Genomic DNA, 56,299 nt, shown 5'->3' on the forward strand with positions numbered 1-56,299 from the left:
GTAACCCAGCAGGTTCTGCCCGCGCAGGAGCATCTGCTGACGGGTATTGGGCATGGCTTTCTTCAGCGCACGAATGCGCTCCCAAGGGTCTTCGCCGAGATAACGAATGCACGCATCGAAGGTCGCCCCGCCCCAGGACTCGACCGACCAGAAACCGACCTGATCGAGCTTGGGCGCGATCGGCAACATGTCTTCCAGGCGCACCCGGGTGGCCAGTATGGATTGGTGGGCATCGCGCAACACCACATCGGTGATACCAAGCGCTTTCTTCACAACAGTCATACGCAAACTCCCTGGCAAACCTGGATCAACCGCGACGGGCGCGGTGCTGATAAATGGCGGACTGAATGGCGGCAAGTACGTCGGGCTCAGGCTCAGGCCCGGCCACCTTGACCGGTAACGGCGCGGCCAAGGCACGCACCGGCGCGGCGGGCGCGAAACGCTCAAGCAACCGCGCCATCAAACGAATCGCCAGAATCAGCAGAACCAGGAAGATAAATACTGAGCCCATGCCGAACAGCATGAGCTCGACACCCTCGAGCAGGAGTTGACTGGGGGTCACGATGACTCCTTATTACCGCGACGCAGAGGTCGCATCTTCTTTTAGTTAGCGGAGACGCCCGGATCTAGCCCAGGCAGAGCGGGCGAACCTTAGCTTGAAACAAGCGTTTGAAGCAAATCACTGACGATACTTTGCGACATTTTAAGACGAAAAAGCGTCGCGACTCTGAGCTGAACTGCGCTGGAAACCATGCATCACGCAGGCCACCATCAAAGCAGGAACACCGAAGCCATTCCCAGAAAGATAAAGAAACCACCACTGTCGGTCACGGCCGTAATCATCACGCTGGCGCCCAGTGCCGGGTCACGCCCCATTCGTACCAGGGTCATCGGGATCAACACCCCCATCAATGCCGCCAGCAGCAAATTAAGGGTCATCGCCGCAATCATCACCACGCCCAGCGACCAGCTGCCGTACAGCAGATAAGCCACCACGCCGATCACCCCGCCCCAGACCAGGCCATTGACCAAGGAAACCCCCAGCTCCTTGCGTATCAGACGCGAGGTGTTACCGGTGCTGACCTGATCCAGCGCCATGGCGCGGACAATCATGGTGATGGTCTGGTTGCCTGAGTTGCCCCCGATGCCTGCGACAATAGGCATCAGGGCCGCGAGGGCCACCAGCTTTTCGATCGAGTCCTCGAATAGCCCGATCACCCGCGAGGCCAGGAAAGCGGTGATCAAGTTGATCGCCAACCAAGCCCAACGGTTACGCAGCGACTTCCACACCGAGGCGAAGATATCCTCCTCCTCGCGCAGACCGGCCATATTCAGCACTTCGCTTTCGCTTTCCTCGCGAATCAGGTCGACCATTTCATCGATGGTCAAACGGCCGATCAGCTTGCCGTTCTTGTCCACCACCGGCGCGGAAATAAGGTCATAGCGCTCGAATGCCTGAGCCGCATCATAGGCGTCCTCATCCGGATGAAAGCTCACCGGATCGGTGGCCATCACCTCACTGACCAGCTTGTCCGGGTCATTAACCAGCAGACGCTTGACCGGCAGCACCCCCTTGAGCACACCGTCGTAATCGACCACGAACAGCTTATCGGTATGCCCCGACAACTCCTTCAGTCGACGCAAGTAGCGCAGCACCACCTCCAGGCTGACGTCTTCACGGATGGTCACCATCTCGAAGTCCATCAGCGCACCGACCTGCTCGTCCTCGTAGGACAGCGCCGAGCGAACCCGCTCGCGCTGCTGGGCATCGAGGGTTTCCATCAGCTCATGGACGACATCGCGCGGTAATTCGGACGCCAGGTCCGCCAGCTCGTCGGCGTCCATCTCCTTGGCCGCCGCGAGGATCTCGTGATCCTCCATGTCGTCGAGCAGTGATTCGCGCACCGCATCGGACACTTCCAGCAGAATATCGCCATCGCGCTCGACCTTGACCAACTGCCAAACGGTCAGGCGATCATCCAGCGGTAACGCTTCGAGAATGTGGGCAACGTCGGCGGAGTGCAGATCATCGAGCTTGCGTTGCAGCTCGACGAGATTCTGCCTGTGCACCAGGTTTTCCACCCGGTCGGCATGCTGGCCTTCCTGGCGATGCGCCAGGTCTTCGACCAACTTGTGCCGATGCAGCAGTTCGACCACCTGAGCCAGGCGATCCTGCAGGCTTTCTTGCGGCTTTTTGGCTTCTACTTCAGTCATGGCGCGCTCCACCCCCAGCGGCGGAGAACGCCAAGGAGGGTCAATCAGTCAATACGCGATTGCACAATCGAGGTTCAGAGTAACTACTGGGTAAGTCCATGGTGGTGTTCCACAAGCCCCGGCGGGGCTGACGCGATCGATGATAACACCGCACTGCCGCTTTGCACCTGACAAAGCTCGGCAAGAACAAGCGCTTGCATCACACACTTGAGTACTTTTTGCAGGTCCGCAATTGCGACGCCAGCGACACCGCGCAAGACACCGCTGGCAGTTAAAAACCTATCGGCTAAGCTTGCCGGGCGATCGTCAAGGAGGACGTTTCCATGCTCGGACTGCACCGCGCAGCGCTCTGCGCCATTCTGCTGGCCCCATCCCCACTACTGGCCTCAACCGTGTTTCGCTGCGAAGACAACAGTGGCCACATCACCTTCACCCTGCGCGGCTGCCCCAGCGAACAGGACCAGCAACTGCAAGAGGCCCATAGCCCAACCCCCGGCAGCGGCAAACCCGTGCCACTGGCGAAAAGCAGGAAACCTTCTCGCGCCGCGGCCAAGAACAGCAGTCGCGAACTGGTAGTGGTTGGCGAACCGCAGGACGGCTGTGGCAACCGCGTCACCGGCCGCGCCCGCCGCACGGCAATGATCAAACAACAGATACGCAGCGGCATGACCCGCGCGGACGTAGAAAGTATTCTGGGTAAGCCGGATAGAGTCAGTAGCCAGAATGGCCAGACGCGCTACCGCTACCGCGACCAGCAAGGCAATAGTCGCAACGTCAGCTTCGATGAGGCCGGCTGCGTAAAAGGCAAACGCTAGACAAAGAAAAAGGGCCTGCATCGCTGCAGGCCCTTCTTATATGGTGCACTCAGGAGGATTCGAACCTCCGACCGCTCGGTTCGTAGCCGAGTACTCTATCCAGCTGAGCTATGAGTGCAAATGGCGCTTTTAGACCAGATCACCGCTGGCTGAAACTATATGGTGCACTCAGGAGGATTCGAACCTCCGACCGCTCGGTTCGTAGCCGAGTACTCTATCCAGCTGAGCTATGAGTGCATCAAGCGTGCGCATTATAGGGATGTGATCGTTATAATCAAGCGCTTAATCTGATTAGTTACAATAACTTATCGATCAACACTGGCTGCAAACCCTAGAACACAAATATGGCGGAGAAGGGGGGATTCGAACCCCCGACACCCTTTTGAGATGTACTCCCTTAGCAGGGGAGCGCCTTCGGCCACTCGGCCACCTCTCCGCAACACGGGGCGCATGATAACCATGTTTTCCCCGTTTGCAAAGCCAAAATTTCGATAAAAATTAGTGGCTTGGTTCTTCGCCTTTCTCTTTCTGGATGCGCTGGTAAATTTCCTCACGGTGCACGGCAACCTCCTTCGGCGCGTTAACGCCAATGCGCACCTGATTACCTTTCACGCCCAACACGGTGACAGTTACTTCATCACCGACCATCAGGGTCTCTCCGACCCGGCGAGTCAGAATCAGCATTCCTTTCTCCTTACGGATTTCAGTTCAGGACAACAGTCAGTCTGCAAAAAATGGTGCCAGCCCTGCGAATCCACCACAGCGCCTTCACCCAAGTATTGACCAGAGTGGGCAGAAAGAAAGTTCCTGCCACGCCAACCAAAAAAGACGAAAGGCGCGGTTGAAGCCGCGCCTTTCGGATAATGCTTTACTCGCCCTGTCGGGCCGGAGCGTCTAGCTCGAAGGCAGTGTGCAGTGCACGTACCGCCAACTCCAGATATTTCTCCTCGATGACCACCGAGACCTTGATTTCCGAGGTCGAGATCATCTGGATGTTGATGTTTTCCTTAGCCAGGGCCTCGAACATACGACTGGCCACACCGGCATGCGAGCGCATGCCTACCCCGACGATGGACACCTTGGTAATTTTGGTGTCGCCCACCACTTCGCGAGCGCCGAGCTCGCGCGCGGTGTTTTCCAGCACCTGCTGCGCACTCTGGTAATCGTTGCGATGCACCGTGAAGGTGAAATCGGTGGTGTTATCGTGCGCGACGTTCTGCACGATCATGTCCACCTCGATGTTGGCGGCGCTGACCGGACCGAGAATCTTGAAGGCCACACCCGGGATATCCGGCACGCCACGGATAGTCAGCTTGGCTTCATCGCGATTAAAAGCGATGCCTGAAATGATCGGCTGCTCCATGGATTCCTCTTCATCAATGGTAATGAGGGTACCCGGCCCCTCTTGGAAGCTGTGCAGCACGCGCAGCGGGACGTTGTATTTGCCGGCGAATTCCACCGAGCGAATTTGCAAGACCTTGGAACCGAGGCTGGCCATTTCCAGCATCTCTTCGAAGGTGATCTTTTCCAGACGCTGAGCCTGTGGCACTACTCGCGGGTCGGTGGTGTAGACACCGTCGACATCCGTGTAGATCTGACACTCCTCGGCTTTCAAGGCAGCGGCCAAGGCCACACCGGTGGTGTCGGAGCCACCACGCCCAAGCGTGGTGATATTGCCGTGCTCATCGACTCCCTGGAAGCCGGCGACCACCACTACGCGCCCTTCCTTGAGGTCGGCGCGCAGCTTCTGATCATCGATCTGCAGAATACGCGCCTTATTGTGCGCGCTGTCGGTGAGAATACGCACCTGATTACCGGTATAGGACACGGCCGGCACACCGCGCTTGATCAGCGCCATGGTGAGCAGGGCAATGGTCACCTGTTCGCCGGTGGAAATCATCACGTCCAACTCGCGTGGCACCGGCTGATCGCTGACCTGTTTGGCCAACTCGATCAGACGGTTGGTTTCACCGCTCATGGCGGATACCACAACCACAATGTCATCGCCGCCTTCGCGGAATTTCTTGACCTTTTCAGCCACCTGCTCGATACGCTCGACGGTGCCGACGGAGGTGCCGCCAAATTTCTGTACGATCAAAGCCATTTCAAAGCCGCCTCAGCCCGTGAAGGGCGCCCATTAAACATTCAACTCAGTGCACTGCCAAGGCCCGCTGGGCGCAGGCCGGACCTCGGACCCAACGTCGTCAGAAACGCCGCCTACAAAGCTTGCTCGACAAACGCCCCGGCCAAGGCCAGCGCCGCATCCAGAGCCGCGGCATCGGTGCCGCCGCCCTGCGCCATGTCGGGGCGGCCACCGCCCTTGCCGCCGACAGCCGCCGCTGCCTGCTTCATCAGCTCGCCGGCCTTGAGTTTGCCGGTCAGATCCTTGGTCACCCCGGCCACCAGCACGACCTTGTCGTCCTGCACACCGCCGAGCAGGATCACCGCGCTGCCGAGCTTGTTCTTCAACTGATCGACCATCGCCAGCAACGCCTTGCCATCCAGGTCATCCTGACGCGCCGCCAGCACCTTGACGCCCTTGATCTCGACAGCCGAACCGGCCAGATCGCTACCCGCCGCGCTGGCGGCTTTCGCCTTGAGCTGCTCCAGCTCTTTTTCCAGCTGACGATTGCGCTCCAGCACGCCGGAGAGCTTATCCAACACCGTCTCGCGGCTGCCCTTGAGCAAAGCGGCCGCCTCTTTCAGCTGTTCTTCGGCGCCATTCAGGTAGGCCAGCGCCTGAGCGCCGGTCACCGCCTCGATCCGCCGCACGCCAGCCGCGATACCGCCTTCGCTGACGATCTTGAACAGGCCGATGTCGCCCGTACGCGAGACATGGGTGCCGCCACACAACTCCACGGAAAAGTCGCCGCCCATGCTCAACACGCGCACGGTGTCGCCATACTTCTCACCGAACAGGGCGGTCGCACCTTTGGCCTTGGCGGTGTCGATGTCGGTTTCCTCGGTCTCGACCGCGGTGTTTTTGCGCACTTCGCCGTTGACTATGTCTTCCAGCGCCTTGAGCTGCTCAGGCTTGATCGATTCGAAGTGACTGAAGTCGAAGCGCAGGCGCTGGCTATCGACCAGCGAGCCCTTCTGCTGCACATGCTCACCCAGCACGCGACGCAACGCCTCGTGCAACAAGTGAGTGGCCGAGTGATTCAGCGCGGTAGCCTGACGCACAGTGGCGTCTACTTCGGCCTCGACACTCGCACCCACACTCAGGCCGCCCTGAGCGACCACACCGTGGTGCAGAAACGCGCCGCCAGCCTTGGTGGTATCGCGCACCTCGAAGCGCACGGCGGAACCTTGCAGATAACCGCAGTCGCCGACCTGGCCACCGGACTCGGCGTAGAACGGCGTCTGATCGAGCACCACCACGCCCTCCTCGCCCTCGGCCAGCTGCTCGACAGCCTGGCCATCCTTGAACAAGGCAATCACCTGGCCGCTGCCGCTAGTGCCGTCGTAGCCGAGGAAGCGCGTATCGCTGTCGACCTTGACCAGGCTGTTGTAGTCCATGCCGAAGGCGCTGGCGGAGCGTGCGCGCTCGCGCTGAGCATTCATTTCGCGCTCGAAGCCGCTCTCGTCGAGGGTCAGGCCGCGCTCGCGGGCGATGTCGCCGGTCAGGTCATAGGGGAAGCCGAAGGTGTCGTACAGCTTGAACACCGTCTCGCCGGGGATGACCTTGCCCTTGAGGCCGACCAGATCCTGCTCGAGAATCTTCAGGCCCTGTTCCAGGGTCTTGGCGAACTGTTCTTCCTCGATTTTCAGCAAACGCTCGATGTGCGCCTGTTGCTGCTTGAGCTCTGGGAAGGCTTCGCCCATCTCGGCGACCAGCGCCGCGACGATCTTATAGAAGAAGCTATTGCTGGCGCCCAGCTTGTTACCGTGGCGGCAGGCACGACGAATGATGCGCCGCAGCACATAGCCACGCCCCTCGTTGGACGGGGTGACGCCGTCGGCAATCAAGAAGCCGCAGGAGCGGATATGGTCGGCGACCACTTTCAGCGAGGCCTGGCCCTCATTGGCGCAGCCAATGGCTTGGGCCGAGGCGTTCAACAGGCTCTGGAACAGGTCGATCTCATAGTTCGAGTTGACGTGCTGCAGCACCGCGCTGATGCGCTCCAGGCCCATGCCGGTGTCCACGCTCGGCGCCGGCAGCGGGTGCATCACGCCATCGGCGGTGCGGTTGAACTGCATGAACACGTTGTTCCAGATCTCGATGTAGCGGTCGCCGTCTTCCTCGGCCGAGCCGGGCGGACCGCCCCAGATGTGCTCGCCGTGGTCGAAGAAGATCTCCGTGCAGGGTCCGCAGGGGCCGGTGTCGCCCATCGCCCAGAAGTTGTCGGAGGCGTAGGGCGCGCCCTTGTTGTCGCCGATGCGGATCATCCGCTCGGCCGGCACGCCGACTTGCTGGGTCCAGATGTCGTAGGCCTCGTCATCGCTGGCATAGACGGTGACCCAGAGTTTTTCCTGCGGCAGGCCCAGCCACTTGCTCGAGGTGAGGAACTCCCAGGCGTAGTGAATAGCATCGCGCTTGAAATAGTCGCCGAAGCTGAAGTTACCCAGCATCTCGAAGAAGGTGTGGTGGCGCGCGGTATACCCGACGTTTTCCAGGTCGTTGTGCTTGCCGCCGGCGCGCACGCATTTCTGGCTGGTGGTGGCGCGGGTATAGGCGCGCTTTTCCAGACCGAGGAAGCAGTCCTTGAACTGGTTCATCCCCGCGTTGGTGAACAGCAGGGTCGGGTCGTTGCCCGGAATCAGGGAGCTGGAAGCGACACGGCTGTGCCCCTTCTCTTCGAAGAAGCGGAGGAAGGCTTCACGGATTTCTGCGCTTTTCATAGGTTCATCCACGGAAACAGGCGGCCACGGCAAAGCCGGCAAAGGGCCGCATTATATCGGCCCTGCGCTATGCGGCTAGTGTCTTTATTGTCAGCGGGCGGCGATTCGGCGCCCGCCACGGGTTAAATACGGCGAAAAGCGCTAAACGCCTCGAGCACGCGAGCGATATCCTCGGCCGACACATCCAGATGGGTGACCAGGCGCAAGCGCGAAGCGGTGGTCACTTTGATGCCGCGTTCGGCGCAGAACCCCTGGAGCGCCTCTGCCCGCTCGCCGATCTCGACGTAGACCATATTGGTCTGTACCGGCTCGACCGCGTAGCCCAACTCACCCAGCCCAATGGCCAGCCGAGCGGCATTGGCGTGATCGTCCGCCAGGCGCGCCACCTGATGCTCCAATGCATACAGCCCCGCAGCAGCCAGCACCCCGGCCTGGCGCATGCCGCCACCGACCATCTTGCGCAGGCGCCGGGCCTTGCCGATCAATTCACGGCTGCCGCACAACACCGAGCCGACCGGCGCGCCCAGCCCTTTGGACAGGCACACCGAGACCGAGTCGAAGTGCCGGGTGATCTCAGCCGCCGCCACCCCCAGCTTGACGGCGGCGTTGTACAGCCGCGCGCCGTCCAGATGCAGCGCCAGGCCACGCTTATGGGTCAAGGCGCGCGCGGCCGCCAGGTAGCTCAGCGGCAACACCTTGCCCTGCATGGTGTTTTCCAGGGTCAACAGGCGCGTACGGGCGAAGTGAAAGTCATCCTGCTTGATCGCGGCCTCGACCCGGTCCAGGTCCAGCGAGCCATCGGCTTGCATTTCCAGGGGTTGCGGCTGAATCGAGCCCAGCACCGCGGCGCCACCGCCTTCGTACTTATAGGTGTGCGCCTGCTGGCCGACGATGTACTCGTCGCCGCGCGCGCAGTGGGCCATCAGACCGAGCAGGTTGCTCATGGTGCCGGTGGGTACGAACAGACCGGCGACGAACCCGAGCTCGCCAGCCAGGTGCTGCTCCAGACGGTTGACCGTCGGGTCTTCGCCGTATACGTCATCGCCCAGTTCGGCGCTCAACATGGCCTCGCGCATGCCGGGCGTGGGTTGGGTAACGGTATCGCTGCGCAGGTCGATGACGGACATGGAGAGGCTTCCCTGAAAGTACTGAAAGCACCGATGCTAAAGCGTCGCAAAGCGGCGAACAAGCTACAGCAGGGTCGAATAGATGCAGGACAGATCAGCCCGAGCAGGAGGCTCGTGCAGCAGCGCAAGCACGTCAACTCGCCCGCGCGTCGCCGGGCTTCGCGGCGCTCAACGCCAGCCGGAGCAGGCGGCGGATCAGCCTAATTGCGCTGCATCGACAGGGACGATGAGAATGCCGGCGCGCAAGCCGTTCTTCACCCTGGGGTTGGGGAAGATGATCCGCGCGCCCGGCTCTTCGATTTCCCAGCGGGTATCGCTCAGGTCTTCGGCAAGCAGATACCCCACCGGCAACTCGCTGAAATTCTCGATATCGGCCGGCAAGTGCAGCTGGAACGCGTCACTGTGCTTGATGATTTCCCGCGCCACGGCGAACAGCTGAAGACCGTCCAGCGCGGCATCGTCCACGTCCGGCTCACTGCCCTCGATGATGCAGCGCAGCCGCTGCTCCAGGCGATCCAGGTTGACTTGCTGATTCTGGCCAAAGGCACGCGCCTTGCCCAACTCCAGGGTGAAGGCTTCCGCCTCGAGCTGCGAGTAAGTGTAAGCACTGAAGGTGGTCGAGCTTTTGTTATGCAGCAGCACGGCCTCGATACCCGCGGCATTCAGCCGGGCCAGTTCGCGCTTGGAGCGCACCCGCCCTTCATGCCAGGGATAGAGTGCGAACTGTTCGATCTTCGAGGCCCGAATGGCGGTGTGCAGGTCGTAATGCAGGCGCATGCGGCCGGGCTTACTGAAAAAACCCGCGGCCAGATGCTCGAGTTCGCAGGCCCGCATCGCCTCAATACCCACCTGCAGTTCATGGCGGCCATTGAACAAACGGTTGATGTCTTGCTCGAGGTAACGCTCGCCCTTGCGGATGGCCGGCGGATTGCCGAACAGGAACAGCATCCGCGCGCGCGGCTTCAACTCGCCCCGCGCAATGGCGTGCAGCAGTCGGTCGAGCAATTCGATGGGGGCCGTTTCGTTGCCATGGATACCCGCCGACAACAGCAGGTCCAGGCCACTGTCGCTGGCCGCAGGCGGCGTGACTTCCAATGCGCCCTCGGCCAACCAGCGCAAACGCGCGCCCTCGGGCGTCAGCTGAATCTTCGCGGACGGTTCGTGGCCGGCCAGGGTCAGTTCGAGCAGTTTGCCGAGAGCGAGCATGGAAAAGTCCTCAGTCGTGATTGCAGTCAGGGCCGTGCACGTGATCCTCGTCGCCGAGGTCCGCCGGCTCCATCTCCAGCTCCAGGCTCACCAGGTTGGTGGCCAGGGGACGCAGCAGCAGGTTGGTGTACTCACTGTCGCCCTCGGCGGTATCCACGCCGATCATCAACTGGTCGTTACCGACCTGCTGAAACCACACTTCCTTGCCCTGCCACATCACGGCAAAGCGGGTGCAGGAGGTTTCCAGCTGGGTACCGTCTTCATCTTCGAGGATCAGTTGCAGGGCGTCAGTCATGGTGGTGAATACTCTTTAAGCCAATTGGAAGGGATAAACCGAGCCCAGTTTAAGGATCTGGGTCAATTCATCCAATGCCGCACGGCACTCAACCAGCAATTGCGGGTCGGCCAGATCGCTCTCGCTCAAGCGGTCGCGGTAGTGCGTGTCGACCCAGCCGACCAGCGTATCGTACAGCCCCGGGGTCATGATCACCCCTGGATTGACCGCTGCCAGCTCGTTTTCCTTCAGTGCCACGCGCAGCCGCAAACAGGCCGGACCACCGCCGTTCTGCATGCTCTGCTTGAGGTCGAAGACCTTCACTTCGCGAATCGGACCATTGCCCGCGGTGAGATGCTGCAGGTAATTCCAGACATTGGCGTTGCCGTGGCACTCCTCTGGCACGATCAGCAACATGCTGCCGTCGGCACGTGTGAGCAACTGGCTGTTGAACAGGTAGGAGCGCACCGCATCATCGACCGTGACCGCTTCGCGCGGCACACAGACGGCCTGTAGGCGACCGCCCTGACGGGCCAGCTTGTCGCCGAGTTCGGCCAACACCTTGTCGGTATCGAGGAAGGCGTCCTGGTGATAGAACAGCACCTCACCGTTGCCCACCGCGATCACATCGTTGTGGAACACCCCCTGGTCGATCACCGCTGGATTCTGCTGGGCATAGACCACACCGCCCTCACTCAGGCCGTGCAGACGCGCCACGGCTTGCGAGGCTTCCAGGGTTTGCCGTGCGGGATAGCGCTGCGGCGCCGGGAAGCGGCTGTCGAAGGCGCTGCGACCGAAGACGAAGAACTCCACCCCGGCCTCGCCGTAGCTCTTGCAGAACCGCGTATGGTTGGCCGCGCCCTCGTCACCGAACTGCGCCACCGCCGGCAACGCGGCGTGATGGGCGAAGTGCTGCTCGCTGGCGAACATCGCACCGAGCACGCGGCTGGTGGTCGGATGCTCGATGCTGCGGTGAAACTTGCAATTGAGGTTGGCCGCCGTGAAGTGCACGCGCCGGTCGGCGGTGTCGGCACTGGGGCTGACGGTGCAGGCGTTGGCCGTCCACATGCTCGAGGCGGAACAGCTGGCCGCCAATAACGGCATGGCCTCTTTAGCCGCCCGGGCAATCACCTGGGCATCGCTCCCGGTGAACCCCAGGCTGCGCAGCACGGCGACGTTCGGCCGCTCCTGTGGGGCCAGCACGCCCTGCTTGAAGCCCATTTCCATCAGCGCCTTCATTTTCGCCAGGCCTTGCTTGGCGGCTTCTTTCGGGCTGGAGGAGACCTGGCTATTACTCTGCGAGGCGACGTTACCGTAGGACAGGCCGCCGTAGTTGTGGGTCGGGCCGACCAGACCATCGAAATTCACTTCAAAGGCGTTGCTCACAGGCTTACTCCCGGGCTCAAGGTGGCAGGCAGACTTACGCTTTCAGTTTCCAGCGACGCCACCGGATAGGCGCAATAGTCGGCAGCGTAATAAGCGCTGGCGCGATGGTTGCCCGAGGCCCCCACCCCGCCAAACGGCGCGGTGCTCGCGGCACCGGTGAGCTGCTTGTTCCAGTTGACGATACCGGCGCGGCTCTCGAGCCAGAACTGCTCATAACGCGCCTTGGAATCCGACAGCAAGCCGGCGGCGAGGCCGAATGCGGTGGCATTGGCTTCGGCGATAGCGGCGTCGAAGTCGGCATAACGGATCACTTGCAGCAGCGGGCCGAAAAACTCTTCATCCTGACGTTCGGTAACGCTGGTCACATCGATGATGCCAGGCGTCAGCAGCGCTGCACCGGCGAGCGGCTGGGTCATTTCCAACAGCGCCTTGGCGCCTTTGCCGAGCAACTGTTGCTGGGCCTCAAGCAAGTGCTTGGCCGCCGCCAGGGAAATCACCGAGCCCATGAACGGCGCAGGCTGCGCATCGAAGGCGCCGACCTGGATAGTCGCCGCGACAGCGACCAGGCGCTGCAGCAGGGCATCGCCCCAGGCGCCCTGCGGCACCAACAGGCGGCGCGCACAGGTGCAGCGCTGCCCGGCGGAGATAAAGGCCGATTGAATGATGGTGTAGACCGCCGCGTCGACATCCTGCAGCTGGTCGACGATCAACGGGTTATTGCCACCCATTTCCAGCGCCAGGATTTTCTCCGGGCGACCGGCAAACTGATTGTGCAAGTGATTGCCGGTGCGGCTCGAACCGGTGAAGAACAGGCCGTCGATACCCTCATTGGCGGCCAGGGCCACGCCGGTTTCCCGCGCGCCCTGCAGCAGGTTGAGTACGCCGGCAGGCAAACCTGCCTCGATCCAGCACTTGACCGTCAGCTCAGCCACTTTCGGCGTCAGCTCGCTGGGTTTGAACACCACCGTGTTACCCGCCAACAGCGCCGGCACGATGTGGCCGTTGGGCAGATGACCGGGGAAGTTGTAGGGACCGAATACCGCGACCACGCCGTGCGGCTTGTGGCGCAATACCGCCGTGGCATCGGCCAGCGGACCACTCTTCTCGCCGGTACGCTCACGGTAGCTCTGCACCGAGATGGCGACCTTGTTGGCCATGCTGGTCACCTCGGTGGCCGATTCCCACAACGGCTTGCCGGTTTCCTCGCCAATAGTACGGGCCAGTTCATCGGCATGGGCTTTCAGGGTCGCGGCGAAGCGCTCCAACAGCGCAATCCGCTCATCCAATGAACGCGACGCCCAGGCGGGGAATGCGTCACGGGCAGCCTGCACGGCGGCCTCGACCTGTTCGGCGCTAGCGGCGCGGCCCTGCCACAGGACCTGCTGACTGACCGGATTCAGCGATTCCAGGGCTTCACCCTGGCCAACGTGCCAATGACCGGCGATGTAATGAGTGCTCATGGTGTTCTATCACTCCCAGCAATTTCGTCATCCGGCGGTGCACCGGACGCATTCTTCGAACCGGCGGCCCGGATCAGCGCCCGGGCCACCCCTGGCCGCTCAGCAGCCTGCTAGCCGCGGGCCGACAGCTGCACGGCGCGGACCTGATCGCCGGCCGACAGTTGCAGGCGCTTGGCCGTCAACGGGTCGACCACCAGGGTACCGGCGGCGACTCGCGCCGGACCCGCCGTGATGCGGCAGTCTTCGCGCTTGCGGTTATGAATCAGGAAGGCACTGGCGTCGTCGCCCGGCGTACCGATGGCTAGCACCAGCGCCTGACTGTCGCGCACGGCGCGGATCTTCGCGGTTTCCGCCTCGATGGCCGGGCCGGCATCGAAGATGTCGACATAGCCCTGGTAGCTGAAGCCCTCGGCCTTGAGCATGGCCAGCGCCGGCTCGGTGTCCGGGTGGACGCGCCCGATGATGTTGCGCGCATCCTCGGAGAGGAAGCAGGTGTACAGCGGGAACTTGGGCATCAGCTCGGCGATAAAGGCCTTGTTACCGACGCCGGTGAGGTAATCCGCCTGGGAGAACTCCATCTTGAAGAAGTGCCGGCCGAGGCTTTCCCAGAACGGCGAACGGCCATTGTCATCGGACATGCCGCGCATCTCGGCGATCACCTTGTCGCCGAACAGCTCGCGGAACTCGGCGATAAACAGGAAGCGTGCCTTGGACAGCAGGCGCCCATTCAGGCCAGTGCGTTGATCGGCACGCAGGAACAGCGAACACAGCTCGGAGTTGCCGGTCAGGTCGTTAGCCAGGAACAGCGTCGGGATCTGCCGGTGAATCTTCAGCTCTTGCGAGGCGCTGACGGTCAAGCCGACCCGGTAGTTGTACCAGGGCTCGCGCAGGCCGACGGCGCCGGCCAGGGCGGAGATGCCGACCACTTGCCCGTCGTCATCTTCGAGCACGAACAGGTAGTCGCTGTCGGCCCGCTCGGCCTCGCCGCGGAAGGTTTTTTCTGCCCAGCCAACCCGGTGCGCCAGGCGCTCCTCATTGGCCGGCAGGGTAGTCAGGCCGGCGCCGGTACTGCGCGCCAGGTCGATCAAGGCCGGAAGATCGGCACTGCGTACGGGACGAACGATCATGCTAACTCCTTAAACCGCGATCAGACGCACGCTGGCGCCTTCGCCGACGCCCAGGGCTTCGGCGGCTTCAAGACTGAGGGTGACCGGCTTACCCGGCACCCAGTCCAGCTCGGCGACAATGGCGCGGAAATCCACCAACAGGCCATTACTCACCAGATACTGACGCCCACCCTTGCAAGGCTCACCGAGCTTGACCGGCACCATGCGGCTCTGGGCGATGGAGCGAATGCCCGAGGTCCGTGCATGCAGGGTCGGACCGCCGTCGAAAATGTCGATGTAGTGGTCGGTCTCGAAGCCTTCGCGCATGAGGATGTCGAAGGTGATCTGTGCACGCGGGTGCACCTGGCCCATGGCTTCCTGCGCGGAATCGGGCAGCAGCGGCACATAGATCGGGTAGTTCGGCATCAGCTCGGCGAGGAAGGTGCGGCTCTTCAGGCCGCACAGTCGTTCGGCTTCGGCGTAGTTCATGTCGAAAAAGTTGCGCCCCACCGCGTCCCAGAACGGCGAATCGCCTGCCTCATCGCTGTGACCGACGATTTCCACCACCACCGCATCGGCGAAACGCTCCGGGTGGTTGGCGACGAACAACAGGCGCGCACGGGAGTTCAACTCGGCAAATACCGTGCTGACCAGCGGCCGCTCGACGTAGAAGCTGGTCAACAGGCTGTTGCCGGTGAGGTCATGACACAACGAGAGCACGTGAATCTTGTTGTGGATCTTCAGCTCACGCGAGTTATGCACGAAGGTTTCGTTGCGAAAGCTGTAGAACGGCTCGGAGTAACCGGTCGAGGCGACGATACCCGAACAGCCGACCAGACGACCGCTGTCGCTATCTTCGAGGACAAAGAAATAGCTTTCTTCGCCGTTGAAGCTAACTTCTGCGGCGAACGAGGTTTCCGCAGCGGCGATCTTGTCGCGCAAACGGTCGACGTCATCCGGCAGGGAAGTCACACCAACCGGGCTATCCGCGGCGAGACGCTGTACTTCAGCGAGGTCGGCCATTTGCGCGGGGCGCATCACCAGCATGGTGTCACTCCTTTAAGAAAAGCTCCAAGCCACTCGCGCAGAGCAACCCGGAGAAACCGTGGCCAGCGCCACGGCATGCACAAAGACAATCGTCCCTGGATTAATCAGCCGTAAAAAATGCTGCGTTAGGCTATGCCACGCTGAAGCCAGTCACGCTATGCACATGTACGCTTGGTACAGCGCATTTTTCGACTGCTCTAGCCCGACCTAACCGTCGCGCGGATTTTTCAACGACCTGGCACCCCGACGCATCCATGCGCCGCAGGCGTTCGCGCCGGCAACGACCGTCTACAGGTCGCCGCCGGACTGTCGACTCAGGCTTGAGTCAGCTTGATCACCGCACGTTCGAAACGCGCCAGACCTTCATCGATATCGGCATCCTCGACCACCAGGCTCGGGGCGAAACGCACCACGTCCGGGCCGGCTTGCAGCACCATCAGCCCTTCTGCGGCGGCCGCATCGAGCAGCGTCTTGGCTTTACCTTTCCAGGCATCGGCAAGCACGCAGCCGATCAACAGGCCAAGCCCGCGGACTTCGCTGAACAGGCCATACTGCTGGCCGATCTGCTCCAGCTTGCTCTTGAAACGCCGATGCTTGACGTGTACGCCCTCCAACACCTCTGGCGTATTGATCACATCGATCACCGCCTCGCCCACGGCGCAGGCCAGCGGATTGCCGCCGTAAGTGGTGCCGTGGGTGCCGACCACCAAATGCTTGGCACACTCGCTGGTAGTGAGCATGGCACCGATCGGGAAACCACCGCCCAGACTCTTGGCACTGGTGAGGATGTCCGGGGTCACGCCGTAATGCTGATAGGCGAACAGCGAGCCGCTACGGCCCATGCCGGTCTGCACTTCATCGAGCACCAGCAGCGCATCGTGCTGGTCGCACAGCTCACGGGCGCCTTGCAGGTAGGCCTGATCGATCGGCAGCACGCCGCCTTCGCCCTGAATAGGTTCCAGCACCACGGCGCAGGTCTTGTCGGAAATCGCCGCTTTCAGGGCATCGAGATCGTTGAAGGGAACATGACTGATGCCCTGGATCTTCGGCCCAAAACCGTCGGAGTACTTCGGCTGACCGCCGACACTGACGGTGAACAGGGTACGCCCGTGGAAACTGTTGACCGCGGCGATGATTTCGCATTTTTCCGGGCCGAACTTGTCATGCGCCACCCGACGGGCCAGCTTGAACGCGGCCTCATTGGCCTCTGCGCCGGAGTTGCAGAAGAACACCCGCTCGGCAAACGTGGCATCGACCAGCTTCTTCGCCAGGCGCAGGGCCGGCTCATTGGTGAACACGTTGGACACATGCCACAGGGTGTTGGCCTGCTCGGTCAGCGCCTTGACCAGAGCCGGATGGGCATGCCCGAGCACGTTGACGGCGATGCCACCGGCGAAGTCGATCAGCTCGCGACCACTCTGGTCCCAGACTCGCGAACCTGCGCCGCGCACTGGAATAAAGGCAGCGGGGGCATAGTTGGGAACCATCACCTGATCGAAATCGGCGCGTTGCACCGGGTCGTGCTGAACTGACATCGGAAATCTCCTGATAAAGGAACACCTGCATTGAACGGCAGGCGATGACACGGATTGTAGGGATTGAACCGGGACTGGCATTGCCGCCATGCGACAACTTCTTACAGCGCCAACCCGGAGAAAACCGGCGCTTACGAAAATGCGACAGAAAGCGTCGGGAAGACGCAGTTTAAACGCTGATCACTACACAAGCGCGCAATCCGAGAGCTTTCTTCACAAACTGACCGGTAAGTTTTTCCGGCGCTACCGCTCAGGAGCGTGCCGGACTGACCGCCTGTAACGAGGAAAAGTCCGGCTTGAGTCAGTTTTGTCGATCTTTCGCGGCGAATAGCGAGCCAGTTAACGAGAAAGAGCAGAAGAGATGGCCAAATCCGGCTTTTCCGCAGCAGGGCAGCGTTAAGCCCAACAAACTCCTAGCAGCGCACCTCAGCCCAGCTCGTGGGGCTGCCTACCTGGATAGCCTAAGGCCTCATGCACGGTCAGCGAGTCACCCTGCGCACGCAACGGCTGGACCAACCCGAGGAAGTTGCTCAACTCGGTTTTTTGCGCCATCGCATCCTGATAGCCCAGCTCGATCAGCTCGCTGCAATAACCGGATTCGAACAATAGATAGCTGAGCACCCCAGCGCCACTGGTCCTGGTCGCCCCCGGGCCACGCAGGAACGCGCGCAGGGCGAGCGGCAATTCATGGCGATGACGTGCGGCGATCTCATCCACCGACTGACTCGGCGAGACCACCAGCACTTCGACCGGCTTGAGCCCCAAACCACGCGGATGCAACTCCTGCGGAATCAGTCGACTCATCTGGTTGAGCCGCTCAAGCAATTCGATATCGCCTTCCAGGCTGTCGATAAAGGTGCTGTTGAGCATATGCCCGCTGATTTGCGCCAGACTCGGTGGTTTGACGTTGCGCGGGCGTACCACGACGCTGTTGGCCTGCTCGCCCTGCGGGTTGCTACTGACCCCGATCACCAGCACCCGCGTCGCCCCCAAGTGCAGGGCCGGACTGATGGGTGCCGACTGGCGTACGGCGCCATCGCCAAAGTATTCGCGATTGATCTTCACCGGCGGAAAAATCAGTGGAATCGAGGCGCTGGCCAGCAGGTGCTGCAACGACAGACGCGTCGGCACCCCGACGCGGCGGTGACGAAACCAGGGGTCGATGGTGGCGCGCCCTTGGTAGAAGGTCACCGCCTGACCCGACTCATAACCGAAAGCCGTCACCGCCACGGCGCGCAAGCGCCGAGCACGTACCGCTGCGGATATCCCGGAAAAATCCAGCTTATCCTGCAACAACTCGCCCAGCGGCGAATTGTCGAGCAACGCCACCGGCACTTGGCCGCCCAGACCCAGCAAGCTATGGCCAATAAAGCGGCTGGCCTGGTGCAGCACCCCCGGCCAATCGCTACGGTAAACCTGATGGGTATGAAAGCCTTGCCAGACTGCGGTCAACTGACGGATCGCCTCGCCAAAATGCAGCGCCCCGCACGCCAGACTGACCGCATTGATGGCGCCGGCCGAGGTACCGACGATAACCGGGAAGGGGTTGCACTCGGCATTCGGCAACAGATCGGCAATCGCCGCCAGCACCCCTACCTGATAAGCCGCCCGCGCACCGCCGCCCGAGAGAATCAAACCAGTCATAGGCTGGGGAGTGGCAGCGATTGGCGTCATAGGCAGGTTCCGCAGGTTTTTACGCAGTATAGGAAGCGGGCGGCACCTGCCCGCAATAGTTCAGCAGCGAACCCGAGACAACCGCCAAGACCGGCGCCTCAGCAACCAGCTGACTAACTGAGGCGCTTCTTATACAGCTTCGCCTCGCCTGCAGGACGGGTCTTGAAGCGTCGATGGGCCCACAGATACTGCTCAGGACAGGCGCTGACCGCCTGCTCGATCCACTGGTTGATGCGCAGACAGTCCGCTTCCTCGCTCTCGCCGGGAAAATCGGCTAACGGTGGATACACTACGACCTTATAGCCCGAGCCATCCGCCAGACGAACCTGGGTAAAGGGGATCACCCGCGCCCGGCCCAGACGCGCAAACTTACTGGTGGCGGTGACCGTGGCGGCGGGCACCCCGAACAGCGGCACGAAAATACTGCGCTGCGCACCATAATCCTGGTCCGGCGCGTACCAGACCGCCCCCCCTGCGCGCAGCAGTTTGAGCATGCCGCGCACATCGTCGCGCTCGACCGCATCGATCAGGCGCTGCTCACGCCCCTGTCGTTGGATAAAGTCGAACAGCGGATTGCGGTGTGCGCGATACATGCCATACATGCCATGCTGCATGGCCAGCAGGGCACCGCCCATCTCCAGAGTGGTGAAGTGCAGGGCCATGAGGATCACCCCCTGCCCCTCCGCCTGAGCCTGACGCAAGTGCTCCAGCCCCTCGATCCGCGCCAGCTTGGTCAGCCGGCACTCAGGCCACCACCAACTCATGGCCATCTCGAAGAACGCGATGCCGGTGGAGGCAAAGTTTTCTTTCAGCAAGCGCGTACGCTCAGCAGCGGACAACGCCGGGAAGCACAGTTCCAGGTTGCGTGCGGCAATCTTGCGCCGCGAACTGGCCAACCGGTACATCAACCCGCCCAGCGCACGCCCCAAGCCAAGCAGGACGCGATAGGGCAACTGGGCAATCAACCAGAGCAGCGCCATCCCCAGCCACAAGAGCCAAAAACGCGGATGGAGAAAAGAGCCACGAAAAACCGGACGATCCATGAACACTCTCAAGCAACGTACAAAGCCGGGCATTCTATCAGGACTTGCCGAATGGCTCGGCCCAGCTTGCGGCTCTCCGGCGTTCTCGCTATAAGTTCCGGCTAATTTCTATTCCGCTGACCAGGCCGCATCAAGCAGACCATGAGCCAAGCCGATCTTCTCGAGCAAGACCCCGTGTTCCAACTCAAAGGCAGCATGCTGGCCATCACCGTGATGGAGCTGGCGCGCAACGACCTCGAGCGCCTCGACCTGCAACTGGCCGAGAAAGTCGCCCAGGCACCGGGTTTTTTCAGCAACACACCGCTGGTGCTGGCCCTGGACAAGCTGCCCGACAGCGAAGACAGCCTCGACCTCGCCGCCCTGATGGCCGTGTGCCGCAACCACGGCCTGCGCACTCTGGCCGTGCGCGCCAGCCGCGCCGACGACATAGCCGCCGCCAATGCGCTGGACCTGCCGGTACTGCCGCCGTCCGGCGCACGCGAGCGGTCGATCGATCCGACCGGCGGTAGCGCTGGCGCGAAACAGGCGGAGAAACCCGCCGAACCTGAGCTCAAGCCGAGCAAGATCATCACCTCACCGGTTCGCGGCGGCCAACAAATCTACGCCCAGGGCTGCGACCTGATCGTCCTGGCGCCGGTCAGTGCAGGGGCGGAACTTCTCGCCGATGGCAACATCCATGTGTACGGGCCGATGCGTGGCCGCGCCCTGGCGGGCGTCAAGGGCAACGCTATGGCACGGATTTTCTGCCAGCAAATGGGCGCGGAACTGCTCTCCATCGCCGGCCAGTACAAGGTCGCCGAAGACCTGCGACGCGACCCATTATGGGGCGAAGCGGTACATGTCAGCCTGTCGGGTGACGTGTTGAACATCACCCGTCTTTAACGGATACTGCCGCCAATTTTCAAGGGCACAAAAAGGGCATCCGGACGCCTAAAGCGCCCGAGCGATTCCCGTTTTTATCTTCACATTTGGGGTGAATCACCTTGGCCAAGATCCTCGTAGTCACTTCCGGCAAAGGTGGCGTGGGTAAAACCACCACCAGCGCCGCCATCGGTACCGGCCTCGCCCTACGCGGGCACAAAACAGTCATCGTCGACTTCGACGTCGGCCTGCGTAACCTCGACCTGATCATGGGTTGCGAACGCCGCGTGGTGTATGACTTCGTCAACGTGGTCAACGGCGAAGCCACGCTGACCCAGGCGCTGATCAAAGACAAGCGTCTGGAAAACCTCTTCGTCCTGGCCGCCAGCCAGACCCGCGACAAAGACGCACTGACCCTCGAAGGCGTCGAGAAGGTGCTCAAAGAACTGTCCGAGACCTTCGAGTACGTGGTCTGCGACTCGCCGGCCGGCATCGAAAAAGGCGCGCACCTGGCGATGTACTTCGCCGATGAGGCCGTCATCGTGACCAACCCGGAAGTGTCCTCGGTACGCGACTCCGACCGCATGCTCGGCCTCCTGGCGAGCAAATCGCGGCGCGCCGAGAAAGGCGAGGAACCGATCAAGGAGCACCTGCTGCTGACCCGCTACAACCCGGAGCGCGTGACCCGCGGCGAAATGCTCGGCGTGGAAGACGTCGAGGAAATCCTCGCCATCCGCCTGATCGGCGTGATCCCGGAGTCGCAAGCGGTACTCAAAGCCTCTAACCAGGGCGTCCCGGTGATCCTCGACGATCAAAGCGACGCCGGTCAGGCCTACAGCGATGCGGTGGATCGCCTGCTCGGCAAGGAAGTCGCTCATCGTTTCATCGATGTGCAGAAGAAAGGACTCTTGCAACGCCTATTTGGAGGTCGTGAATGAATATTTTTGACTTCTTTCGTGAACGCAAAAAAGAATCCACTGCGTCCATAGCGAAAGAGCGTCTGCAAATCATCGTTGCCCATGAGCGCGGCCAGCGCAGCCAGCCGGATTATCTGCCGGCCCTGCAACAAGAACTGGTCGAGGTGATTCGCAAGTACGTCAATATCGACTCGGATCAGGTGCAGGTCGCCCTGGAAAACCAAGGCAGCTGTTCCATCCTGGAACTCAACATCACCCTGCCGGATCGTTAAAAACTACTGCGCTCGGTGATGCTAAAAAATGGCGGCCTCGATGGCCGCCATTTTATTTCAACAACCTGCCCATCCCGTGGGAGCGGACTGGTCCGCGAAGCTTCTTGTGCCTAAAGGCTTCGCGGGCAAACCCGCTCCTACAAAACCAGTCCACCACTGCCCCAGCCAAGAAGCCCATGCCGCTCAGCCAGATTGAAATTCTCCACCAGGACGCTGCCCTGCTGGTCATCAACAAGCCCACCCTGCTGCTTTCGGTGCCCGGTCGCGCCGAGGACAACAAGGATTGTCTGGTCACCCGCCTGCAGGAAAACGGCTACCCGGAAGCACGCATCGTGCATCGCCTGGACTGGGAAACCTCGGGGATCATCGTTCTGGCGCGCGATGCCGACAGCCACCGCGAGCTGTCGCGCCAGTTCCACGACCGCGAGACCGAAAAAGCCTACACCGCCCTGTGCTGGGGCCAGCCGGAACTGGACAGCGGCAGCGTCGACCTGCCATTGCGCTACGACCCGCCGACCAAGCCGCGGCATGTGGTCGATCATGAACAGGGCAAGCACGCACTGACCTTCTGGCGCGTGGTCGAGCGCTGCGGCGACTACTGCCGGGTCGAGCTGACGCCCATCACCGGCCGCTCGCACCAATTGCGCGTGCATATGCTGTCGATCGGCCATCCCCTGCTCGGCGACCGCCTGTATGCCCACGCCCAAGCCCTGGCCGCGCATGAGCGGCTGTGCCTGCACGCCAGCATGCTCAGCCTGACCCACCCGCAAAGCGGCGAACGCCTGCGCTTCGACTGCCCTGCACCGTTCTAACCCAGAACCTCGCCCGAATGCGCTTCGTCGCATCGATAGCGGCCCTGGAGCGGCTCCCGGATTGCATCCGGGCTACGCACTGCACCATCGGCAAACCGACAAGCAGCCGCCCACCTCGAACCTGAACCCCGGATGCAATCCGGGGCATCGATAGCGGCCCTAGAAGTGCCTCCCGACCGACATCCAGGCTAGGTTTACACAGCCAGGCGCCTTATATGTATCAGGCATATAGGCTATTCGACGAAGTTCTTAACCCCCCCCTTGAAGACCGCCGCCATCGTCAACATATTTCATAGCGACGGGGCTTGAGGTCCTCGGCCTTGAGCACCGCAAACGAGTCTCTGGTTTATTCACCACAGGAGGTTTGCGATGTACGAGTCCCTACTTAATTCTCCCGGCAGCTGGTTCGCCGATTTCGATCGACTGCAGCGCGAATTGCAGCAGGACTTCGCCACTATCGGCCGACCCGGCAGCATTCGGGCGGTGGCCAGCGGTGCTTTCCCGGCACTGAATGTCGGCAGCACACCCTCAGCCATCGAAATTTACGCCTTCGCACCGGGTCTCGATCCGGAAAAACTGGATGTGCAGATTGACCACGGCCTGCTGTCGATTACCGGCGAGCGCGAGAGCGCCTGTCCACCCGACAACGGTACGCTGTCGGTGTATGCCAACGAACGCTTCGCCGGGCGCTTCAAGCGCACCGTGAGCCTCTCCGATGATGCCGACCCGGACAAGGTCGAGGCACACTACCGCAACGGCGTGCTGCATATCCGCGTGCTGCGCCGCGAGTCGGCCCAGCCCAAGCGCATCGCCATCCAATAACCCCTGGATAAGAGGAGGAAACCACTATGAGCGACAAGAAAGCCGTAAGCCGCAGCGAACGCGCGAAAGAGGTCGAAACCCTCCTACCGCGAGTAGACGTGTTTGAGGACAAGGACGGCATCCTGCTGATCGCCGACTTGCCTGGGGTGCCCAAGGACAAGCTCGAGCTGCGCGTCGACAACGACACCCTGACGCTCGAAGGCGAGATCGCCGCCGACGTGCCGGAGGATATGGAAGCGGTATATGCCGAAGTGCGGCTGTCGCGCTATCGCCGCGCCTTCACCCTGAGCAGCGAACTGGATACCGCGCGAATCGACGCGCAGTTCCGCGACGGCATGCTCAACCTGCGTATCCCCAAGCATGCCCACGCGCAACCGCGCCGGATCAAGGTGAAAGTCGCCTGACGGTCTGAGCGGCCGGGTCGATGGAGGCGTCCCGGTCGCTCGCAACCTGGAGGTCAACCGATGGACAAACTAACCGAACTGAAACAGGGTCTGGAGGAGACCTGGCACTCGCTCGGCGAGGGCTGGCGTCAAGTGCTTGACCGCACCAGCGGCGCCCTGACCCGCTTTACCCCGACGACCAAGAGCAAGCAGTCGACAGAGCCTGCGACCTACGCCGAATCCCCCTCGGCCAATTGGGCGCTACTGGCCGGCGACCTGTTCGAAGACGCCGACAAGTTCATCGTGCGTCTCGAAGTGCCCGGCCTGGACAAGCAGCACCTGGATATCGAGGTGCGCAGCGATGTGCTGATCGTGCGCGGCGAGAAGCGCCTCGAGCAGGAATCAGCCAGCGGTCAGTACCGCATACGCCAGTGCGCCTTCGGCAGTTTTCATCGCAGCATCCCACTGCCGGTGCCGGTGCTGTCCGATAAAGCCGAGGCCATCTACCGCAACGGCGTACTGCGCATCGAACTGCCGAAAGCAGAACACGCCCGCGGCCGGCGCATCGAAGTCCGTAGCGAGTAATAGAACACTGCCAACAGGTGGGCGCAGGCGCCTCAAGCGCTGCGCCCACCGTCACCGACCGCAAGCCCTAAGCTAACTCTCCAGCGTGTCCTGCTTGCGCGGCCATACCAGACTGAAGCGCGCACCACCCAAGGCCTCGCTGCGCCCGATCTGCGCCCGGCCGCCGTGCCAGTAGATGATCCGCCGCACGATCGACAACCCCAGCCCATGCCCACCGGAGGCGCGGGTGCGGCTATCGTCCAGGCGCAGGAAGGGACTGAAGACACGCTCCCAGGCCGTTTCCGGGACACCGGGGCCATCGTCCTCGACATCCAGGCGGCAACGCTGTCGGCCGATCTGGTAACTCACCCGCACCCGCGATTCGGCGTGGCGCATGGCGTTGCTCACCAGGTTCTGCAAGGCGCGGTGCAGGTAACGCAGCTCGGCCTCGACCACCGCCCCACTACCGTCCAGCGCATTCAGCGCCGGGCCGCGCTCGACCCGCACGTGGGCGCGCAGCGGCGCCAACTCGGTGATCACCTGATCGATCAGGCCGTTCAGGTCGACCGCCTGGAAGTTCAGGGCCGGCGCCCCCTGCTCCAGGCGCGCGTAGGTGAGCATCTCGTCGACCAGCTTGTCGAGGTCCTGAATATCGCTGTCCATGCCGTCCATGTATTTGCGCCGCGCCGCCTCACTCTCGGCATCGCCGATCATCTCCAGGCCAAAGCGCAAGCGCGCCACCGGCGTACGCAGTTCGTGCGAGACCGCCTGCACCATCTCGCGCTGAATGCTCAGCGAGCGCTGCAAGTGCTCGGCCATGGCATTGAATGCCGCCGCCAGACGCCCCACCGAATCGCTGCCATGACTCGGCACCCGGGTATCCAGGCCGCCGCTGGCGATCCGCGTGGCCGCGCCCTCCAGGTCACGCAGGCGCTGCTCCAGCGGCCGTACCAGCAGGTAGACCATCAAACCGATCAGGCTCAGCCCCAGCGCGCCGCTCAACACCAGCAACTGGGGCGGGTAGAGGTTCATCTGATAGAGCGGGCCGATTTCCAGTACCCAGGGCGTGTCGACGATGCCGGCAAACACATGGATGCTGTCGCCGCCCTTGCCCAGCGCCATCACCGTGTCGCCCTCGTCCACCCGGCGACGCTGATCGATGTCCAGGTTGGCTTGTTCCAGGCTCACCAGGCGCAGGTCGAAGCCGAACTGCTTGGCCTCCTTCAACTCGGCCAGGCGCTGCGGTTGCTCGGCCACCGGGTAACGAATCAATTCATCGATCAGCAGGTAAACGGTGGCGCGCGCCAGCTGTTCACTGATCTGCTGCACCTCCCCCGTCAGCACCCGCTGTTCGTGCTCGCCAATCAGGCTGTAGACCTCGGCCGCATGCGGGCCGGTCTGCTGCACCAACACCTGGCCGCGCAGCAAGCGCTTGCGCGCGCCGCTCTCCAGGGGCGCTTCGCTCAGCGCCTGAATGCTCAGCGGAATACCCAGCAAGCGCGCCCACACGGCCACGGCCCGGCGCCGCTCGAGCTGATCCATCGGCGCCAGATTATCGGCCATCAAACGGAAGGTGCCGCGCGCCAGACGCTCGCGGTACTGCTCGGAGCGCACCTCGTTGACCAGGTGTAAGGTGCCGACGCCGAGCAGGGCGACCAGCACCAGCACGCCCAGCATGCCGGCATAGATGCGCAGGAAGATCGAATTCATTCAGGGGGCTACCAAGGATTCATTCGCGAGCCGCGTTGCTGTGCAACCCGCAGGGCCGGGCCGATTGTTGCGCGGTGCTGCGTTATTCGTCGTTCATTTGGAATGACCAAACTGCTCTCCTCATGCCTTGCCCCGCACAATAACCGGCTCCGGCGCGGCCACGGACAAACCCTCACCAGCCCCCTAGCGCTTCGGCCGCCTCGGCGACGAACAGGTAGCCCTTGCTGCGTACTGTCTTGATCATCCGTGGGTGCACCGGGTCGTCACCGATCTTCGGCCGGATACGCGAGATGCGCACATCGATGGAGCGGTCCTGGCCGTCGTATTCGATCCCGCGCAGGGCATTGAAGATCTCCTCACGCGAGAGAATCCGTCCGGCATTCACCGTCAGCAGCCAGAGCAGGTCGAACTCGGCGCCGGTCAGCTCGATGCTCTGCTCACCCAGCCAGGCCTCACGCATCGCGCTGTCGATCACCAGCGGCCCGAACTCCAGTCGCCGGCGTTCCTCGACGCCACTGCTCTCGCTGCCTTCACGGCGCCGCAACAATGCGCGGATACGCGCCAGCAGCACGCGCGGGCGCACCGGCTTGCACACGTAATCGTCGGCGCCCATCTCCAGGCCGAGCACCTGATCCATGTCATCGGTGCGCGCGGTCAGCATCAGGATGGGGCCGTCATACTGGCCGCGCACTTTGCGGCAGATCGACAGGCCGTCCTCGCCCGGCAGCATCAAATCGAGAATCACCAGATCCGGCTGCTCTTTCAGAATCCGCGCAGCCGCCTGCGCGCCATCTGCCTCGATGGTCACCGCCAGGCCATTGCTCTGCAGGTAATCACGCGTCAATTCGGCCAGACGCTGGTCGTCTTCGACGATCAGGATTTGCCACGTTTCTTGCTCCACTACTGCCTCCTAAAGACAGGTAAACCACGGCGAAAGCCAGTGCATTGTAACAACGCCGCCCGCACCTCGCGGCGCTATAAGCGCAGTCCGGCAAAAAGCGCCGCGCCCGTCTGCACAGAGCACGCCAATAAGCAAGAAAAAACCCTACATATTGTGTTTCTGTGATGGACTAAAAATCCTTCGCCACCCACGCAATAAATCCACCCGGCCCACGACGAACGGTACCCCATGAAGAACCCCAGCAGCTGCGGGGCCTTGCGAAAGTTACCCCAAGATAACCCACAGATTTATCCACAGGCACGGAAGTTTTGTCGACTTGCCTTCCCCCCTACACCGCACTATCTTGTATCCCTATCGCGATAAACACCTACATGTTGGGTTTTCGCACAACAAACGACACAAGCACAGTTGCCCGTCAGCGGTCTATACCGAGACCCGAAAAGGTGCAGATGAACGCTTCGATGACCAGACCAGCGGCAACGCGGTCGGCCTTTGCTCCAGTAGCGCGGATAGCCTGCTGGGGTGCGGATCAGGGTGTAACGCCCATACGCGCGCACCACAACATCTAGTAGTGCCGGGCCAGCACCGGCACAAGATTTCAAAGCAAGGAAGGCGCCTCAACACGCTGTGCCCTTCCCAGCAGTTATTGCAAGCCACCATGCGCCCGGCACGCTTGCCGTGCGTGTGGCGTTAGTAAAATGGAATGAACGACGGGTACGCCGCAGCGATCTACTGCAAGCGTCCACTCAACAAATTAGCGAACACGGAGACATTCATGCATACAGACACTACTCGCGAGCAGGCGCAGAGCACTACGCCGCTGGCCGCCGATGGCAACCAGGACCTCGCCGCCACCGCGCCGGGTCAACTGCGTGTGATCAAGCGCAACGGCACCGTGGTGCCGTATAGCGATGACAAGATCACCGTGGCCATCACCAAGGCCTTTCTCGCAGTAGAAGGCGGCACCGCCGCCGCCTCGTCACGTATCCATGACACCGTCGCGCGCCTGACCGAACAGGTCAGCGCCACCTTCAAACGCCGCATGCCGTCCGGCGGCACTATTCATATCGAAGAAATCCAGGACCAGGTCGAACTGGCCCTGATGCGCGCCGGCGAACAGAAAGTCGCCCGCGACTACGTGATCTACCGTGAATCGCGTTCGCAAGAGCGTAAGCGTGGTGGCCTCGACACCCCGGCCCAGCCGCACCCGAGCATCCGCGTGACCCACGCCGACGGCAGCGTCGCGCCGCTGGACATGGGCCGCCTCGACACCATCATCCGCGAAGCCTGCGAAGGCCTGGAAGAAGTCGACGGCGCGCTGATCCAGAAAGAAACCCTGAAGAACCTCTACGACGGCGTGGCGCAGAGCGACGTCAGCACCGCCCTGGTGATGACCGCGCGGACCCTGGTCGAGCGTGAGCCGAACTACTCCTACGTCACCGCTCGCCTGCTGATGGACAACATCCGCGCCGAAGCGCTGAACTTCCTCGGCGTCGCGGTCAGTGCCACCCATCACGAGATGGTCGAGCTCTACGCCAAGGCCCTGCCGGCCTATATCGCCAAGGGTATCGAGCTGGAACTGCTCAACCCGGTGCTGAGCACCTTCGACCTGGAAAAACTCGGCCAGGCGATCGACCACGAGCGCGATCAGCAGTTCACCTACCTGGGCCTGCAGACCCTGTACGACCGCTACTTCATCCACAAGGACGGCACCCGCATCGAGCTGCCGCAGGTGTTCTTCATGCGCGTGGCCATGGGCCTGGCGATCGAGGAAGAACAGAAAGAAGAGCGCGCCATCGAGTTCTACAACCTGCTGTCCTCGTTCGACTACATGAGCTCGACGCCGACCCTGTTCAACGCCGGCACCCTGCGTCCGCAACTGTCGTCGTGCTACCTGACCACCGTGCCGGACGATCTGTCGGGCATCTATCACGCCATCCACGACAACGCCATGCTCTCCAAGTTTGCCGGCGGTCTGGGTAACGACTGGACCCCGGTACGCGCCCTCGGCGCCTACATCAAGGGCACCAACGGCAAATCCCAGGGCGTGGTGCCGTTCCTCAAAGTGGTCAACGACACCGCGGTCGCGGTCAACCAGGGCGGCAAGCGCAAGGGCGCGGTCTGCGCCTACCTGGAAACCTGGCACATGGACATCGAAGAGTTCATCGAGCTGCGCAAGAACACCGGTGACGACCGTCGCCGCACCCACGACATGAACACCGCCAACTGGATTCCGGACCTGTTCATGAAGCGCGTGTTCGACGACGGCCCCTGGACCCTGTTCAGCCCGAGCGAAGTACCGGACCTGCACGACCTCACCGGCAAGGCCTTCGAGGAGCGCTACGAGTACTACGAAGCGCTGACCCAGTACGGCGGCAAGATCAAGCTGTTCAAGACCATCCAGGCCAAAGACCTGTGGCGCAAGATGCTCTCGATGCTGTTCGAAACCGGCCACCCGTGGCTGACCTTCAAGGACCCATGCAACCTGCGCAGCCCGCAGCAGCACGTCGGCGTGGTACACAGCTCGAACCTGTGCACCGAGATCACCTTGAACACCAACAAGGATGAGATCGCCGTGTGCAACCTGGGTTCGGTCAACCTGCCGAACCACATCGTCGACGGCAAGCTGGACACCGCCAAGCTGGCGAAGACCGTCAAGACGGCCGTGCGCATGCTCGATAACGTCATCGACATCAACTACTACTCGGTACCGCAGGCGAAGAACTCCAACTTCAAGCACCGTCCGGTCGGCCTGGGCATCATGGGCTTCCAGGACGCCCTGTACCTGCAGCACATCCCGTACGGCTCGGACGCGGCGGTCGATTTCGCCGACAAGTCGATGGAAGCGGTCAGCTACTACGCCATCCAGGCCTCCTGTGACCTGGCCGACGAGCGCGGCAGCTACGAGACCTTCGCCGGTTCGCTGTGGTCCAAGGGCGTGCTGCCGCTGGACTCCCAGCAGATCCTCATCGAGCAGCGCGGGCAGAAGTACATCGACGTCGACCTCAACGAATCCCTCGACTGGGCGCCGCTGCGTGCTCGGGTACAGAAAGGCATTCGTAACTCGAACATCATGGCCATCGCCCCGACCGCGACCATCGCCAACATCACCGGCGTGTCGCAGTCGATCGAACCGACCTACCAGAACCTCTACGTGAAATCGAACCTGTCGGGCGAATTCACCGTGATCAACCCCTACCTGGTGCGCGACCTCAAGGCCCGCGGCCTGTGGGACTCGGTGATGATCAACGACCTCAAGTACTACGACGGTTCCGTGCAGCAGATCGAGCGCATCCCGCAGGAGTTGAAAGACCTCTACGCCACCGCGTTCGAAGTCGACACCAAGTGGATAGTCGACGCCGCCAGCCGCCGCCAGAAGTGGATCGACCAGGCGCAGTCGCTGAACCTGTACATCGCCGGCGCCTCGGGCAAGAAGCTCGACGTGACCTACCGCATGGCCTGGTACCGTGGCCTGAAAACCACCTACTACCTCCGTGCCCTGGCCGCGACCAGCACCGAGAAGTCCACGGTCAACACCGGCAAGCTGAATGCCGTGTCCAACGGCGGTGGCGACGGCCTCAGCGCGGCGCCGGGCAAAGCCCCGGCAGTCGAAGCAGCGTCGGCACCGGCACCCGTGCCGAAGGCCTGTGCGATCGATGAGCCAGACTGCGAAGCCTGCCAATAAGGGTGCTTGGTGACGCGCGGATCTGAGCGGCGCCCGCGTTGTTGCCGCACGGTCCGACCCCGGTCATGTACAGCCGTACACTCCCGGGGCCGGCCCGCACGGCGCCTAGCGCTCACTCGCTCAGCTACGCGCTCGGATGGCGGATACAGAGCTAAAGCAATACTGGGACATATCCCCTCGCCCCCTTGGGGAGACGACTGCAAGGATGCAGGAGGTAGGGCGACGCAGGACGCCAAAGCCGAGGGCTAGGGTGAGGGGAAGAGGCCCAACGCAGCTCCCCACCAACACCCCACTTTAAGAAGGAAGGCAACCGCCCTCCTCCATACGACCGATAGTCGCCGGGCGCTTTCTGTACGCCGCGCATCGGACTAAAGTTAACTGTATATCTATACAGGCCGGTTATTTCACCGGCCCTCGAGCAGGAGCCAAGCCATGCTGAGCTGGGATGAATTCGATAAAGAAGACGGCGCCGACGCAGCCGCTGCCAGCAACACCGCCGCGCAGGCAACCGAGGTGAACATCGACAAGCTCGACCAGGTCGGCGGTGCCGCCGCGGTCGAAGCCCGCGCCATTGCCGCCGACGACAGCGCCGCCGTGGCCCGCGCCAAGGCTGCCCTCGATCAACTCGACATCGCCGAAGGCCTGGCCGAGCTGGAAGGCGCCTCCGCCCGCGTCGCGGTCGACGAGAAGCGCATGATCAACTGCCGCGCCGACCTCAACCAGCTGGTGCCCTTCAAGTACGACTGGGCCTGGCAGAAGTATCTGGATGGTTGTGCCAACCACTGGATGCCACAAGAAGTGAACATGAACGCCGACATCGCGTTGTGGAAAGGCACCGACGGCCTGACCGACGACGAGCGGCGCATCGTCATGCGCAACCTCGGCTTCTTCTCCACCGCCGACTCGCTGGTCGCCAACAACCTGGTGCTGGCCGTGTACCGCCTGATCACCAACCCCGAGTGCCGCCAGTACATCCTGCGTCAGGCCTTCGAAGAGGCGATCCACACCCACGCCTACCAGTACTGCATCGAGTCGCTGGGCATGGATGAAGGCGCGATCTTCAACATGTACCACGAGATTCCTTCGGTCGCGAAAAAAGCCGCCTGGGGCCTCAAGTACACCCGCTCGATCTCCGATCCGAAGTTCGAAACCGGCACGGTGGAGACCGACAAGGAACTGCTGCGCAACCTGATCGCCTACTACTGCGTGCTGGAAGGCATCTTCTTCTATTGCGGCTTCACCCAGATCCTCTCCATGGGTCGGCGCAACAAGATGACCGGCGTCGCCGAGCAGTTCCAATACATCCTGCGCGACGAATCCATGCACCTGAACTTCGGCATCGACGTGATCAACCAGATCAAAATCGAAAACCCGCACCTGTGGGATGCCGCGATGAAGGACGAAGCCACCCAGATGATCCTGGAAGGCACCCAGCTGGAAATCGAATACGCCCGCGACACCATGCCGCGCGGCGTACTGGGCATGAACGCAGCGATGATGGAGGACTACCTCAAGTTCATCGCCAACCGTCGTCTGACCCAGATCGGTTTGAAGGAAGAGTATCCGGGCACCACCAACCCGTTCCCATGGATGTCGGAAATCATGGACCTGAAGAAGGAGAAGAACTTCTTCGAGACGCGGGTTATTGAGTATCAGACTGGTGGGGCGTTGAGCTGGGATTGATTCGGCTCACTCACTGAAGAGATTAAGAGCGCTTTACCTGAAATGGATGTTTGGGTGGTGTTTTAAGACTAAAAGCCCCGCCTAGTGCGGGGCTTTTTTATAACCTTCGATAAGGACACCAACCTTTCCATGGAAACACCCAACCTGACCGAAGAGCAGAAAATAAAATTAAAAATTCTAGAGCCTGCACTCCGAGCAGCGGCAGATCGCCGGGACTATGAGGACGCCAAGAAAATAACTTTAGCAATACAAAACGTCTTAAGACCAACCGGTCATGAAACACGATTAATGCACGCTAAAAATTATCTATTTGAGATCGCACTAGAGGTCGGAAAAGTAGATATCGCCATTACAGGATTTATAGGCGTTCGACAGAAAAGCGGAAAAAATACCCGACTGTACTTGGAAGCAACCACACTCCTTGCAATTTGCCACCTCAGAAAGAAGGATATCGACTCAGCGAAGCCTTATATGGCCGAAGCTTTTAAATACGAGAAAAATATTACTTCACCTAGCAAAAGATCTGAATACAAAATTGGACTAGCCAGGAGATTTGATGAGGAAGCGTTGCTTTCTTCACTCGCCACCGATGCAAACTATAAATTCAACATTGAACAAATACAAAAAGACGCTGGCGAGCTTATACGAACCAAGCACGAAGAAGAAATATTAGAGTTACTTGGAGCAACCGCGCCAGAATCAGCGCTAGATTTTGTAAAAGAAGTCCACCGTGAATCAACAAAACTCCTTTCACATGAAGATAAACTTAGACTCCCGTCGCCAGCATCCTTTGAACAAAAGAAAAATATCGGAAAAGGAATCTTGTCAGCATTTCAATCAGTAATATGGAAATCCTTATGTGATAAGGACAGTGAAGTCTATAAAATGTGGTTCACCAACGGCATGCAAGCTGTTTTAGATAAAAAATATTTAACTATAGCTATCACAGGTACCTTATCCGGCCTAAGCATTTGCATATACGGCGTCGCCGTCTATATCACAGCGCTACTTATCAAAATAGGCATAGAAGTATTCTGTGAAACGTACACACCCCAAAGCATTATGAAAATGCGCAAATAGCACACTGCAGTTTTTAATGACGGTAAAAGGGGATAGGTTTATTTTCTGCGCCGCCCTCTCCTACTGGTTTCGGCCTTACGCCGAGTCACTTTCTCTTTGCTCGCGCGAAAGAGAAAGTAACCAAAGAGAAAGCGCGCCCGACATGCGGGTCTGGCTTCGCCAGACTTCCCTCGTTCCGGCGCTGTTCCGAGGGTCGGAACGGTGGGCCATCCCTGGCCCATCGTTCCTCGTTTGGCATCCATGCCAAACGCCCCTCTCCACAGCACCTCCACTCGGCCTCCTGACGGGATTCGGGGACCGCGGTGTTTGGACGATATGTGGAAGACAGAGCGAAAGGCAAAGCAGAACAACGGCAGAAGCATCGCGGCCGAGGCCGCTCCTACAGGATCAGTGAACATTGATCGTTCCCACGCTCCGCGTGGGAACGCAGCTCTCGATGCTCTGCGTCCACCCATCAGATCGTTCCCACGCTCCGCGTGGGAATGCAGCCTCCGACGCTCCAGCGTCAACCTACTAGAAACTCAAGTGGCGAGGCAGCGCCGCAGTCCAGCCTCCTGCGCGAAACATTGATCGAGGTCGGCGGTGAGATTCAGGATGCGTGAGGCGGAGCGTCACTGGCTGCGTTCCCACGCAGAGCGTGGGTACGATCAAACGGAAGTTGTGCGTCTGCTTTGGATTACCGACCAACCAATCTCACAGACGACGCCAACCGCCCCATCAGGAGGCCGAGTGGAATCGTTGTGGAAGGGGTTGAGCGGCATGGATGCCGCGAGAGCCGTGATGCGCCAGGGATGGCCCTTCGCGGCGTGCCCCTGGAGCAATGATGGAACGAGGGAAGTCTCGCGCAGCGAGACCCGGATGCCAGGGGCAAGACTTTTTGGTTACTTTTGGGGCGACTGCCAAAAGTGACCCGCCGTAAGGGCGGAACCGTTAGATACGTCGATACACAAGCTGCGGATACACGCTGGCGACCTGTACACGTCAGCTTTGTCGAAACCTGCCAGGGATTCACCCAATAAGGCGTTCAAACGCAAACCGTTCCAGCAGCACACACTAGCCAAATGCTTTGTCGATCCGCCCTGCTCGCTTAGACTCCACCCCTCTAGTGTGCAGCCCAGAAGCCCAAGGAAGACCCATGGCTAAATTCCTCAACACCAGTGCCACCAATTACTACTTGGAAGAGATGATCAAAACGGCAAAAGATCGCCTAATCCTGATCAGCCCTTTTCTGAGGCTGAACGACCGTGTCAAAGAGCTTCTGGAAGATAAGAATCGACTGAAAATTGATGTGCGCATCGTGTATGGCAAGAGTGAATTACAGCCCGAAGAAGTCAACTGGCTCAAAGGCCTAACCTACATCCGCACCAGCTTTTGCAAGAATCTACATGCCAAGTGCTACCTCAACGAGGAGTTCTGCATCATCACCAGCCTGAACCTCTACGAGTTCAGCCAGGTCAACAACAACGAAATGGGCGTTTTGATCAACCGTGGCGAAGATGCCGAACTCTATAAAGATGCGTATGAAGAAGCCCAGCGCATCATCCGCATCAGCGATGAGGTACGCATCTCACTGGAGGTTGTTTCCAAGGAAAGCGACGGCGACAGCAACAAAGTTGAAAGCGATGACAGTGTCGAAAAACTGACCAGTTCCAAGCTGGCGCAAAAAATAGGGCTCAAGACCAACGAACTGCTGGATAAGTTGATCACAGAGCAATATCTCGAAGTACGAGACAGCAAAAATTACCTGACCGATAAAGGCAAAACTGCAGGCGGCGAGTTCCGCATGAGTCCGAAATTCGGCCCCTACTTCCTGTGGCCAACAGAGTTTCGTCCGTAAGCAAAATTAGCTGGATTGAGCAAAGAGATGCCCATCAAGCCAAGCGTCAGACGACGCCTAGCCACTGAAAACAGCGCATTCGCAGACGCCAGCGAATGCCCTATCAGGAAGCCGAACGCAATCATTGCGGCGAGGGTTGATCAGATCGTTCCCACGCTCCGCGTGGGAATGCAGCCTTCGACGCTCCAGCGTCCACCTACCCGCAACTCGCGTGGCGACGCAGAGCGCCGCGGGCTAGGCTCCTAGGCGAAGCGCGGGAGCCATCGCAGATAGAGAAACCGCCCTACTCCTTCCACAACCAGCCGATTCAAGGAAGAATCCAATGGGTCGCAGCCGCTACGTCATCACCGAACCTGAAAAGCCACACTTTCTCACCTGCACAGTGCTGGAGTGGCTACCGCTATTCACCCGCCCCGCCCTGGTCGAAATCCTGCTCGACTGCTGGCGCTATCAACAGGCAAACCAAGGCTTGCGCCTCTACGGATATGTCGTACTGGAAAACCACCTGCACTTCGTCGCCCAGGCACCTGACCTGGGCAAATGCGTCAGTGGATTCAAGTCATTCACGGCACGCCAGATCATTGATCACCTGCAAGCCCGAGGCGCAGAAAGTTTGTTGGAACGACTGCGCTTCGCCAAACGTGCGCACAAGGACGACCGTGTGCACCAACTCTGGCAGGAGGGTTCACATGCGGAACTGGTTTACAGCTCAAAGGTGATGCGGGAAAAGCTCGACTACATCCACCACAACCCACTCAAACGGGGCTACGTGGATCGAGCGGAACACTGGCGTTACTCCAGCGCCAGGAACTACGCGGGGCAGGCAGGACTGATCGAGGTCGACCGGTGCGATGCGTGACGCGGAGCGTCACTGGCTGCATTCCCACGCGGAGCGTGGGAACGATCAATACGGGGATCGAGCGGAGCATTGGCGTTACTCCAGTGCCCGAAACTACGCGGGGCAGGCAGGATTGATTGAGGTCGACCGGAGCGATGCGTGACGCGGAGCGCCACTGGCTGCGTTCCCACGCAGCGCCTGGGTACGATCGGAAGTGACCCGCCGTACGGGCGGAACCGTTAGACCGGGCAATAGCGATTGCGACGGATGTACGCCAAACACAGCACCGCAGGATGGGTTAAGCGCAGCGATACCCTTCAACCTGTCAGCTGACCCGCCCTCCCCGCCTAAGCTACATTTCCTGTACGTCCTTGCCGCAATGGCATAACCGTGCCGGCGGCAAAGGGTGCCCAATCCAACTGCCCGCACAACGGGAGTAACCATGCCAACGTCCAGTACTTTTTATCTATGGTTACACCGTCATCTATTGGTTAGCTTCCTGCTTATGACGGCGAGTTTTCTGACTTTTGGCTACCTCACTATCGACCTGGTGCAGTTACTCAGCAGCAATGCAGCCTTTATCGTCAGGCATGGCTGGCTGGCGCTGATGAGCGGCGGTTTACTGCAGTTTGGCGAACTAACGCTGATCGCGCTGCTGGCCATGGCCTGCTACCTGCTCTTCAGGTTGTGTGAGCAAGCGTTATTGCATCGACTGTCGAGCAGCGCTCGCGCAATACCTCGCAGGCTGGGTTGAGCGCAGCGAGCCCCATCACCAAGCCTGGTCACAATCGGGGACAGACCACGGTTTGCGTTGGTCCACAGCCTGGTGTTTTAGCCACTTGGTAGCCGCAGCCTCTTTACTGTCATTAACTGAGCCTTTTGCCCTTACGCCGAGTCACTTGATTCGCTGAGCTCACCTTCGGGCCAGCCTGCGGCAGCTACTCCGCAATGCGCCATATTGCTCGACTCACGCAGAAACCAACCAAAGAACATCACACCCGGATGGCGGGCTAACACTTTGGGATTCCGTTTTGGGGCAATGGCAAATGGAAGACGCCGTATAGGCGCGCCAGACAGCCGACTCGCCGCGCGGGTTTAACCGTTACCTGTCTGTTCAATCCGCTCAGCACGCTCGGTTGGCGGCAAGTTCGGAGTCGAGTTGAGCGTCAGCCAGACAGCCCGCAGAATGTTGATCGCTGCCATGCTCAAGTGTTGTTCGGCGGCGCGCAGGGCCAGTTCGGCCGCCACGCGTTTGTCGGCAGCGCTCAGATGCGCCGCTTTGTGGGTCATCTCCGCATCAACGCTGGCCAACAGTCCCTGGAGTTCCTGCACCGCCTGATCCGATGCCGCACGCATATCCGCCAGCAGGCGGCTGGTTTCAGCAGGCGTCATGGCCAAGGCGCGGACGCTACGAAACGTCAGCCTGGCGGGCAACGTGGCCAAACTAAAACCGGTCGAAAGTAGCTTGCCAATCATGCCAATAACTCCTGTTAAAGAGTGCATCCCAAACTGCTTCAGCAGCGTAGCAGAGTAGATCGTCAAAATAGCCTGCCCAGCGCCTGCCAGAATGAGGTCGCCTGCGCTCGAACTTTCCCTCTGGGCAGCCTCATCCTTTCGCTAACCGCTCAAAGGATGCACAGAGCGCAGCGATACCCATCAAACGAACATCCAGCAACCGCATGGGTATCGCGCCGCTCCATCCATCCTACCGAGCGACATAAACGGGCAAAGCGTCGAAGGCCAAAGCGGCCAGATCTCTCATCAATCCCGAACTAAACGCCGTGCCGATTGTGACTGGCCTGGACAATGCGCTGGGCCGGCACCCGCAGCTGAGTCAACAGGTACTCGGCGAACTCTGGGGTGTAGCCCTGCAACTCAATCGCCTTCGCCATGCAATGCAACCAGGCATCGCTGCCGGCTTGGTCGATTGGCCACTGGGCGTGGAAGGCTGGAATCGAGATGGCGCCGTACTTCTCGCTGAACAGACGCGGGCCGCCCAGCCAGCCGCTGAGGAAGCAGGCCAGCTTGTCCCGGGCCGCATCCAGGCTCTGCGGATGCATGCGCCGCAACGCGGCTGCCTCCGGCAACTGGTCCATCAACCGGTAGAAATCATCGACCAGGCGACGCAGGCCATCGATGCCCCCTGCGGCCTGGTAAGAGGCGTCACCCACGCCGAAAGGCGGATTGTTCATGGCAAAGCTTCCTGGGTAAAAACCACAGAGTACAAGGCGGCCGGACCTGGCCTGTCAACCGGACTCATCGGATGAGTTAGTCGACGCTATGACCAGGACGTTTGGCAAGCTCCGGGCGCAACCGCCTGCGCGCGCTTCGCGGCAGGGGCTTGCGCGTCGTATCGACAATGGCCGTGATCCCCTCGCCTGCCAACCGACGTCATGCTCGAAGCGCTATTGCTGGCATCGATATTTACCATCAGGCCAATGAAGTTCTCTTAAAAAACCTCGGGCGTACCATCTGCTCCGTACCCAACCAATACCCCCGGAGCACACCACCATGAAACGCCAACTCATCCTCAGCTTTGCTTTCTCAGTACTGGCCGCCAACGTTTTCGCTGCCTCCTCCGCTCAACCAGTTGTCGCCGAAGGCGGTTCGGATCGCCTGATCGAAAACCGCATTGCCGAAGGTGGCTCCGATCGTCTGATCGAGAATCGCGTCGCCGAAGGTGGCTCCGATCGTCTGATCGAAAATCGCGTCGCCGAAGGTGGCTCGGATCGCCTGATCGAGAATCGCATCGCCGAGGGTGGTTCGGATCGTCTGATCGAGAACCGCGTCGCCGAGGGTGGCTCCGATCGCCTGATCGAGAACCGCATCGCCGAAGGTGGCTCCGATCGTCTGATCGAAAACCGCGTCGCCGAAGGTGGCTCCGATCGTCTGATCGGAAATCGCGTCGCCGAAGGTGGCTCGGATCGCCTGATCGAGAACCGCGTCGCCGAAGGTGGTTCGGATCGTCTGATCGAAAACCGCGTCGCCGAAGGTGGTTCGGATCGCCTGATCGAAAACCGCGTTGCCTAAGGTAGCTCCGACTGTCTGATCGAGAATTCCGTATGACTGAATCGGAACTGCTGCCAGAAATAAGCCGGCCCAATCAGCCGGCTTTTTTTTGCCTGTCGATTCTGAACGACAAGAGGAGCAACAGGGGACGGAACAACAGGGAACAGACCACAATTGTCCGTTTGAGCACAGTGGGCCGGCTGAGCGCTGCTTGCAGATATCCAATCTCTTCCCGCACCTGCAACCGAGTCTCTCTGCCTAGCCGATAGTTGCCGCCGTGGATGATTACCTGGCATTCCTCCGCGCTCGATTCCGCCAGCAACTAGTCCGAATATTCGCGCGATGGAAAACGCTTCGCGGTTTCCACCCGCCGAATCAACCCTCAGGGCGCGCCAAACAGCGCCGTCCAGTAAATCCCCGCATCGCTCTTGGGGTCGGTCGCATAGGCGGCGCCCAGCTCGCTGAACTGCGGGTTCATCAGGTTGGCGCAATGACCGGGACTGGATAGCCAGCCATCGACCACCTGGCGCGTGGCATCCAGCCCGGCGGCGATGTTCTCGCCGATCTGCCGACCGCTGTAGCCGGCCAGTTCCGCCCGGTCGCCCGGGGTACGGCCATCACGGTCTTGGTGGGCGAAGAAGTTGCCGTTGGCCATGGCCCGACTATGGGTTTCGGCGGCCGCGCCCAGCGTGGCGTTCCACGCCAGTGGCGCCGCCGCGGCGAACGATTGGCCGCCGCACTGGTGCGGTTGTGCACGCACGGCGTTGACCTGTTCGAGCAGCTTCTGCCCTTCTGCCTGCCAGTCGCCCAGGCGCCCGCCCAGCAGCGGCCGCGCCAGCACGATGCGCCAGTCGCGCTCCAGCCGGTTTACGCCGATGTCGACGAACTGCGGGTCCAGCAAAACCTGGCAGAAGCTCTCCTGCAGCACCTTCATCGCCGCAGGCGCATCGCGCGGCCCGGACAGGCTGATGGCCTGCACGTTGACCATGGGATAGGCGGTGCGCGCCAGCGCCTGCTGCAGGTCGCCGCCACCGCCGGTGGGCAGCACCAGGCGCGGGTCGGCCGTCAGCGGCGGCAGCTCCTCGGAGGCTTGCTCCGCGCAGCGCTGCACTTGGCTGCGATAGGCGTTGATCGACTCGACCAGCCGCGCCTCCTCGGCCGCGCTGGCGGCGACGGCGAAGGCCAGCCCCAGCGAGCACGCGGTGAAACGCAGAACGGATGACCTGACATACATGGCAACTTCCCTCGACCTGAGTGCACCCATGATGAGCCAAAAGCACTGGCGTCATTTAATACCCGACCAACAAGGCGGCTCGAGCAACGACACATCTTCACCGTAGTGGCTCTGTCCTGTACAGCAGACGCCGGATGCACCGCGCAGCGCCGGCAAGCGGCAGGCCGCCAGCGCTCACTACGAATAGGAGGTTTCGGTAGATTCAGGCGCAACTGCCTGCGCGCGCGCGGCCGGGAAAAGCTGGCGGGCGGTGTCGACGAAGGGCGTGACGATCAGGCCGTAGAGCGTCAGGTAGCGATGAGCATCCTGCTCGGCGGTGCCGAAGCTGATGGCTTCCGGCGTCGAGCGGGTGACGTAGAGCGTGCCGAACATCCAGTCCCACAGTGACAGGTTGGTGCCGAAGTTCTTGTGAAAGTGCCGGGGCGCGTCGCTGTGGTGGATCTGGTGCTGGGCAGGGCTGTTCAGCACATGCTCGATCACTGGCCCGAACGACAGCCACACATGGCTATGGCGCAGGTTGGCCGCCAGGGCGCTACAGATGAACACCAGATAGGTCACGCCGAACAGGGTGTAACGGCTGATCTCCCCGCCGCAGGCGTACCAGAAGGCACCGGCGTAGGCGCCGAGGCTAACGGCGCTGGCCAGTTTGCCAACCAGCTTCTCCACGAAGTGCACCCGGCTCGCGGTCACCGGCACCAGCACAGGCGCCGAGTGATGGACCTTGTGGAACGCCCACAGCCAGCGGCTATGAAAGGCCCGATGGACCCAGTAATGGGTGAAATCGCTGACCAGAAACACGCCCAGCCCGTAGAGCAGGGACAGCGAGAGGTTCTGCCCCAGTTGCGGGCGCGCGCCCCACAGGTTGCTGAAGAAGGCCATATAATCGGCGCCGCGCAGGATATGCGGGTCGACCAGGGCGACGATGGGCAGCACCAGGGCAACTTTGAGGATGGCCCGCACGAAATAGTAGCGATAATCCAGCAATGCCGAGCGATGGAAATTGACCCGGCTGCCGCCGATGAACTGCCAGAACGAGCGTGCGTCGGTCAGCCCGCGCTGCCGCCTGAAGCGGAACAGGCCGTAGGCGACGGCGTAGGACACGCCGAGAAACAGCACGCCGAAGCGCCCATTGAGATCGAAAATACCGGAAAACTGCGCGATGACCGGCTCGATCGCCAGTTCGCTCAGGTGGTCATGAATAGTAGAGAGAACACCCACAGCAGGCCGGCCCCGGTGAAAAGGCGCGAATTATAAATAAAATCGTAATCGTTCGCTAATACGAATACATATCGACAAATCCAACCTAGCCTCTCCAGTCGCCCCCCCTGAGGGGGCTGGAGAGCACATCGATTGGGCGAGCGTTGGACGACAGGGGAGAAAGGCGAAAGTTAAGCACTCGGCGGATGGGTTGAGCGCGGCGATAGCCATCGAGGTGCAGGGCCGCACACCAAGAATGGGTATCCAAACGTGGGTTCGAATTAGTCTAGGGGCAACGCTTTCGGTCCACCAATTGACCGGGATACCACAGTGGAAAACGACTCAAGGTTGTCCTCTTTTCTGGCCATTGAGGTCTCTACGGCGCGCGCCATCACTGTGCTAGCATCGCATCCCCACTACTTCCTAGCCGAAAGGATTCACATGCTAAAGCGCTTTACTTTTCTCGCCATAACCGCCCTGATCCTTCAGGGATGCGGCATCGCCATGCCGCGCTACGAAGCAAACTTCGATAACGTGCAGGTGCTGAAAAACCAGGCTCCACTGGCCAAGCTCAACTCGCCTGCAGTCGTGGCTGACGCTGGGCAGGACTCGATTGTCGCCCGCGCCAACCCTATCCGCAGTCCGGAAGGCTCAATTAGCAAGCATGTACAGAAAGCGCTGGAAGACGAATTGCGCCTGGCCGGCTTGCTGGACGCATCGGCCTCGCGCCATCTGGACGTAAATCTGCGCCAGAGCAAACTGGATGCCCCGATCGGCACCGGTAGCGGTGCGATCAGCGCAGACTTCAACCTACGTGAAGGCGAGCGCTCCCTCTATAGCAGCAGCAAGACAGTCACCAGTACGTGGGATAGCAGCTTCGTCGGCGCCATTGCGATCCCGGCGGCGGCCAATGCTTTCAACCCGCTGGTGCGCAAGCTGTTAGCCGAGCTGTATCAAGACCCGGCCTTCATAAACGCGATGCAGCAATAAGCGCTGAAATTGGCGCGCTACTCAGGCGCGCCGAACCCACTTAGCCACGCAGCGGCACTTGCCCTTGCGCGTACTTCAGAACCTGCTGATCGACCATTTGCTTGAGCAAGGCGTTGAGCTGGCGACGAAAGCTGTCGTTGATCGCCTCCTCTGGCGTGTACGCCATCATCGGGATGAAAATCAGCCCCATCCATGTGCGCACCGAATCATTGTTCTGCCCAGTCGAAACCGGTTGATTCTGGGCGTCCATGACCTGCAGGGTCATGGTGTACTCATCTTTTGCGGTGGCCGGTATCACCATGAAGGTGAAGCCAGAGATCATACCGCTCACCATGGCCGCGCCTGCAGAGCCGCTGTTGTAGACATTCAGTTTGAGTGTGTAATCGCCCGGCTGCTTCTGAAACTCATCGAGCGTGTAGCGGCTGAAAAGTCCGGAATCGCGCAGAGAAGCCTCGAGTTGCGGCTTAAGCGCGTCCTTGGCTTGCGGCACTTCGACAGCGTTGGTATCGCCCGCCTTGCCTTGATAAAAGGTGAAATCGACAAACACACTGGGGCGCTGCTGGTAGCTGGCCATGGATGGCAAGGTGGTTTCTGGAACCTGGTCTCCCGGGAAGCTGGCGCAGCCGGCCAGAGTAAAAGCCAGAGCCATTCCCAACATCTTCAACTTCATTTTTTGATCGTCCTTGTTTACTGAGGAATTCCGCCGCTCTGGTCAGTGCCGGCGCGACGGCCGCAACACTCTATGCAAAGCTCGTAATGATGGCAATTTGCCTACACCCTTAACAAGGTCACGCTAAAGGGTAAGCCGACTCGCACAGCTGCACTTCGTTGCCTTCGAGGCGGTAGCGCTAAAAACCAAATCGGAAGCTTCGCGGCCAGGGCCGCTCCCACAGGTCTGACCGCGTCCACACTCGAACGAGGCAGCGATCCACCCGGCGGCAACGGAACCTTCGCGAGATTCCCGAGACTAATCCTCACCCTTTCTTTCCTAGTCGGAATCCCCTGCCATGCGCACTCTCGCCCGCCTGCTCCTGCTGAGCGCCGCTGCCCTGTCCTTGTCGGCCTGCTTCAACGACGCGCCACCCAACGACCAGAGCAGTCTATGCACCTACAACACCGACCCCCAGGCGGAGCGCTGCAAGGCCGGGCAGATGGCCTGGTTCCGCCCGGATCAAGGCCAGCCCATCAGCGAGCAGATGGCCCTGAGCGTGGCCGCGGCCTATTGCGACTTCAATTATCAGGTGATGGCCAACAAAGCCGGCGTGCTCTGCGTGTTCACCGATAAACGCCTGGATGTGGTCAAGTAACGGCCACGCGGGCCTCCTCGCCGAACATTCGCAACCAGGCATAACCCGGCCCGCAACAGAGGCCGGGTTTATCAACCTGAGCAAACGCCGTAAGCCCCCGATTCAGTTCCTCGGCGAAAGTCGCTAGGCTGGAGGGCCATTCCCCAGGACAAGGCACCAGCATGCACCACGCCCCTCTTCAAGATCTGGCCGCACCGGAAGGTGTCTGTTATGGCTGTGGCGGCCGCAACCCGCACGGGCTGCACGTCAAGAGCTACTGGCATGAAGACGGCGTGCACGTGATGGCCGAGCACCTACCCGATGCCAAGTACTGCGGCTGGCCGGACCTGGTCTACGGCGGGCTGATCGCCATGCTGGTGGATTGCCATTCGAACTGGACGGCCATGGCCTACCACTACCGCGCGGAAAACCGCGCAGCAGGCAGCCTGCCGCGCATCGACTGCGTCACCGGCAACCTCGGTATCAAGTTCATCAAGCCGACGCCAATGGGCGTGCCCCTGACTCTGCGTGCCAGGGTCGACGGCGAGGTCGGGCGCAAGACTCGGGTGATCTGCGAGGTGTATGCCGGCGACGTGCTCACCGCCATCGGCGATTCGACTTTCGTGCGCGTCGACACCGAGCAGCTGCGGGCCGCCGCCCATGGCCGCGAAGCCTGAGGCATTCCCACCTGACATAGGCGCCGGGTCCACGGCTCTTTGCGCCGGGCGGTGCATGCCAAGCCTCGTCTGCTGCCACGGCAGACCGACAGCTGATTTCGCCCCGTTAGGCCTTCGCAGCGTGACCTTGGATGCTGTGCACGGCTACCGAAAGACGCTGCCTGACCCGTTCAACCAGCTGCGGGTCGGTTAGTTCCGGTCGCCCGCAGTCGAACGGTGGTTGCGGTACGTACTCGAGCAACAGCTGAATCTCCTCTGCCTCTGTCCGCCCCCGCAGCGTCGCGGCGACCCCCAGGGCAAAGTCGATGTTCTCGCCGATCCGTCGCCACGCATAACCCTCGCGCATAGCGCGCCTCCCCACCAGGCTGCCGTGCTGCGCCGTGCGACTGAAGAGGAAGGCCTGCCGCCTGATCAATACAGTCGAATGCTGCGCGGCTACCCCAGCTGATCGACCATCACCGCGTTGGTATACACCAGGCTGCCGTCGCTCGCCCGATGCCCAACCAGATGGAACTGGCCACGCTGGTCGCCTTTGCTCAGGTAGACGCGCAATTGGCAATCGGATAAGGCGCCGCACTGCTCCGGCGTGACCAGTTCCAGCGTGCTCATATCGACATCGACCATCACTTCGGGCTCATGGGTTTCCTGCAGGCGCTCCTCGGCCTGTTCCAGACGCAAATGGTCGGCCTCATTGACGCGAAAGTGGATTTCTCCGATCGGAGTGGACTTCTGGTCGCCGCTGGCTTTGCACCAGCCTTCGATGGTCAGGGTATTCATAGCGAGACCTCCTGAAGTGGACATCCGGGCACTGTTGCGCCCTCTTCACCCATTTTAGACAACGCACAAGGCGGCGTTAATCCATTGCCCCAGGGGACCCGATTAGAGCGCCGCGAAACCCGCCTCGGTTGAGTGGGGTGAAGAGCGGTCGCTTCAGCACTGCAGGATGAGTTGGCGCACTGGCATCCATGCCGAACAGGGGCCGACCGGCCTGATCCAGCCTGCCAGCATTTGATTAGCCCCCTGTTTGCGGTAGGCTGCGCACCTTATCTGAAAGGAGTAATTCCCATGGCCAAAGCCACTGCCCGTCACATCCTGGTTGCCAGCGAAGCCAAGTGCAACGAACTGAAAGCCGCCATCGAAGCGGGCGCCGATTTCGCCCAGGTTGCTAAAGACAACTCGACCTGCCCGTCCAGCCGTCAAGGTGGCGATCTCGGCTCGTTCGGCCCCGGCCAGATGGTTAAAGAGTTCGACAGCGTGGTGTTCAGCGCCCCGTTGAATGTCGTGCAAGGCCCGGTGAAAACCCAGTTTGGTTACCACCTGCTCGAAGTCACCAGCCGCCAGGACTAAGTTCGAGCGTCCCTGCCAACGAACTTGATCGTGCTCAGCTAACCAGGCTCCTGGGCGCAATACCCTCGCCGAGCGTGGGCACGATCAACTTTGTACTGCACAGGCATAAGCGCCGCCTGTGCGCCCCAGAAAACCAGCAGTAGCACCGCGCCCTGATGTCCGCCGCGACAGGTGGCCACCTCGCGCCAGGCGGTCGACTCGCTCTAGCAATACGCCGAGTGCGCTGGACCATCAGGAGTCCGAGACGCGCCGCCTCACCGGCTACGGACCCGCAGACTCAACTACCTGCCCAGCGGCGATGTGCCGAGATTGCCCTTGGCTATAGTTGTGGAGTGGCGATCTGCGCCACATTCCCGCACCGGTCGTCCTCGCGGCCCGATGTCCTGCAAAGGGACGTTGCTGCACTCCGTTCAGGAGGCTCTTATGTTATTCGCAGTCAGTTACCAGGTTCGCGCCAATGCCACGGAGGAGTCACAAAGCCGTGCGCTCAGGCTGTTCGCCAACTGGACACCACCAGAGGCTTATACATTCAAGGCCCACTACGCCAATGCCGACGGCACGGGTGGCTTGGCGCTGGTCGAAACCGACTCGGCCGCCGCGGCTCTGGAGGTGCATGGCGCGTGGGGACCGTTTTTTGATTTCAAACTGGTGCCTATCGTCGAGATCGACCAAGCCGTGCAAATCGGCTTCGCCAACGTCAAGTGGCGTGAATCTGTGAAATAAATCGGTGAACTAAGTTGCGCATAGCGCGCACAACCGACTCCTGCGGCCTGCCAGCACATGCGAGCAGGCCGCGGGGATACCGGCGCGGCAGTGATGCTTGCCACAGGCCGTCACTTCACCAGCAGCACAGGCACAGGCACTGCATGCACGACTCGAGTGGCCACCGAGCCCAACAGCATGCCGGTGAAACTGCCCAAACCGCGCGTACCCATCACCACAGTGTCGCAACCGAGTTGCTTGCTAGCGATGCCCACCTGCTCAGCCACATTGCCGAGCAGGGCATGGCTTTGGTGGGCAATACCCGCCCCCTTCAGCTGCTCGGCCGGCCATTCAAGCACTTCTCTGGCCTTGGCCAACAGTGACTGCTGCATGTTGTCGATCATTTCATCGTTGACATATTCGCCGTACAGCACGGCCTCGTGCTGCACATTGATCAGGTGTACATCCAGCGTCGCATCATGCATCCGGGCGAAGTCGATCACGTACTGCACCGCCCGTTTCGAGCTATCCGAGCCATCGAATGCCAGCAGTATCTTGCGCATCACCAGTCTCCTTTGCTAATCCTCCATAAGCATAGTTCAGCGTGCTAGCCGACTGCTGGCCGTCAGGTCAGCTCCGCCACCCGCACACTTCCTATAGCCTGCTGGCCTGAAAACCGCTCGAGTCGGGAGCAGCGGCGAGCAATAGCGCTGCGTAATGATGGCAGGCAGGTATACTGCCGCCCCTCTGACCCTCTTCTCGGCGCGCCGCGGACTTTCCATGACTTCCACTCTTTTGCCTGATCACACCCTTGCCGAGCCGGCTGACCAATCGACTGCAGGCGACATCAGCGCTGCAGCCGCAGACACCACCGCCGAGCCGGCCTCGAAGAAAAAGCCAGGCATTCCGGCGTTTACCTTCCCCTTCTCACCTGCCGCGTTCGCCCCGAGCAAGAGCGACGATCAGCCGTGGCACCAGAAGGGCAACAAGTCCGCTCACGAAAAGCGCATCGGCGCGGCGCCCAACGGCACCCGCCGCTCCATGGGTAAGCGCTAAACCTGCCGGTAGATCGCCCGACCTGCAGCCTTCGCGGCTGCTGCGCCCCGCCGATAAGCCACAGCGTTCGCGCCGACTCCAGGTCTGCGCAATCAGGGCCGAGCACGATTTACCGTCTATCTCCGCTGAACATGCCCGCACTCGACATGCCTACGACCCTATGCGGCCCCTAACGGGCATCAATCCGGCGCGCCGCCATTGGGGCGCGCCCGAAGCTGGGCGAACAACCGCTCGGTATCGGCGCGACCACAGAGTTCCGTGCCCTCGGTCATGATCGCCGCGCTACCGGCGGCGATGCCATACTGCGCCGCTTCCAGCCAATCGGCGCCCGCCGCCAGCTTGAGGGTAACGGCACCAAGCAGACTGTCGCCAGCGCCGACAGCGCTGAGTTTGCTCACCCGCGGCGCCGCAATCCGCTCCAGCCGATCAGCGTTGGCCAGCAGGGCGCCCTCGGCGCCGAGCGAGACCAGCAGCGCTTCGCAGCGACCCTCCGCCACCAGGTCACGGGCGATACGGTTGAGCTGCTCCGGTTCACGAATTGCGACGCCGGCCAGCGCAGCCAACTCGTTGAGGTTGGGCTTGATCAGCAACAGACCGCCAACGTCCAGGCCCTGACGTAGCGTCGCGCCGGCACTGTCGAGGATGCAGCGCGCGTTACGCTGTTTGGCGCAGCGCAGCAGGCGCGGCAGAAAATCCGCGGCGAGGCCGGCCGGCATGCTGCCGCTGATCACCAGGTAGTCGAAGGCTGGCAGCTCGGCCAATGCCGTCAGCAGCTGCGCCTGCTCCGCCACGCTCAGGCTGGCGCCGGGCATGACGAAGCGGTACTGCCGGGCGCTAGCCTGCTCCACGATATTCAGGCATTCGCGGGTCCACTCGGCGATTGGCAACGCCTGGCATGCCACCCCCTCGGCCGCGAGCAACTCGACCAGGCGCTGGCCACTCGGGCCTCCACAGGGGAACAACGCCAGGGCGCTGCCACCGAGTTTGTGGATGGCGCGCGCAACATTGATGCCGCCCCCGCCCGGCGCGTAGCTCGGCTTGTCGCAGCGCAACTTGGCATCCGGGCAGAGGCGTGGAATACAGCTGGCGATATTGAGTGCCGGGCTGAGGGTCAGGGTGACGATGTTGGCCATGCAAACACCTCCGAGGCAGGCCTCTAAAGGGTCGGTCTTATTTATAACTAAAGCCAATGCAGGGCAGACGCGCTGGCTGCGGATGGTTCGGGAGCGATGAATCAGCCGAGGCGACTAGCCTGCGCGCCGAACAGCTCATCCAACGCTGCATCTATGCGCCGGGCCGGCATGTCCCGTTGCGCAAAGGAGCGTGGCCCATCGACTGGGCCTGCTGTCGTTCGGCCAGACACAGACAGTCGGCCTCTGCGCGCAGTTCGCCGCGCCGTAGGGCTTGCCGCAGAACTCCAGCAAAAACGGGCCGCCACGCCCTTCTGGTTGAAGTTAACCTGCCGCTGTAATGCCGGCTGGGCTCGTCAGCTCATCGCATAGCGGCGAACGAGCCACGACACAAGAGCAGTCCGACCGTTTATTTCACCAACAGCACCGGCACCGGCACTTCGTGGATGACCCGGTTAGCCACCGAGCCCAACAGCAGGCCACTGAGGGTCCCCAGGCCGCGGGTGCCCATTACCACGGTGTCACACTGCAGGTGCTTGACTGCGTCGCTCACCCGCTCGGCCACGTTGCCGAGTGCGGCATGGCTCTTGTGGGCAATACCCGCTTCCTGCAACTCGTCGGCCGGCCATTCGAGCGCCTGGGACGCTGTTTCCAGCAGTGACTGCTGCATTTGCTCGATGAGCTGGCCGCTCACGTGTTCGCCATACAGCGAGGGCTCGCGCTGCACGTTGATCAGGTGCACCTCCAACGTGGCGGCATGCACCTGGGCAAACTCGATGATGTACTCCACGGCACGCTTCGAGCTTTCCGAACCATCGAATGCAAGCAATATTCTGCGCATCACCGTCTCCTCCGCTAACCCACGACAAGCATAGACCGCGCATCGAGCCAGCACCTGACGCCCCCCCGACGGCGACCAACTGTCACAGATGACGGACAGACGACTGATTCAGCGTAAAGCGACCTCAGCGCGCCACTCTGCACTTGGACCAGTGGGCGTTATGCAGGGGCATGGCAGCACGGCCGCTAGTGGCCCGTACGGCAAGTGGGTTAACTCAAGTGCGGATGCTTGAGGGCCCGAGACAAGACGCTGCGAGGAGTCATAGCGAACCATGCCGTACATCCGCTTAGCCGACACGCCGTGTTGTGCCCGGATCATTTGAGGGGTGCCAGCAACGCTGGGGCGGGCTAGAATCTGCGGTCTAATCGATAGGTCAAAACATCGGCGAGCGGTCACCTGGTTGACCAGGAAACGACCGACTCAGCCCGATGACCTCCTCTCCTCCATCCGCACAGTTCAAGAGAGTTCCCATGGGCGCACAGTGGAAAGCCAAACCGAAAGAAGCCGCCGCCAACGCCAGAGGCAAGATTTTTGGCCGACTGGTGAAAGAGATCATGATCGCCGCGCGTAACGGTGCCGATCCGGATATGAACCCCAAGCTGCGCCTGGCCGTGCATCAGGCGAAAAAAGCCTCGATGCCCAAAGACACCCTGGAACGGGCGATCAAGAAAGGCGCCGGGCTGCTGGGTGAGACCGTCAACTTCGAGCGCACCACCTATGAAGGTTTTGCTCCGCACCAGGTGCCGGTGATCATCGAATGCCTCACCGACAACGTCAATCGCACCGTGGCCGAGATCCGCGTGCTGTTTCGTAAAGGCCAGATGGGCGCCTCCGGCTCCGTCACCTGGGACTTTGACCACGTCGGCCTGATCGAGGCCGCCCCCGAAGACGGCGCCGATGCCGAGCTGGCTGCCATCGAAGCCGGCGCCCAGGATTTCGAGCCGTCCGATGAAGGCAACAGCCTGTTTATCACCGAACCGACCGACCTGGACGCGGTATGCCGCGCCCTGCCCGAGCACGGTTTCACTGTACAGTCGGCGCAATTGGGCTACCGTCCGAAGAACCCGGTAGCGACGCTGACGGCCGCGGAGCTGGAAGAAGTCGAGGCATTTCTGGAAGCCATCGACGCCCACGACGACGTGCAGAACGTCTATGTCGGGCTGGCGGGTTAGTGGCGTAGCGTACAGGTACCTGACGCCCACCTGCACAGCGCTGGGGTTACAGTGCTGGAGTAAAAGCGCGGATGCCGAGCGCAGAGCATTCGCACCGTGGGCAACCCCTTGCATCGCCTGCACGGCAAAGGGCTGTAATACTGCCCGCCGACTCAGACCAAGGACTGCCGGGGTAAGCGTTGAGGGCACAGGGATTAGGCAGGCACAGAAAGACAGCCCATCGCGGGGGTGCCTGGCTATTCCTGCTGCTGGCCGTGTGCACTGCTGCGCCGTTGCTGGCCGAGCCGCAGGCGGTGCGCTACCCGCGCTCGTTCAGCGGCTACGAGTACCGTGACAGCTACGTTCTGGAACTGCTGCAACTGGCACTGGCCAAAGCCGGCAGCGAGCAGACGCTGCAACCCTCGGCGCTCAGCATGGAGCAACGCCGCGCGCTGACCGAGCTGGAACATGGGCGCAACGTGGATGTGGTCTGGTCGATGACCAGCACCGAGCGGGAAGCCCGTCTGTTGCCCGTGCGCATCGGCATCGACAAGGGCCTCATGGGTTGGCGCATCGCACTGTTGCCGAAGAGCCAGCAGCGCAGACTCAGGGACGTCCACAGCCTTGCCGATCTGCACCAGCTGCGCGCCGGTCAGGGGCATGACTGGCCCGACCGGAAAATTCTCGAATATAACGGCCTGCCTGTCGTCCCCAGCTCCAGTTACGAGAGCCTGTTCCGCATGCTGACGGCGGGCCGTTTCGACTATTTCCCGCGCTCACTGCTGGAAATCTGGGACGAAGTCGACAGCCAGCCACCACTCGAGCTGGTGGTCGATCCCTACCTGGTCCTGCACTACCCCACCGCTTCGTATTTCTTCGTCTCGCGGCATAACCCGCAGTTAGCCGAAACGCTACGCCTGGGACTGGAGCGCGCCCTGCTCGACGGCTCGTTCGACCAACTGTTCATGCGCCATTACGGCGAAAGTCTGCGCCTGGCCAAGCTGTCGCAGCGCCGCATCCTCGAACTGGACAACCCGTTGCTGCCCGCAGGTACCCCACTCGCGCGGCGCGAACTGTGGCTGAGTCGCGAAGACCTGTTACAGCTCGACCAGCCGCTAGCGCCCGAATAACGCTGCCGGGACCGCCAGGTTCCTCGGCCATTCCCGACTGAGGCCTGTATAAGGCGGCTGGAGCTGGCCTTTGAGTCACCACTGGCACGCTTAAGCCGACATCTCATGCGACACAGAGCGTGGCATCGATCACCCTCGGCAGGGGGCGAAGCGGTTAGAATGGCCGGCTATTGTGCTGGGACGCACGAAGAATACCCATGGACGCCGTCACACAGGAGTTTCACCTTGCATAAGCTATTCACCCTGACCGCCTGCTTGTTGCTGGGCGCCTGCGCCAGCGACTCGCACTCGCCTCAAGAGCAATCCGCCAGGGCCGGCGGCGGCTCGATTGCCAAGAGCAACCTCGAGGCCATCCACAATGTCCGCCCTATTCCATTGCCGGCGAAGTGGTCGATCACCGCCAACGAACCGCGCATGGACTTTGGCGCGGCGATTTCCAACTACCGGGTGTTCTCGCTGCAACTGAAAAAGGGTGAGCGCTATACCCTGAACCTCAGCACGCCATGCAACAAGGCGTGCCTGGGCGTCAGTAAGTTCGCCCTCAAGCCCCGCGCGCTGCTGCTCGATAGCTATGGCTCGGTGATCGCCAATACGCCGGCGCGCGACTCGGCAGTGGTTGGTCAGGCGAGCCTGGGCTGGGATGGTGAGGCGCCGGAAGACGGCACCTATTACCTGCTGGTGGCCGCCGACAACGAAGACATCGGCAAGACCATCGTAATCGATGACGTCTGGGTGAATAACTCGCCGCTGATGGCTGTCCCCCTTGAGGGGAACGCCGCGTCCATTGGCCTGGGCACCACCAACCCCGCCCAGCTCTAGGACTGCGCCGTGCTCCAGCGCTTGCCGCGGCTGGAGCGGCGCGCGACACGTTGCCCATCACTCAGCCACAACGCTGCCTCGCAGAGGACCCTGGACGTCTGGGCACGCTATGCGGCTGAGCGCGATACTCACTATCGAGGTGAATGATTTCTACCGGGACCTAGCCCTGCATACCCTGTCGCCAGTGTGTTGAAGCCGTATCCGACAGGTGCCCCGATGAAATCCCTCCTCACCCTCTCGCTCATTATGCTGCTCGGCGGCTGTGCCAGCCAACCCGATCCTGCGGAGCGTCCGTACAGCGACGCTGAGATCAAGCAATTCTCCCTGGAGCTGCTCAGTCGTAGCGGTCTGCCCTACGAGGATTACGAGCGGATAAGACGCGCGCTGACGACACCTTCACACCGAATGTCTAACGCGATCAAGGACAGCCAGCCTGACAATGCGAAACGCGGCTAAAGGCTGACAGCCTCTGCTGGATGATCACCGCAGCCGACATGCCCAACACAGGCGGGCTTGACCAGGATCAGAGGAAGCTGTTGAACGCCAGCGTCGCCGCCACCCCGGCCAAAATAACCGCCACTGCTGTCAATAGTCGGCTATTGAACCCTGGCTTTCGCGGCACATCGACCGGTACTGGGCTGAGTGGAACGGCAGATCGCAGCGGATTGCTGGCACCTGCTCGGCTGACCTGGGGCTTGCTGTTGCCCGGTTTGGGCAAGTCGACGGCGCGCATGAAGACCGTGGCATCTTCATCCTCGGCCTGCGCGACTGCGGTCTTGGGGCCTATCACCAACAGCGTCACCGAGCCCATTTTCAGTTGATCTCCTGGCTGTAAAACGGCCGTAGCGACCTTCTGCTGGTTGACTCGTACGCCGTTGGCCGAGGCCAGATCCTTAATCTCCAGCACATCATCCTTGAGAAAGAACTCACAATGCCGACGCGACAGTTCCATGTCGCTGAAGCACAGTTCACACTTGGTCGAGCGGCCGAACGTCATCGAGCCGTTGACGTGAAACTTCTTGCCCTCATGCTCGCCCTTGACCACCTGCAAGAACCAGCGCGCGTTGGCCCCGCTCTGCGCCTTGCTCTTGGTTGGGTCTACGAACACCAACTCCACCACGCCGATACGCACGCAGTCGTTCGTGCGCAGTTGGTAGCGCGCGGTAATACGCTCATCGTTAACCCAGGTGCCCACCTGGCTGCCACAGTCGGTGAGGTAGTAGTAACCATGGTCCTGGCGAATCTCCGCATGGAAAGGACTAATACCGGCATCGGCCAGCACCAGGTTGTTACGACTGTCCTGACCGATGGTCAGACGCTCGTCGACCAGCCAGATCGGCGCTTGGCGATTGTCGCTGAAATGAATCCTGAGCATGTTCGGTGTTTACCCTGGGCAAGTGACGCAAAGCCAATAAAGCGCGACCCGTTAATGCATGCCACTGTCACTCGATGCCGGCGCTGGTCACTGTCACCAGGCTACGAGCCTCAATACACTCACTTGCTGAAGATGTTGTTCCACAGTCGCTTGATCGGGTTCTGTGTGTCTTGCTTTGGCGAACTGCTTGCTCGCCTGACGGATTTGCTGGCCGGCGCCCGCGGCGCCTGGGCCAACTGAACGCGGCGCTCATGAGCATCATAGAGCTTTAGCAAGGTTTCATTGGCCGGCTCCACTTCCAGCCCCTGCTTGATGTACGCCAAGGCCATTCTGTACTCGCGGCGCCCATAGGCCTGCTGGCTTTGCTCAATAAAGCGCTGCGCAACGCGGTTAATACCCGCCAGGGCCAATAGATTATCCGGCTGCCAGGCCAATACTTGGCGAAAATAGAAGGTCGCGCTGTCATCCTCTGGCAACAATAGTCGATCTTCCACGAGGCGCTGCTCGGCACTCTCCAGGTAACCGTCGATTCGCGCCTGTAATACCCGGTGCAAACCCTCAAGGGCTCGGGCGTTGCCTGGATCGAGCAACAACGCCTGGCGGTAGTAGTAATCGGCGTTATTCTGCGGCGGTTCGAGCAGCTTGCCTTCGCCCAAGCGCTGCTCGGCTTGAGCGATAAAATCGGCGATTTGCAGCTGTTGGTAACCGTAATAACCAGCCCACCCAGCGCCACTCAACGATAGGACGCCAAGCAGCGCCCAGGGCAGAACTTTGCTTCGTGCACTCACGCCCTTGCGCGCATGAGCCTGGTCCAACTTGAGCCCAGGGGCGATGCGGGTGCTATCCGGGTCGAACGCCTGCAACTCATCCAAACTGGCGAGCAGCACCCGGCAGTCGGCAAAGCGCTCGTCCGGGTTCTTGGCCAGCATGCGCTCGAGCAACCATTGGTAGCTGTGCAGATGCTCCGGCAGGCTGGGCAGTTCCATCTGCACGTGATTCATCACGGTCTGGGTGTAGTTGCCGCCGCGATAGGGATTACTCCCCGTGAGCATCTCCAGCAGGATCACGCCGAGGCTGTAAATGTCACAACGGGCATCCAGCGCCAGACACTGAGCCTGCTCCGGACTGCTGTAGGCCGGGCTGCCGACGGCGATACCGAACTGCGTAAGGTCCTGCTCCAGCGTCACTTCCTTGGCCACGCCAAAGTCGCTGATCACCGCGGTGCCGTCATCCCGAAAGAGGATGTTGGCTGGTTTGATGTCGCGGTGTACCAAACCATGCTCATGCACCACGGCCAGACCGCTGGCGATCTGGCGGACTACCTGTAACGCGCGATGCGGCGCGAAGACCTCACCCTTGTGCTGCGCCAGATCGCCGCCGGAGACGAACTCCATCGCCAGGTAATAGCGGCCGTCGGCGAGTCTGTCGATGTCATGGATGGTGATGATCGAGGGGTGATGCAGGCCGGCCACTATGTGACCTTCCCTGATGAAGCGCTGACTGAACGCCTCGTCGTCGGCGTTGAGCAATACTTTCACCGCGACCTTGCGGTGCAACGAGAGTTGGGTGGCCAGGTACACCTCGGCCATACCGCCCTTTCCCAGGCGGCCATGCATGCTGTAGCCAGGAATCTCAATCAAGTCTTCATTCATCTGGGTCAAACACACCGAGTGATCACTTCGTTAGGGGCTTGAATAATCTGCTGAGAAAACCGCGTGACTGCGGCGCAGACACCGGTTGCTGTGCGGCGCAGCCGAGTACGATGCAAGAGATATTGTCATGCCCGCCCATCTGGTTGGCCAGAGCAATCAGCTGCTCCACCAATTCGTCGAGGCTGCTGGCGCTAGCACACACTTGCTGGATTTGCGGGTCGGTCAACTCCCCGGTCAGCCCATCGCTGCACAGCAACAGCAGTTCATGCGGCCCTAGACTGCCGCGCACCTGGCCGATTTCGAGGACCTGATCGTCGCGACCCAGGCACTGGAAAATGACATTACGCTGAGGGTGGTTGCGCGCCTCTTCGACGCTCATTTCGCCGGCATCGATCATCGACTGCACCCAGCTGTGATCACGACTCAAGCAACTGATGCCGTCGGCATCAACGCGATAGGCGCGGCTGTCGCCTACCCAGACAATCTCGAAATCGGCCCCCGAAAAGCGCACGGCGACCAGGGTAGTACCCATCCCGCGGCATTCGGCATCGCCCTCGGCAGCGGCGAGGACGGTGCAATTGGCCGCATGCACGGCACTCAGTAAATCCT

General features: G+C 61.2%; 56 protein-coding genes and 3 tRNA genes (2 of these 59 cut by a window edge). 25 read left to right on the forward strand and 34 right to left on the reverse strand.

The window, feature by feature from the left end; genetic code table 11:
- From oadA to mgtE, 3 genes are all read right to left on the reverse strand, one after another.
- Positions 1-282, reverse strand: partial view of a sodium-extruding oxaloacetate decarboxylase subunit alpha gene (gene oadA, locus FBY03_RS01005; protein ID WP_147170335.1) — the start only. Its footprint begins 1,500 nt before the window's first position; 282 of the gene's 1,782 nt are visible here — the first part of the coding sequence; it begins with the start codon at positions 280-282; its stop codon lies beyond the left edge, outside the window.
- 25 nt (positions 283-307) lie between these two features.
- On the reverse strand, positions 308-562 hold the full coding sequence (locus FBY03_RS01010) for an OadG family protein (protein WP_147170336.1): 255 nt from the start codon (positions 560-562) through the stop codon (positions 308-310).
- A gap of 209 nt (positions 563-771) precedes the next feature.
- Complete coding sequence (gene mgtE, locus FBY03_RS01015; protein ID WP_147170337.1) at positions 772-2,214, reverse strand: magnesium transporter; 1,443 nt, start codon at positions 2,212-2,214, stop codon at positions 772-774.
- Positions 2,215-2,537: 323 nt separating this feature from the next.
- Between mgtE and FBY03_RS01020 the strand changes: the two genes are divergently transcribed.
- Positions 2,538-3,029, forward strand: coding sequence for a DUF4124 domain-containing protein (locus tag FBY03_RS01020; RefSeq protein WP_147170338.1), 492 nt, complete (start codon positions 2,538-2,540; stop codon positions 3,027-3,029).
- Positions 3,030-3,070: 41 nt separating this feature from the next.
- Here FBY03_RS01020 and FBY03_RS01025 read toward each other — a convergent pair.
- The 16 genes from FBY03_RS01025 to FBY03_RS01100 all read right to left on the reverse strand — a co-directional run bounded on the left by FBY03_RS01025 (position 3,071) and on the right by FBY03_RS01100 (position 19,729).
- A tRNA-Arg gene (locus tag FBY03_RS01025) sits at positions 3,071-3,147 on the reverse strand.
- 42 nt (positions 3,148-3,189) lie between these two features.
- Positions 3,190-3,266, reverse strand: a tRNA-Arg gene (locus FBY03_RS01030).
- A 108-nt stretch (positions 3,267-3,374) separates the two neighbouring features.
- A tRNA-Ser gene (locus FBY03_RS01035) sits at positions 3,375-3,465 on the reverse strand.
- Between the two features lie 62 nt (positions 3,466-3,527).
- A complete protein-coding gene (csrA, locus tag FBY03_RS01040; RefSeq protein ID WP_025165378.1) occupies positions 3,528-3,713 on the reverse strand; it encodes a carbon storage regulator CsrA in 186 nt (61 codons plus the stop codon).
- Between the two features lie 184 nt (positions 3,714-3,897).
- Entirely contained in the window at positions 3,898-5,133 is a 1,236-nt protein-coding gene (locus tag FBY03_RS01045; protein ID WP_147170339.1) for an aspartate kinase, read from the reverse strand.
- A 113-nt stretch (positions 5,134-5,246) separates the two neighbouring features.
- Positions 5,247-7,871: an alanine--tRNA ligase gene (alaS, locus tag FBY03_RS01050; protein ID WP_147170340.1), complete on the reverse strand. Its 2,625-nt coding sequence runs from the start codon at positions 7,869-7,871 to the stop codon at positions 5,247-5,249.
- 122 nt (positions 7,872-7,993) lie between these two features.
- Positions 7,994-8,998 carry a low-specificity L-threonine aldolase gene (gene ltaE, locus FBY03_RS01055; protein WP_147170341.1) on the reverse strand — a complete coding sequence of 335 codons (1,005 nt, stop codon included), beginning with the start codon at positions 8,996-8,998 and terminating at the stop codon, positions 7,994-7,996.
- Positions 8,999-9,193: 195 nt separating this feature from the next.
- Entirely contained in the window at positions 9,194-10,204 is a 1,011-nt protein-coding gene (gene astE, locus FBY03_RS01060) for a succinylglutamate desuccinylase (RefSeq protein WP_147170342.1), read from the reverse strand.
- Between the two features lie 10 nt (positions 10,205-10,214).
- Positions 10,215-10,499, reverse strand: a complete 285-nt coding sequence (locus FBY03_RS01065; RefSeq protein WP_147170343.1) for a topoisomerase II — start codon at positions 10,497-10,499, stop codon at positions 10,215-10,217.
- Between the two features lie 15 nt (positions 10,500-10,514).
- Positions 10,515-11,864 (reverse strand): N-succinylarginine dihydrolase, encoded by a 1,350-nt coding sequence (gene astB, locus FBY03_RS01070; protein ID WP_147170344.1) that lies wholly within the window; start codon positions 11,862-11,864, stop codon positions 10,515-10,517.
- Positions 11,861-13,324, reverse strand: a complete 1,464-nt coding sequence (gene astD, locus FBY03_RS01075; RefSeq protein WP_147170345.1) for a succinylglutamate-semialdehyde dehydrogenase — start codon at positions 13,322-13,324, stop codon at positions 11,861-11,863. The genes astB and astD overlap by 4 nt, the downstream gene beginning before the upstream one ends.
- A gap of 110 nt (positions 13,325-13,434) precedes the next feature.
- Positions 13,435-14,451 carry an arginine N-succinyltransferase gene (gene astA, locus FBY03_RS01080; protein WP_147170346.1) on the reverse strand — a complete coding sequence of 339 codons (1,017 nt, stop codon included), beginning with the start codon at positions 14,449-14,451 and terminating at the stop codon, positions 13,435-13,437.
- Positions 14,452-14,460: 9 nt separating this feature from the next.
- Positions 14,461-15,477 carry an arginine/ornithine succinyltransferase subunit alpha gene (gene aruF, locus FBY03_RS01085; RefSeq protein ID WP_147170347.1) on the reverse strand — a complete coding sequence of 339 codons (1,017 nt, stop codon included), beginning with the start codon at positions 15,475-15,477 and terminating at the stop codon, positions 14,461-14,463.
- Between the two features lie 314 nt (positions 15,478-15,791).
- Positions 15,792-17,012, reverse strand: coding sequence for an aspartate aminotransferase family protein (locus tag FBY03_RS01090; protein WP_147170348.1), 1,221 nt, complete (start codon positions 17,010-17,012; stop codon positions 15,792-15,794).
- A gap of 426 nt (positions 17,013-17,438) precedes the next feature.
- On the reverse strand, positions 17,439-18,686 hold the full coding sequence (locus tag FBY03_RS01095; protein WP_147170349.1) for a patatin-like phospholipase family protein: 1,248 nt from the start codon (positions 18,684-18,686) through the stop codon (positions 17,439-17,441).
- 113 nt (positions 18,687-18,799) lie between these two features.
- Complete coding sequence (locus FBY03_RS01100; RefSeq protein WP_147170350.1) at positions 18,800-19,729, reverse strand: lipid A biosynthesis lauroyl acyltransferase; 930 nt, start codon at positions 19,727-19,729, stop codon at positions 18,800-18,802.
- A 141-nt stretch (positions 19,730-19,870) separates the two neighbouring features.
- Here FBY03_RS01100 and minC point away from each other — a divergent pair, with 141 nt between their 5' ends.
- The 7 genes from minC to FBY03_RS01135 all read left to right on the forward strand — a co-directional run bounded on the left by minC (position 19,871) and on the right by FBY03_RS01135 (position 24,381).
- Positions 19,871-20,611: a septum site-determining protein MinC gene (gene minC, locus FBY03_RS01105; RefSeq protein WP_147170351.1), complete on the forward strand. Its 741-nt coding sequence runs from the start codon at positions 19,871-19,873 to the stop codon at positions 20,609-20,611.
- Between the two features lie 101 nt (positions 20,612-20,712).
- On the forward strand, positions 20,713-21,528 hold the full coding sequence (minD, locus tag FBY03_RS01110) for a septum site-determining protein MinD (RefSeq protein ID WP_147170352.1): 816 nt from the start codon (positions 20,713-20,715) through the stop codon (positions 21,526-21,528).
- On the forward strand, positions 21,525-21,779 hold the full coding sequence (gene minE / locus FBY03_RS01115; RefSeq protein ID WP_090447406.1) for a cell division topological specificity factor MinE: 255 nt from the start codon (positions 21,525-21,527) through the stop codon (positions 21,777-21,779). The genes minD and minE overlap by 4 nt, the downstream gene beginning before the upstream one ends.
- 104 nt (positions 21,780-21,883) lie before the next feature.
- On the forward strand, positions 21,884-22,591 hold the full coding sequence (locus FBY03_RS01120; protein ID WP_256677814.1) for an RluA family pseudouridine synthase: 708 nt from the start codon (positions 21,884-21,886) through the stop codon (positions 22,589-22,591).
- A 369-nt stretch (positions 22,592-22,960) separates the two neighbouring features.
- Positions 22,961-23,413, forward strand: a complete 453-nt coding sequence (locus FBY03_RS01125; RefSeq protein WP_147170354.1) for an Hsp20/alpha crystallin family protein — start codon at positions 22,961-22,963, stop codon at positions 23,411-23,413.
- A 26-nt stretch (positions 23,414-23,439) separates the two neighbouring features.
- Positions 23,440-23,817 (forward strand): Hsp20/alpha crystallin family protein, encoded by a 378-nt coding sequence (locus tag FBY03_RS01130; RefSeq protein WP_147170355.1) that lies wholly within the window; start codon positions 23,440-23,442, stop codon positions 23,815-23,817.
- Between the two features lie 60 nt (positions 23,818-23,877).
- A complete protein-coding gene (locus FBY03_RS01135) occupies positions 23,878-24,381 on the forward strand; it encodes an Hsp20/alpha crystallin family protein (protein ID WP_147170356.1) in 504 nt (167 codons plus the stop codon).
- A gap of 72 nt (positions 24,382-24,453) precedes the next feature.
- Here the strand turns inward: FBY03_RS01135 and FBY03_RS01140 are convergent, their stop codons facing one another.
- Both FBY03_RS01140 and FBY03_RS01145 read right to left on the reverse strand, forming a co-directional pair.
- On the reverse strand, positions 24,454-26,070 hold the full coding sequence (locus tag FBY03_RS01140; RefSeq protein WP_147170357.1) for an ATP-binding protein: 1,617 nt from the start codon (positions 26,068-26,070) through the stop codon (positions 24,454-24,456).
- Between the two features lie 172 nt (positions 26,071-26,242).
- Entirely contained in the window at positions 26,243-26,971 is a 729-nt protein-coding gene (locus FBY03_RS01145; RefSeq protein WP_147170358.1) for a response regulator, read from the reverse strand.
- A gap of 775 nt (positions 26,972-27,746) precedes the next feature.
- Here FBY03_RS01145 and FBY03_RS01150 point away from each other — a divergent pair.
- The 6 genes from FBY03_RS01150 (at position 27,747) to FBY03_RS01180 (ending at position 36,848) form a co-directional block, all read left to right on the forward strand.
- Positions 27,747-30,656, forward strand: a complete 2,910-nt coding sequence (locus FBY03_RS01150) for a ribonucleoside-diphosphate reductase subunit alpha (RefSeq protein ID WP_147170359.1) — start codon at positions 27,747-27,749, stop codon at positions 30,654-30,656.
- Between the two features lie 432 nt (positions 30,657-31,088).
- Positions 31,089-32,339 (forward strand): ribonucleotide-diphosphate reductase subunit beta, encoded by a 1,251-nt coding sequence (locus tag FBY03_RS01155; protein WP_147170360.1) that lies wholly within the window; start codon positions 31,089-31,091, stop codon positions 32,337-32,339.
- Positions 32,340-32,468: 129 nt separating this feature from the next.
- Entirely contained in the window at positions 32,469-33,419 is a 951-nt protein-coding gene (locus tag FBY03_RS01160) for a hypothetical protein (RefSeq protein ID WP_147170361.1), read from the forward strand.
- Between the two features lie 1,135 nt (positions 33,420-34,554).
- Positions 34,555-35,256 (forward strand): phospholipase D family protein, encoded by a 702-nt coding sequence (locus FBY03_RS01165; RefSeq protein ID WP_147170362.1) that lies wholly within the window; start codon positions 34,555-34,557, stop codon positions 35,254-35,256.
- A 322-nt stretch (positions 35,257-35,578) separates the two neighbouring features.
- Positions 35,579-36,115 carry a transposase gene (locus tag FBY03_RS01170; RefSeq protein ID WP_147170363.1) on the forward strand — a complete coding sequence of 179 codons (537 nt, stop codon included), beginning with the start codon at positions 35,579-35,581 and terminating at the stop codon, positions 36,113-36,115.
- 385 nt (positions 36,116-36,500) lie between these two features.
- On the forward strand, positions 36,501-36,848 hold the full coding sequence (locus tag FBY03_RS01180) for a hypothetical protein (RefSeq protein WP_178090519.1): 348 nt from the start codon (positions 36,501-36,503) through the stop codon (positions 36,846-36,848).
- A 341-nt stretch (positions 36,849-37,189) separates the two neighbouring features.
- On the opposite strand, the gene FBY03_RS01185 is transcribed toward FBY03_RS01180, so the two are convergent.
- Together FBY03_RS01185 and FBY03_RS01190 are read right to left on the reverse strand one after the other, a co-directional pair.
- Positions 37,190-37,636 carry a hypothetical protein gene (locus FBY03_RS01185; protein ID WP_256677815.1) on the reverse strand — a complete coding sequence of 149 codons (447 nt, stop codon included), beginning with the start codon at positions 37,634-37,636 and terminating at the stop codon, positions 37,190-37,192.
- Between the two features lie 230 nt (positions 37,637-37,866).
- Complete coding sequence (locus tag FBY03_RS01190; protein WP_147170365.1) at positions 37,867-38,286, reverse strand: group II truncated hemoglobin; 420 nt, start codon at positions 38,284-38,286, stop codon at positions 37,867-37,869.
- A gap of 319 nt (positions 38,287-38,605) precedes the next feature.
- Between FBY03_RS01190 and FBY03_RS01195 the strand changes: the two genes are divergently transcribed.
- On the forward strand, positions 38,606-39,124 hold the full coding sequence (locus FBY03_RS01195) for a phage infection protein (RefSeq protein WP_147170366.1): 519 nt from the start codon (positions 38,606-38,608) through the stop codon (positions 39,122-39,124).
- Positions 39,125-39,485: 361 nt separating this feature from the next.
- Here the strand turns inward: FBY03_RS01195 and FBY03_RS01200 are convergent, their stop codons facing one another.
- The gene (locus tag FBY03_RS01200) at positions 39,486-40,337 is read right to left on the reverse strand and encodes a CAP domain-containing protein (RefSeq protein WP_147170367.1); all 852 of its coding nucleotides are present in this window, start codon (positions 40,335-40,337) and stop codon (positions 39,486-39,488) included.
- 177 nt (positions 40,338-40,514) lie between these two features.
- On the reverse strand, positions 40,515-41,555 hold the full coding sequence (locus FBY03_RS01205) for a sterol desaturase family protein (protein ID WP_147170368.1): 1,041 nt from the start codon (positions 41,553-41,555) through the stop codon (positions 40,515-40,517).
- A gap of 420 nt (positions 41,556-41,975) precedes the next feature.
- Between FBY03_RS01205 and FBY03_RS01210 the strand changes: the two genes are divergently transcribed.
- Complete coding sequence (locus FBY03_RS01210; protein ID WP_147170569.1) at positions 41,976-42,524, forward strand: hypothetical protein; 549 nt, start codon at positions 41,976-41,978, stop codon at positions 42,522-42,524.
- 40 nt (positions 42,525-42,564) lie between these two features.
- On the opposite strand, the gene FBY03_RS01215 is transcribed toward FBY03_RS01210, so the two are convergent.
- Entirely contained in the window at positions 42,565-43,194 is a 630-nt protein-coding gene (locus FBY03_RS01215; protein WP_147170369.1) for a hypothetical protein, read from the reverse strand.
- A gap of 337 nt (positions 43,195-43,531) precedes the next feature.
- On the opposite strand from FBY03_RS01215, the gene FBY03_RS01220 reads away from it, so the two are divergent.
- Together FBY03_RS01220 and FBY03_RS01225 are read left to right on the forward strand one after the other, a co-directional pair.
- A complete protein-coding gene (locus tag FBY03_RS01220; RefSeq protein ID WP_147170370.1) occupies positions 43,532-43,831 on the forward strand; it encodes a hypothetical protein in 300 nt (99 codons plus the stop codon).
- 161 nt (positions 43,832-43,992) lie between these two features.
- Complete coding sequence (locus FBY03_RS01225) at positions 43,993-44,487, forward strand: PaaI family thioesterase (protein WP_147170371.1); 495 nt, start codon at positions 43,993-43,995, stop codon at positions 44,485-44,487.
- A 106-nt stretch (positions 44,488-44,593) separates the two neighbouring features.
- On the opposite strand, the gene FBY03_RS01230 is transcribed toward FBY03_RS01225, so the two are convergent.
- Positions 44,594-44,833, reverse strand: a complete 240-nt coding sequence (locus FBY03_RS01230) for a hypothetical protein (protein WP_147170372.1) — start codon at positions 44,831-44,833, stop codon at positions 44,594-44,596.
- Positions 44,834-44,922: 89 nt separating this feature from the next.
- On the reverse strand, positions 44,923-45,264 hold the full coding sequence (locus tag FBY03_RS01235) for a hypothetical protein (protein ID WP_147170373.1): 342 nt from the start codon (positions 45,262-45,264) through the stop codon (positions 44,923-44,925).
- Positions 45,265-45,552: 288 nt separating this feature from the next.
- Between FBY03_RS01235 and FBY03_RS01240 the strand changes: the two genes are divergently transcribed.
- Both FBY03_RS01240 and FBY03_RS01245 read left to right on the forward strand, forming a co-directional pair.
- Positions 45,553-45,834, forward strand: a complete 282-nt coding sequence (locus FBY03_RS01240; protein ID WP_147170374.1) for a peptidylprolyl isomerase — start codon at positions 45,553-45,555, stop codon at positions 45,832-45,834.
- A gap of 423 nt (positions 45,835-46,257) precedes the next feature.
- The gene (locus FBY03_RS01245) at positions 46,258-46,557 is read left to right on the forward strand and encodes a DUF3303 domain-containing protein (RefSeq protein ID WP_178090520.1); all 300 of its coding nucleotides are present in this window, start codon (positions 46,258-46,260) and stop codon (positions 46,555-46,557) included.
- Positions 46,558-46,667: 110 nt separating this feature from the next.
- Here the strand turns inward: FBY03_RS01245 and FBY03_RS01250 are convergent, their stop codons facing one another.
- Positions 46,668-47,099 (reverse strand): universal stress protein, encoded by a 432-nt coding sequence (locus FBY03_RS01250; RefSeq protein ID WP_147170376.1) that lies wholly within the window; start codon positions 47,097-47,099, stop codon positions 46,668-46,670.
- A gap of 217 nt (positions 47,100-47,316) precedes the next feature.
- Here FBY03_RS01250 and FBY03_RS01255 point away from each other — a divergent pair, with 217 nt between their 5' ends.
- A complete protein-coding gene (locus FBY03_RS01255) occupies positions 47,317-47,592 on the forward strand; it encodes a hypothetical protein (RefSeq protein ID WP_147170377.1) in 276 nt (91 codons plus the stop codon).
- 179 nt (positions 47,593-47,771) lie between these two features.
- Here FBY03_RS01255 and FBY03_RS01260 read toward each other — a convergent pair whose 3' ends face one another.
- Together FBY03_RS01260 and FBY03_RS01265 are read right to left on the reverse strand one after the other, a co-directional pair.
- Complete coding sequence (locus tag FBY03_RS01260) at positions 47,772-48,725, reverse strand: 1-phosphofructokinase family hexose kinase (RefSeq protein ID WP_147170378.1); 954 nt, start codon at positions 48,723-48,725, stop codon at positions 47,772-47,774.
- Positions 48,726-49,131: 406 nt separating this feature from the next.
- Positions 49,132-49,563, reverse strand: a complete 432-nt coding sequence (locus tag FBY03_RS01265; RefSeq protein ID WP_147170379.1) for a universal stress protein — start codon at positions 49,561-49,563, stop codon at positions 49,132-49,134.
- A 470-nt stretch (positions 49,564-50,033) separates the two neighbouring features.
- Between FBY03_RS01265 and FBY03_RS01270 the strand changes: the two genes are divergently transcribed.
- The 4 genes from FBY03_RS01270 (at position 50,034) to FBY03_RS01285 (ending at position 53,119) form a co-directional block, all read left to right on the forward strand.
- On the forward strand, positions 50,034-50,735 hold the full coding sequence (locus FBY03_RS01270; RefSeq protein ID WP_147170380.1) for a YebC/PmpR family DNA-binding transcriptional regulator: 702 nt from the start codon (positions 50,034-50,036) through the stop codon (positions 50,733-50,735).
- Positions 50,736-50,989: 254 nt separating this feature from the next.
- Positions 50,990-51,844, forward strand: coding sequence for an ABC transporter substrate-binding protein (locus FBY03_RS01275; RefSeq protein ID WP_147170381.1), 855 nt, complete (start codon positions 50,990-50,992; stop codon positions 51,842-51,844).
- A 225-nt stretch (positions 51,845-52,069) separates the two neighbouring features.
- On the forward strand, positions 52,070-52,663 hold the full coding sequence (locus FBY03_RS01280; RefSeq protein ID WP_147170382.1) for a hypothetical protein: 594 nt from the start codon (positions 52,070-52,072) through the stop codon (positions 52,661-52,663).
- A 216-nt stretch (positions 52,664-52,879) separates the two neighbouring features.
- A complete protein-coding gene (locus FBY03_RS01285; protein ID WP_147170383.1) occupies positions 52,880-53,119 on the forward strand; it encodes a hypothetical protein in 240 nt (79 codons plus the stop codon).
- Positions 53,120-53,186: 67 nt separating this feature from the next.
- Here FBY03_RS01285 and FBY03_RS01290 read toward each other — a convergent pair whose 3' ends face one another.
- The 3 genes from FBY03_RS01290 to FBY03_RS01300 all read right to left on the reverse strand — a co-directional run.
- A complete protein-coding gene (locus tag FBY03_RS01290; protein ID WP_147170384.1) occupies positions 53,187-54,038 on the reverse strand; it encodes an FHA domain-containing protein in 852 nt (283 codons plus the stop codon).
- Between the two features lie 119 nt (positions 54,039-54,157).
- Positions 54,158-55,690, reverse strand: a complete 1,533-nt coding sequence (locus FBY03_RS01295; protein WP_147170385.1) for a serine/threonine-protein kinase — start codon at positions 55,688-55,690, stop codon at positions 54,158-54,160.
- A gap of 22 nt (positions 55,691-55,712) precedes the next feature.
- A protein-coding gene (locus tag FBY03_RS01300) for a PP2C family serine/threonine-protein phosphatase (RefSeq protein ID WP_147170386.1) crosses the window boundary here: on the reverse strand, positions 55,713-56,299 show its 3' portion. It continues 199 nt past the right edge of the window; 587 of the gene's 786 nt are visible here — the last part of the coding sequence; the start codon falls outside the window, past its right edge; it ends in the stop codon at positions 55,713-55,715.

The organism is Pseudomonas sp. SJZ079 (assembly GCF_007993865.1).
GTDB lineage: Bacteria > Pseudomonadota > Gammaproteobacteria > Pseudomonadales > Pseudomonadaceae > Aquipseudomonas.

Coding starts and splice junctions, on each gene's coding strand:
- csrA (WP_025165378.1), bottom strand. CDS start 3,713: ATGCTGATTCTGACTCGCCGGGTCGGAGAGACCCTGATGGTCGGTGAT.
- FBY03_RS01065 (WP_147170343.1), bottom strand. CDS start 10,499: ATGACTGACGCCCTGCAACTGATCCTCGAAGATGAAGACGGTACCCAG.
- FBY03_RS01160 (WP_147170361.1), top strand. CDS start 32,469: ATGGAAACACCCAACCTGACCGAAGAGCAGAAAATAAAATTAAAAATT.
- FBY03_RS01165 (WP_147170362.1), top strand. CDS start 34,555: ATGGCTAAATTCCTCAACACCAGTGCCACCAATTACTACTTGGAAGAG.
- FBY03_RS01230 (WP_147170372.1), bottom strand. CDS start 44,833: ATGCGCGAGGGTTATGCGTGGCGACGGATCGGCGAGAACATCGACTTT.
- FBY03_RS01195 (WP_147170366.1), top strand. CDS start 38,606: ATGAAACGCCAACTCATCCTCAGCTTTGCTTTCTCAGTACTGGCCGCC.
- FBY03_RS01295 (WP_147170385.1), bottom strand. CDS start 55,690: ATGAATGAAGACTTGATTGAGATTCCTGGCTACAGCATGCATGGCCGC.
- FBY03_RS01210 (WP_147170569.1), top strand. CDS start 41,976: ATGCTAAAGCGCTTTACTTTTCTCGCCATAACCGCCCTGATCCTTCAG.
- FBY03_RS01240 (WP_147170374.1), top strand. CDS start 45,553: ATGGCCAAAGCCACTGCCCGTCACATCCTGGTTGCCAGCGAAGCCAAG.
- FBY03_RS01270 (WP_147170380.1), top strand. CDS start 50,034: ATGGGCGCACAGTGGAAAGCCAAACCGAAAGAAGCCGCCGCCAACGCC.
- astE (WP_147170342.1), bottom strand. CDS start 10,204: ATGCTCGCTCTCGGCAAACTGCTCGAACTGACCCTGGCCGGCCACGAA.
- FBY03_RS01200 (WP_147170367.1), bottom strand. CDS start 40,337: ATGTATGTCAGGTCATCCGTTCTGCGTTTCACCGCGTGCTCGCTGGGG.
- FBY03_RS01265 (WP_147170379.1), bottom strand. CDS start 49,563: ATGCGCAGAATATTGCTTGCATTCGATGGTTCGGAAAGCTCGAAGCGT.
- FBY03_RS01130 (WP_147170355.1), top strand. CDS start 23,440: ATGAGCGACAAGAAAGCCGTAAGCCGCAGCGAACGCGCGAAAGAGGTC.
- FBY03_RS01155 (WP_147170360.1), top strand. CDS start 31,089: ATGCTGAGCTGGGATGAATTCGATAAAGAAGACGGCGCCGACGCAGCC.
- alaS (WP_147170340.1), bottom strand. CDS start 7,871: ATGAAAAGCGCAGAAATCCGTGAAGCCTTCCTCCGCTTCTTCGAAGAG.
- FBY03_RS01125 (WP_147170354.1), top strand. CDS start 22,961: ATGTACGAGTCCCTACTTAATTCTCCCGGCAGCTGGTTCGCCGATTTC.
- FBY03_RS01255 (WP_147170377.1), top strand. CDS start 47,317: ATGACTTCCACTCTTTTGCCTGATCACACCCTTGCCGAGCCGGCTGAC.
- minE (WP_090447406.1), top strand. CDS start 21,525: ATGAATATTTTTGACTTCTTTCGTGAACGCAAAAAAGAATCCACTGCG.
- FBY03_RS01250 (WP_147170376.1), bottom strand. CDS start 47,099: ATGCGCAAGATACTGCTGGCATTCGATGGCTCGGATAGCTCGAAACGG.
- FBY03_RS01220 (WP_147170370.1), top strand. CDS start 43,532: ATGCGCACTCTCGCCCGCCTGCTCCTGCTGAGCGCCGCTGCCCTGTCC.
- FBY03_RS01215 (WP_147170369.1), bottom strand. CDS start 43,194: ATGAAGTTGAAGATGTTGGGAATGGCTCTGGCTTTTACTCTGGCCGGC.
- ltaE (WP_147170341.1), bottom strand. CDS start 8,998: ATGTCCGTCATCGACCTGCGCAGCGATACCGTTACCCAACCCACGCCC.
- FBY03_RS01045 (WP_147170339.1), bottom strand. CDS start 5,133: ATGGCTTTGATCGTACAGAAATTTGGCGGCACCTCCGTCGGCACCGTC.
- FBY03_RS01150 (WP_147170359.1), top strand. CDS start 27,747: ATGCATACAGACACTACTCGCGAGCAGGCGCAGAGCACTACGCCGCTG.
- minC (WP_147170351.1), top strand. CDS start 19,871: ATGAGCCAAGCCGATCTTCTCGAGCAAGACCCCGTGTTCCAACTCAAA.
- FBY03_RS01020 (WP_147170338.1), top strand. CDS start 2,538: ATGCTCGGACTGCACCGCGCAGCGCTCTGCGCCATTCTGCTGGCCCCA.
- FBY03_RS01100 (WP_147170350.1), bottom strand. CDS start 19,729: ATGGATCGTCCGGTTTTTCGTGGCTCTTTTCTCCATCCGCGTTTTTGG.
- mgtE (WP_147170337.1), bottom strand. CDS start 2,214: ATGACTGAAGTAGAAGCCAAAAAGCCGCAAGAAAGCCTGCAGGATCGC.
- FBY03_RS01235 (WP_147170373.1), bottom strand. CDS start 45,264: ATGAATACCCTGACCATCGAAGGCTGGTGCAAAGCCAGCGGCGACCAG.
- FBY03_RS01095 (WP_147170349.1), bottom strand. CDS start 18,686: ATGACGCCAATCGCTGCCACTCCCCAGCCTATGACTGGTTTGATTCTC.
- FBY03_RS01225 (WP_147170371.1), top strand. CDS start 43,993: ATGCACCACGCCCCTCTTCAAGATCTGGCCGCACCGGAAGGTGTCTGT.
- aruF (WP_147170347.1), bottom strand. CDS start 15,477: ATGCTGGTGATGCGCCCCGCGCAAATGGCCGACCTCGCTGAAGTACAG.
- FBY03_RS01245 (WP_178090520.1), top strand. CDS start 46,258: ATGTTATTCGCAGTCAGTTACCAGGTTCGCGCCAATGCCACGGAGGAG.
- FBY03_RS01170 (WP_147170363.1), top strand. CDS start 35,579: ATGGGTCGCAGCCGCTACGTCATCACCGAACCTGAAAAGCCACACTTT.
- astD (WP_147170345.1), bottom strand. CDS start 13,324: ATGAGCACTCATTACATCGCCGGTCATTGGCACGTTGGCCAGGGTGAA.
- FBY03_RS01090 (WP_147170348.1), bottom strand. CDS start 17,012: ATGTCAGTTCAGCACGACCCGGTGCAACGCGCCGATTTCGATCAGGTG.
- astA (WP_147170346.1), bottom strand. CDS start 14,451: ATGATCGTTCGTCCCGTACGCAGTGCCGATCTTCCGGCCTTGATCGAC.
- FBY03_RS01190 (WP_147170365.1), bottom strand. CDS start 38,286: ATGAACAATCCGCCTTTCGGCGTGGGTGACGCCTCTTACCAGGCCGCA.
- FBY03_RS01135 (WP_147170356.1), top strand. CDS start 23,878: ATGGACAAACTAACCGAACTGAAACAGGGTCTGGAGGAGACCTGGCAC.
- FBY03_RS01285 (WP_147170383.1), top strand. CDS start 52,880: ATGAAATCCCTCCTCACCCTCTCGCTCATTATGCTGCTCGGCGGCTGT.
- FBY03_RS01140 (WP_147170357.1), bottom strand. CDS start 26,070: ATGAATTCGATCTTCCTGCGCATCTATGCCGGCATGCTGGGCGTGCTG.
- FBY03_RS01290 (WP_147170384.1), bottom strand. CDS start 54,038: ATGCTCAGGATTCATTTCAGCGACAATCGCCAAGCGCCGATCTGGCTG.
- FBY03_RS01260 (WP_147170378.1), bottom strand. CDS start 48,725: ATGGCCAACATCGTCACCCTGACCCTCAGCCCGGCACTCAATATCGCC.